Source organism: Mesorhizobium silamurunense (assembly GCF_014843825.1).
Taxonomy (GTDB): domain Bacteria; phylum Pseudomonadota; class Alphaproteobacteria; order Rhizobiales; family Rhizobiaceae; genus Mesorhizobium; species Mesorhizobium silamurunense.
In genome coordinates, this window is the sequence record NZ_JHQR01000073.1 from 1 (window position 1) to 47,302 (window position 47,302).

The 47,302-nt window shown below is 64.4% G+C and carries 50 protein-coding genes; 26 read left to right on the top strand and 24 right to left on the bottom strand.

The genetic code is table 11. The annotated features are described in order from the left end of the window. Positions 1–150: 150 nt before the first annotated feature. Genes coaA through hisB form a run of 9 tightly spaced genes read right to left on the bottom strand, consistent with a single transcriptional unit; the run spans position 151 to position 5,868 of the window. A complete protein-coding gene (gene coaA, locus DH10_RS08910; RefSeq protein ID WP_192254160.1) occupies positions 151–1,110 on the bottom strand; it encodes a type I pantothenate kinase in 960 nt (319 codons plus the stop codon). Between the two features lie 23 nt (positions 1,111–1,133). Next, the gene (locus tag DH10_RS08915) at positions 1,134–1,457 is read right to left on the bottom strand and encodes a phosphoribosyl-ATP diphosphatase (RefSeq protein WP_192254158.1); all 324 of its coding nucleotides are present in this window, start codon (positions 1,455–1,457) and stop codon (positions 1,134–1,136) included. Between the two features lie 9 nt (positions 1,458–1,466). Further along, complete coding sequence (gene hisF, locus DH10_RS08920) at positions 1,467–2,261, bottom strand: imidazole glycerol phosphate synthase subunit HisF (protein WP_192254162.1); 795 nt, start codon at positions 2,259–2,261, stop codon at positions 1,467–1,469. Then, complete coding sequence (locus DH10_RS08925; protein WP_192254156.1) at positions 2,258–3,097, bottom strand: arginase family protein; 840 nt, start codon at positions 3,095–3,097, stop codon at positions 2,258–2,260. Before DH10_RS08925 ends, hisF begins: the two co-directional genes overlap by 4 nt. After that, positions 3,097–3,840: a 1-(5-phosphoribosyl)-5-[(5-phosphoribosylamino)methylideneamino]imidazole-4-carboxamide isomerase gene (hisA, locus tag DH10_RS08930; RefSeq protein ID WP_192254154.1), complete on the bottom strand. Its 744-nt coding sequence runs from the start codon at positions 3,838–3,840 to the stop codon at positions 3,097–3,099. The genes DH10_RS08925 and hisA overlap by 1 nt, the downstream gene beginning before the upstream one ends. A 2-nt stretch (positions 3,841–3,842) precedes the next feature. After that, positions 3,843–4,133, bottom strand: a complete 291-nt coding sequence (locus DH10_RS08935) for a DUF1330 domain-containing protein (RefSeq protein ID WP_192254152.1) — start codon at positions 4,131–4,133, stop codon at positions 3,843–3,845. Between the two features lie 2 nt (positions 4,134–4,135). Continuing rightward, the gene (gene hisH, locus DH10_RS08940) at positions 4,136–4,786 is read right to left on the bottom strand and encodes an imidazole glycerol phosphate synthase subunit HisH (protein WP_192254150.1); all 651 of its coding nucleotides are present in this window, start codon (positions 4,784–4,786) and stop codon (positions 4,136–4,138) included. A gap of 1 nt (position 4,787) precedes the next feature. Next, positions 4,788–5,264, bottom strand: coding sequence for a DUF2628 domain-containing protein (locus tag DH10_RS08945; RefSeq protein ID WP_192254148.1), 477 nt, complete (start codon positions 5,262–5,264; stop codon positions 4,788–4,790). Positions 5,265–5,268: 4 nt separating this feature from the next. Beyond that, positions 5,269–5,868, bottom strand: coding sequence for an imidazoleglycerol-phosphate dehydratase HisB (hisB, locus tag DH10_RS08950; RefSeq protein ID WP_192254146.1), 600 nt, complete (start codon positions 5,866–5,868; stop codon positions 5,269–5,271). A 204-nt stretch (positions 5,869–6,072) separates the two neighbouring features. Between hisB and hslV the strand changes: the two genes are divergently transcribed. The 5 genes from hslV to DH10_RS08975 all read left to right on the top strand — a co-directional run bounded on the left by hslV (position 6,073) and on the right by DH10_RS08975 (position 10,318). Further along, positions 6,073–6,621 (top strand): ATP-dependent protease subunit HslV, encoded by a 549-nt coding sequence (gene hslV / locus DH10_RS08955; protein WP_192254144.1) that lies wholly within the window; start codon positions 6,073–6,075, stop codon positions 6,619–6,621. Between the two features lie 50 nt (positions 6,622–6,671). Continuing rightward, entirely contained in the window at positions 6,672–7,196 is a 525-nt protein-coding gene (locus DH10_RS08960; protein WP_192254142.1) for a GNAT family N-acetyltransferase, read from the top strand. Between the two features lie 4 nt (positions 7,197–7,200). After that, the gene (locus DH10_RS08965; protein WP_192254140.1) at positions 7,201–7,800 is read left to right on the top strand and encodes a DUF2585 domain-containing protein; all 600 of its coding nucleotides are present in this window, start codon (positions 7,201–7,203) and stop codon (positions 7,798–7,800) included. Between the two features lie 5 nt (positions 7,801–7,805). Beyond that, positions 7,806–9,119, top strand: coding sequence for an ATP-dependent protease ATPase subunit HslU (gene hslU / locus DH10_RS08970; protein ID WP_192254138.1), 1,314 nt, complete (start codon positions 7,806–7,808; stop codon positions 9,117–9,119). A 239-nt stretch (positions 9,120–9,358) separates the two neighbouring features. Then, the gene (locus DH10_RS08975; protein WP_192254136.1) at positions 9,359–10,318 is read left to right on the top strand and encodes a DUF1402 family protein; all 960 of its coding nucleotides are present in this window, start codon (positions 9,359–9,361) and stop codon (positions 10,316–10,318) included. An 18-nt stretch (positions 10,319–10,336) separates the two neighbouring features. On the opposite strand, the gene DH10_RS08980 is transcribed toward DH10_RS08975, so the two are convergent. Genes DH10_RS08980 through DH10_RS08995 form a run of 4 tightly spaced genes read right to left on the bottom strand, consistent with a single transcriptional unit; the run spans position 10,337 to position 13,884 of the window. Continuing rightward, on the bottom strand, positions 10,337–11,146 hold the full coding sequence (locus DH10_RS08980; RefSeq protein ID WP_192254134.1) for a 3-methyl-2-oxobutanoate hydroxymethyltransferase: 810 nt from the start codon (positions 11,144–11,146) through the stop codon (positions 10,337–10,339). A gap of 36 nt (positions 11,147–11,182) precedes the next feature. Next, positions 11,183–12,412, bottom strand: coding sequence for an NAD(P)/FAD-dependent oxidoreductase (locus tag DH10_RS08985; RefSeq protein ID WP_192254132.1), 1,230 nt, complete (start codon positions 12,410–12,412; stop codon positions 11,183–11,185). A gap of 5 nt (positions 12,413–12,417) precedes the next feature. Beyond that, complete coding sequence (locus DH10_RS08990) at positions 12,418–12,732, bottom strand: MocE family 2Fe-2S type ferredoxin (protein ID WP_192254130.1); 315 nt, start codon at positions 12,730–12,732, stop codon at positions 12,418–12,420. A 45-nt stretch (positions 12,733–12,777) separates the two neighbouring features. Further along, positions 12,778–13,884: a fatty acid desaturase family protein gene (locus tag DH10_RS08995; RefSeq protein ID WP_192254128.1), complete on the bottom strand. Its 1,107-nt coding sequence runs from the start codon at positions 13,882–13,884 to the stop codon at positions 12,778–12,780. Positions 13,885–14,059: 175 nt separating this feature from the next. Between DH10_RS08995 and DH10_RS09000 the strand changes: the two genes are divergently transcribed. The 7 genes from DH10_RS09000 (at position 14,060) to DH10_RS09030 (ending at position 21,561) form a co-directional block, all read left to right on the top strand. Beyond that, positions 14,060–15,091 carry a LacI family DNA-binding transcriptional regulator gene (locus tag DH10_RS09000; RefSeq protein WP_192254127.1) on the top strand — a complete coding sequence of 344 codons (1,032 nt, stop codon included), beginning with the start codon at positions 14,060–14,062 and terminating at the stop codon, positions 15,089–15,091. A gap of 371 nt (positions 15,092–15,462) precedes the next feature. After that, positions 15,463–16,404: a sugar ABC transporter substrate-binding protein gene (locus DH10_RS09005; RefSeq protein ID WP_192254125.1), complete on the top strand. Its 942-nt coding sequence runs from the start codon at positions 15,463–15,465 to the stop codon at positions 16,402–16,404. Between the two features lie 115 nt (positions 16,405–16,519). Beyond that, on the top strand, positions 16,520–17,596 hold the full coding sequence (locus DH10_RS09010) for an ABC transporter permease (protein ID WP_192254123.1): 1,077 nt from the start codon (positions 16,520–16,522) through the stop codon (positions 17,594–17,596). Positions 17,597–17,598: 2 nt separating this feature from the next. Continuing rightward, positions 17,599–18,369 (top strand): ATP-binding cassette domain-containing protein, encoded by a 771-nt coding sequence (locus DH10_RS09015; RefSeq protein ID WP_192254121.1) that lies wholly within the window; start codon positions 17,599–17,601, stop codon positions 18,367–18,369. 82 nt (positions 18,370–18,451) lie between these two features. Then, a complete protein-coding gene (iolG, locus tag DH10_RS09020) occupies positions 18,452–19,444 on the top strand; it encodes an inositol 2-dehydrogenase (RefSeq protein ID WP_192254119.1) in 993 nt (330 codons plus the stop codon). A gap of 30 nt (positions 19,445–19,474) precedes the next feature. Further along, positions 19,475–20,269, top strand: a complete 795-nt coding sequence (locus tag DH10_RS09025; protein ID WP_192254117.1) for an SDR family oxidoreductase — start codon at positions 19,475–19,477, stop codon at positions 20,267–20,269. 200 nt (positions 20,270–20,469) lie between these two features. Further along, positions 20,470–21,561 (top strand): 3-deoxy-7-phosphoheptulonate synthase, encoded by a 1,092-nt coding sequence (locus DH10_RS09030; RefSeq protein ID WP_192254115.1) that lies wholly within the window; start codon positions 20,470–20,472, stop codon positions 21,559–21,561. Between the two features lie 22 nt (positions 21,562–21,583). Here the strand turns inward: DH10_RS09030 and DH10_RS09035 are convergent, their stop codons facing one another. After that, positions 21,584–22,219 (bottom strand): LysE family translocator, encoded by a 636-nt coding sequence (locus DH10_RS09035; RefSeq protein WP_192254113.1) that lies wholly within the window; start codon positions 22,217–22,219, stop codon positions 21,584–21,586. Between the two features lie 126 nt (positions 22,220–22,345). Between DH10_RS09035 and DH10_RS09040 the strand changes: the two genes are divergently transcribed. After that, a complete protein-coding gene (locus DH10_RS09040) occupies positions 22,346–23,047 on the top strand; it encodes a helix-turn-helix transcriptional regulator (protein ID WP_192254111.1) in 702 nt (233 codons plus the stop codon). A gap of 12 nt (positions 23,048–23,059) precedes the next feature. Here the strand turns inward: DH10_RS09040 and DH10_RS09045 are convergent, their stop codons facing one another. Continuing rightward, positions 23,060–24,169: a Gfo/Idh/MocA family protein gene (locus DH10_RS09045; RefSeq protein ID WP_192254109.1), complete on the bottom strand. Its 1,110-nt coding sequence runs from the start codon at positions 24,167–24,169 to the stop codon at positions 23,060–23,062. A 249-nt stretch (positions 24,170–24,418) separates the two neighbouring features. Between DH10_RS09045 and DH10_RS09050 the strand changes: the two genes are divergently transcribed. From DH10_RS09050 to phnN, 9 genes are all read left to right on the top strand, one after another. Then, positions 24,419–25,264: a MurR/RpiR family transcriptional regulator gene (locus DH10_RS09050; protein ID WP_192254107.1), complete on the top strand. Its 846-nt coding sequence runs from the start codon at positions 24,419–24,421 to the stop codon at positions 25,262–25,264. A gap of 150 nt (positions 25,265–25,414) precedes the next feature. After that, positions 25,415–27,349: a bifunctional 5-dehydro-2-deoxygluconokinase/5-dehydro-2-deoxyphosphogluconate aldolase gene (locus DH10_RS09055; RefSeq protein WP_192254104.1), complete on the top strand. Its 1,935-nt coding sequence runs from the start codon at positions 25,415–25,417 to the stop codon at positions 27,347–27,349. Positions 27,350–27,400: 51 nt separating this feature from the next. Further along, positions 27,401–29,245 (top strand): 3D-(3,5/4)-trihydroxycyclohexane-1,2-dione acylhydrolase (decyclizing), encoded by a 1,845-nt coding sequence (iolD, locus tag DH10_RS09060; protein ID WP_192254102.1) that lies wholly within the window; start codon positions 27,401–27,403, stop codon positions 29,243–29,245. A gap of 42 nt (positions 29,246–29,287) precedes the next feature. Then, positions 29,288–30,205, top strand: a complete 918-nt coding sequence (gene iolE / locus DH10_RS09065; RefSeq protein ID WP_192254100.1) for a myo-inosose-2 dehydratase — start codon at positions 29,288–29,290, stop codon at positions 30,203–30,205. A 64-nt stretch (positions 30,206–30,269) separates the two neighbouring features. After that, entirely contained in the window at positions 30,270–30,482 is a 213-nt protein-coding gene (locus DH10_RS09070) for a DUF3329 domain-containing protein (RefSeq protein ID WP_192254098.1), read from the top strand. A gap of 15 nt (positions 30,483–30,497) precedes the next feature. Further along, entirely contained in the window at positions 30,498–31,307 is an 810-nt protein-coding gene (gene iolB / locus DH10_RS09075; protein WP_192384621.1) for a 5-deoxy-glucuronate isomerase, read from the top strand. A 147-nt stretch (positions 31,308–31,454) separates the two neighbouring features. Then, positions 31,455–32,162 (top strand): DUF1045 domain-containing protein, encoded by a 708-nt coding sequence (locus tag DH10_RS09080; protein WP_192254094.1) that lies wholly within the window; start codon positions 31,455–31,457, stop codon positions 32,160–32,162. Positions 32,163–32,193: 31 nt separating this feature from the next. Next, positions 32,194–33,333, top strand: a complete 1,140-nt coding sequence (locus tag DH10_RS09085) for an alpha-D-ribose 1-methylphosphonate 5-triphosphate diphosphatase (protein WP_192254092.1) — start codon at positions 32,194–32,196, stop codon at positions 33,331–33,333. Beyond that, the gene (gene phnN, locus DH10_RS09090; RefSeq protein ID WP_192254090.1) at positions 33,330–33,956 is read left to right on the top strand and encodes a phosphonate metabolism protein/1,5-bisphosphokinase (PRPP-forming) PhnN; all 627 of its coding nucleotides are present in this window, start codon (positions 33,330–33,332) and stop codon (positions 33,954–33,956) included. The genes DH10_RS09085 and phnN overlap by 4 nt, the downstream gene beginning before the upstream one ends. A gap of 2 nt (positions 33,957–33,958) precedes the next feature. Here phnN and DH10_RS09095 read toward each other — a convergent pair whose 3' ends face one another. From DH10_RS09095 to DH10_RS09105, 3 genes are all read right to left on the bottom strand, one after another. After that, the gene (locus DH10_RS09095) at positions 33,959–34,954 is read right to left on the bottom strand and encodes an ABC transporter permease (RefSeq protein WP_192254088.1); all 996 of its coding nucleotides are present in this window, start codon (positions 34,952–34,954) and stop codon (positions 33,959–33,961) included. Next, positions 34,951–36,522, bottom strand: coding sequence for a sugar ABC transporter ATP-binding protein (locus DH10_RS09100; protein WP_192254086.1), 1,572 nt, complete (start codon positions 36,520–36,522; stop codon positions 34,951–34,953). The genes DH10_RS09095 and DH10_RS09100 overlap by 4 nt, the downstream gene beginning before the upstream one ends. A gap of 106 nt (positions 36,523–36,628) precedes the next feature. After that, positions 36,629–37,591, bottom strand: coding sequence for a sugar-binding protein (locus tag DH10_RS09105; protein ID WP_192254084.1), 963 nt, complete (start codon positions 37,589–37,591; stop codon positions 36,629–36,631). Between the two features lie 603 nt (positions 37,592–38,194). Here DH10_RS09105 and DH10_RS09110 point away from each other — a divergent pair. From DH10_RS09110 to DH10_RS09120, 4 genes are all read left to right on the top strand, one after another. Continuing rightward, on the top strand, positions 38,195–39,310 hold the full coding sequence (locus DH10_RS09110) for a LacI family DNA-binding transcriptional regulator (protein WP_192254082.1): 1,116 nt from the start codon (positions 38,195–38,197) through the stop codon (positions 39,308–39,310). Between the two features lie 65 nt (positions 39,311–39,375). Continuing rightward, positions 39,376–39,813, top strand: coding sequence for an NAD(P)H-dependent flavin oxidoreductase (locus DH10_RS37575; RefSeq protein ID WP_281396879.1), 438 nt, complete (start codon positions 39,376–39,378; stop codon positions 39,811–39,813). A 14-nt stretch (positions 39,814–39,827) separates the two neighbouring features. Continuing rightward, positions 39,828–40,454 (top strand): NAD(P)H-dependent flavin oxidoreductase, encoded by a 627-nt coding sequence (locus tag DH10_RS37580; RefSeq protein ID WP_312891308.1) that lies wholly within the window; start codon positions 39,828–39,830, stop codon positions 40,452–40,454. Positions 40,455–40,637: 183 nt separating this feature from the next. Next, positions 40,638–41,438 carry a class I SAM-dependent methyltransferase gene (locus tag DH10_RS09120; protein WP_192254080.1) on the top strand — a complete coding sequence of 267 codons (801 nt, stop codon included), beginning with the start codon at positions 40,638–40,640 and terminating at the stop codon, positions 41,436–41,438. Between the two features lie 135 nt (positions 41,439–41,573). Here DH10_RS09120 and DH10_RS09125 read toward each other — a convergent pair whose 3' ends face one another. The 6 genes from DH10_RS09125 to DH10_RS37585 form a co-directional block, all read right to left on the bottom strand. Next, complete coding sequence (locus DH10_RS09125) at positions 41,574–42,512, bottom strand: sugar phosphate isomerase/epimerase family protein (RefSeq protein ID WP_192254078.1); 939 nt, start codon at positions 42,510–42,512, stop codon at positions 41,574–41,576. Between the two features lie 36 nt (positions 42,513–42,548). Then, a complete protein-coding gene (iolG, locus tag DH10_RS09130) occupies positions 42,549–43,541 on the bottom strand; it encodes an inositol 2-dehydrogenase (RefSeq protein ID WP_192254076.1) in 993 nt (330 codons plus the stop codon). A gap of 65 nt (positions 43,542–43,606) precedes the next feature. Then, a complete protein-coding gene (locus tag DH10_RS09135) occupies positions 43,607–44,425 on the bottom strand; it encodes a carbohydrate ABC transporter permease (protein ID WP_192254074.1) in 819 nt (272 codons plus the stop codon). Continuing rightward, complete coding sequence (locus DH10_RS09140; protein ID WP_192254072.1) at positions 44,422–45,327, bottom strand: carbohydrate ABC transporter permease; 906 nt, start codon at positions 45,325–45,327, stop codon at positions 44,422–44,424. Before DH10_RS09140 ends, DH10_RS09135 begins: the two co-directional genes overlap by 4 nt. Beyond that, entirely contained in the window at positions 45,327–46,640 is a 1,314-nt protein-coding gene (locus DH10_RS09145; RefSeq protein ID WP_192254070.1) for an extracellular solute-binding protein, read from the bottom strand. Before DH10_RS09145 ends, DH10_RS09140 begins: the two co-directional genes overlap by 1 nt. Beyond that, a partial coding sequence (locus tag DH10_RS37585) for an ABC transporter ATP-binding protein (RefSeq protein WP_192384622.1) occupies positions 46,637–47,302 on the bottom strand: 666 nt, incomplete at its 5' end. The genes DH10_RS37585 and DH10_RS09145, both read right to left, overlap by 4 nt.

The window sequence follows — 47,302 nt, forward strand, 5'->3', positions numbered from 1 at the left end:
GCGGCCGCCACCGGTTTTGCCCCGGTTACATGTCGCCCAAAAGTGCGCAGCGGTCTTGGGAGAACGACATGCGTCAAAGCAAAGACTTGAAGCACGTCGCCTGAACCGCACCAGCGCGACGCGCCGGTCCGTGGCATTCCACGCCCTCGATCAGAGTTTCCGCAGCGCCACTTCTTCGACCAGGTGGTTGGTGCCTTTGCGCAGGATGAGGTCGGCGCGCGCCCTGGTCGGCAGGATATTCTCGCGCAGGTTCTTCAGGTTGATGTTGCTCCACAGGCCCTCGGCGATGGCGCGGGCGGCATCCTCCGAGAGCTGTGAATAGCGGTGGAAGAAGGAGTCCGGATTGCGGAAGGCGGTTTCGCGCAGGCGCATGAAGCGCTGGATGTACCACTGGTGGATCAGCTTCTCGTCGGCGTCGATATAGATGGCGAAATCGAAGAAGTCGGACAGGAACGGCACGATCTTGCCGTCCTTCGGCAGCTTGCCCGGCTGCAAGACATTGATGCCTTCGAAGATCAATATGTCCGGTCTGTCGATGGTGACGAATTCGCCCGGAATGACGTCATAGGTCAGGTGCGAATAGACCGGCGCCCGGACGTCGCGTTGCGCCGACTTGATGCCGGACAGGAACCTCAACAGCGCGCCGACATCGTAGCTGTCCGGAAAGCCCTTGCGCTCCATCAGGTTGTCGCGGCGCAGGATCTCGTTGGGCAAAAGGAAGCCGTCGGTGGTGATGAGATCGACCTTAGGGCTCGACGGCCAGCGCGCCAGCAATTCCTTGAGCACGCGGGCCGTGGTCGATTTGCCGACCGCGACCGAGCCGGCGATGCCGATGATGAAGGGCGTCTTGACGACATCCTGCGCCTTGAAGAAGGCCTGCCGCTGCCTGAACAGCAGCTGGCTAGCCTCGACATGCGCCGAAAGCAGGCGGGAAAGCGACAAATAGATGCGCTTCACCTCTTCGAGGTCGACCGGGTCGTTGAGCGACCGCAGCCGGTCGATCTCGTCTTCGGTGAGCGTGAGCGGCGTGTCGGCGCGGAATTGCGACCATTGCTCGGCGGAGAAGAAACGAAAGGGGGAGTATTTCTCGGTCGGAGCAAGCTGGTCCATCGAGTCTCCTGCCCTCCTCGCCGTCAGCCCCTGGGCCGGGACGCCTTTTCGGCGATGCCCGAGCGGCTGGTGCGGCCTTCGAGCTCCTTCAGCACGTCGTCCAGCGGGATGCCCGCGATGCCGAGGACGACCAGCCAATGATATAGGAGATCGGCGCTTTCCGAAACGAGGGCCTGCCGGTCGCCGCGAATGGCGGCGATCACGGCTTCGATCGCCTCCTCGCCGAGCTTCTGCGCCGCCTTGTCCATGCCCTTGGCGAACAGCTTCGCCGTCCACGACTCAGGGTCGCCGGAATGGGCGCGCTGATGGATGATCGTTTCCAGCTCGGCGAGGGAAAATTGAGCCATGGCAGCGGTTTAAGTCCGATGGGCGGCCGAGTCCAGCCGCATCGGCAGGCCGGCCTTGGCCATATGCGCCTTGGCCTCGGCGATGGTGTAGGTGCCGAAATGGAAGATCGAGGCGGCAAGCACCGCGCCGGCATGACCGTCGCGAATGCCTTCGACCAAGTGATCGAGCGTGCCGACGCCGCCCGAAGCGATCACCGGCACGCGCACCGCGTCGGCGATGGCGCGGGTGAGCGCGATGTCGTAGCCGGCCTTGGTGCCGTCCCGGTCCATCGAGGTAAGCAGGATCTCGCCGGCGCCGCGATCGACCATCTTCTTGGCGAATTCGACCGCGTCGATGCCGGTCTTCTCGCGCCCGCCATGGGTGAAGATCTCCCAGCGATCGGCCTCGCCGGCCGCCGACACCTTCTTGGCGTCGATCGCCACGACGATGCACTGGTTGCCGAACTTGTCGGCGGCTTCCGCGACGAAGTCCGGGTTCTTCACCGCCGCCGTGTTGATCGACACCTTGTCGGCGCCGGCCAGAAGCAGCTTTCTGATGTCGGCCACCTGGCGCACGCCGCCGCCGACGGTCAGCGGCATGAAGCATTGCTCCGCCGTGCGGCCGACGACGTCGAAGATCGTCTCGCGATTGTCGGACGACGCGGTAATGTCGAGGAAGCAGAGCTCGTCGGCGCCCGCCGCGTCATAGGCCTTGGCGACCTCGACCGGATCGCCGGCATCGACCAGGTCGACGAAATTGACGCCCTTGACGACGCGGCCGTTCTTGACGTCGAGGCAGGGAATGACGCGGGCTTTCAGCATCAGCGGCCCTCCATGGTCGACAGCAGGTCGACCACCAGCTCGCCGACCAGCGGCGGCACGTCGCCCTTCGGGTCGAAGGCCGGATCGTAGGCGGAAATGGTGAGCCCTGCGATGCTGAGCGGGCCGGCCAGGCCGCACATCGCGATGCGCACCTGCTCCGGCACCGGCCCGCCGGGCGTTGTATAGCGATTGGCCTGCAGCTTTTCCGGGTCATGCACGTCGAGGTCGACATGCATATGGATGCGCTCGGCGCCCGTGGCTTTCAGCTTCGCTGCGGCGCCGACCCAGTCAGGACACTCGGTGCGGATGATCGGCAGCTTCTCCAAAAGCTCTTTCTCGGCCGGATCGAGGTCGCGCGCGTTGACCAGCACGCAACGGGCCGGATCGATTGGCTTGAACCCCGGAATCCGCGCCGCCATCCGCCGCCAGCACAGGCCAAGCACCGTCGCCAGCGCCATGCCGTCGAGAAAGCCGGAGGTGGAGGTGTCGGGTGTGTTGAGGTCGCCATGCTGGTCGGCCCAGATGATGGCGTCCGCGCCTTCGCCGGCCACCGCGCCGGCGCTGGTCAGGCAGTTGCCGGCCAGAACGATGGGAAACCGCCCCTTGTCCAGCGCGATGCGGACTTCGCCCGACACGGCGTTGCAGACGGCAAATCCGGTGCCGATCTCGCGCTCCTCTTCATCCTCGACCACCTTGCCGATGTCATGCAGTTCGACTTCGTGGCCGGCGAGCTTTAGAGCTTCGGCCAGCCCGCCGGAAATCAACGCGTCCGGGCCTTGGCCGCAGCCGTCGAGAAAATGCCCGCTGTCATAGGACGCCAGGATGATCGAGATGTTCACTATTCTGCCTCCGCCCCTTCGCCGCGCAGGATCGCCAGCGCTTCCGCCGGGTCGATGCGCCCGTCATAGAGCGCCCGGCCGGAGATCGCGCCTTCGAGCCTCCTGGCGTCGGGCATGGTCATGCGCACGATGTCGGCGATCGAGGCCAGCCCGCCGGACGCGATCACCGGGATCGACACCGCCTCGGCGAGATCGATGGTGGCGTCCCAGTTGATGCCGGAGAGTACGCCGTCGCGGTCGATATCGGTGTAGATGATGGCGGCGACGCCCGCGCCCTCGAACTTCTTCGCCAGCTCGATGACGCCGAGCTCCGAGGCTTCGGCCCAGCCTTCGACGGCGACCTTGCCGCCCTTGGCGTCGATGCCGACGGCTATCCTGCCGGGAAAGGCCTTGCAGGCTTGCTTCACCAGCTCGGGCTCGCGCACCGCGATCGTGCCCAGGATGACGCGCGTCAGGCCACGGTCCAGCCAGTCCTCGATCTGCGCCAGCGTGCGGATGCCGCCGCCGAGCTGCACCGGGTTTTTCGTCGCCTTGAGGATGGCGCCGACCGCGGCGGAATTGACGCTATGGCCCTTGAAGGCGCCGTTGAGGTCGACGACATGCAGCCACTCGAAGCCCTGCTCCTCGAAAGCCTTGGCCTGGGCCGCCGGGTCATCGTTGTAGATGGTGGCGGTCGCCATGTCGCCGTGTTTCAGGCGCACGCATTTGCCGTCCTTGAGGTCGATGGCGGGAAAGAGGATCACGGTCAGGCGCCCTCGACGATGACGAAATGGCCGGTCGACGCCGCCAGCCGGAACTTCAAGGCTTCCTGGTACTCCGGCGACTCGTAGCAGGCGAGCGCCGTTTCGTAGGATGAAAACTCCACCACCACATGGCGGTTCCCCGTTGGCCCCTCCGGATTCTTGTAGCGTCCTGCCCGGACCGGAAACTTGGCGCCATATTTGGCGAAGGCTTTTGCGTTGGCTTCGATGTAGTTCTTGTACGCGCCCGGGTCGCGCACATCGATCATGGCGATCCAATAGCCCTTCTTGCTCATGCCTAGGGCCTCCACTTCAGGAAATTGGTGATCAGCGCCAGGCCGAGCGCCTGGCTTTTCTCGGGGTGGAACTGCGTGCCGGCAAGGTTGTCGCGGGCAACCGCCGCCGTCACCGGGCCGCCATAGTCGGCCGTTGCCAGCACTTCGGCGGGGTTCCTCGCTTCCAGGTGGTAGGAATGGACGAAATAGGCATGTAGCCCTTTCGGGCCTGTCTCGATGCCCGAAAACAGCGGATGCTTGCGCGCAAGCTCGATCGTGTTCCAGCCGATCTGCGGAATCTTCAGCGCCGGATCCTTCGGCGTGATTTCCTTGACGTCGCCGGAAATCCAGCCGAGGCCCCTGGTGATTGTCTTTTCGAGGCCGCGTTCCGACATCAATTGCATGCCGACGCAGATGCCGAGGAAAGGCCGTCCTTTGCGAAGGGCCGCCTCTTCCACCGCTTCCCACATGCCGGCAACGGCATGCAGGCCCGCGGCGCAATCGGCATAGGCGCCGACGCCCGGCAGGACGATGCGGTCGGCGGCGCGGACGCGCTCGGCGTCGGCGGTGAGATCGATGGTGGCCGCGATGCCCGCCTCATGCGCGGCGCGCTCGAAAGCCTTGGTGGCCGAGCGCAGATTGCCCGACCCGTAATCGATGATCGCAACCCGCATGTCAGGGCCTTCCGGGCGTATGGGTCAGACCAAGCGCCATGCCCGTCTGCGCCGGGCGCGCCAGGCTCGTGTCGGGAACGATGCGCGGCATCGGCGTCTGCTCTTCAGTGCGCTCGTCGGCTTCCAGCGCGTGGCGGACCTCGGCATCATCACGCCTGCCGGCCTCGACCACCCCCCATTCCCGCCAGCCGCGGCGGCGCAGCGCCGATATCCGCAGCCCTTGACCTTCGAGCCCGATGTAGAGCGACGCCAATAGCGACAGGGCCGATCCGGCCCATTCGAGGCCGAGCTTTTCGCCGAGCACCGACAGGATCGCCATGACGGCGAAGGTGAGCAGAGCCTCGATCCACAGCCGGTGCCAGGCGAGCCAGACCGGCGAGAACAGGAAGCCGAGCCAGGTGAAGCTGTCGCGCACCAGGGTCGCATTCTCGGCCTTGTTGCCGCCTGTCGGCGGCTCCATCACGACATAGCTGGCCATAGGGTTATCCTTTCAGGGATCCCTTGGTGGACGGCACCGCATCGGGCTGGCGCGGGTCGGACTCCAACGCCGCGCGCAGCGCCCGGGCCACCGCCTTGAAGCAGGTCTCGGCGATATGGTGGTTGTTGGCGCCGTAATGGTTGGTCACATGCAGCGTGACGCCGGCATTCTGCGCCAGCGCCTGGAAGAACTCGCGCACCAGCTCGGTGTCGAACGTGCCGATCTTCGGCGATGAGAAGGAAACGTTCCAGACCAGGAACGGCCGGCCGGAAACATCGATCGCCGCCCGGGTCAGGGTCTCGTCCATGGCGAGCTCGATCGAGGCATAGCGCATGATGCCGCGCCGCTCGCCCAAAGCCTTGCTCAGCGCCTGGCCGATCGCGATGCCGGTATCCTCGACCGTGTGGTGGTCGTCGATGTGCAGATCGCCCTTGGCCTTGATCGTCATGTCGATCAGCGAATGGCGCGACAGCTGGTCGAGCATATGGTCGAAGAAGCCGACCCCCGTCGAAATGTCGGATTTGCCCTTGCCGTCAACATGGACCGACACGGAAATCTCGGTTTCCTTGGTCTTGCGGCTGATTTCTGCGGAACGGGGCGGCATCAGTCTGTCCTGTTTAGAGGCGCGGGCTTGAAAACGAGAGCCTTCTATCAGCATGATCCGACGATTGCCAGTTGCCATTCCGGGCGGAATCGGCCTTACCGGAGGCGGTTTGCAATCACCCGCCACATGCATACATATGGCGTCAAAAGTCACTCGTACCGCGCCAATCGCCTTTCGAAGGGATAGCGCGAATCGGAGCTGGAAATGTCGAATGAACTGACCATGCACGCCACAACCATCGTCAGCGTGCGCAAGGGCAACAAGGTTGTGATCGCTGGCGACGGCCAGGTCAGCCTTGGCCAGACCATCATGAAGGGCAACGCCCGCAAGGTGCGCCGCATCGGCAAGGACGGCAGCGTCATTGCCGGTTTTGCCGGCGCCACCGCCGACGCCTTCACCCTCCTTGAGCGCCTCGAGGCCAAGCTCGAACAATATCCGGACCAGCTGACGCGCGCCTGCGTCGAGCTCGCCAAGGACTGGCGCACCGACCGCTATTTGCGCCGCCTGGAAGCGATGATGCTGGTTGCCGACAAGTCGGTCTCGCTGGCGCTGACCGGCACCGGCGATGTGCTCGAGCCCGAACACGGCGTCATGGCCATCGGCTCCGGCGGTAATTACGCGCTGGCCGCTGCCCGCGCGCTGATGGACACCGACAAGGATGCCGAGGAGATCGCCCGCAAGGCGATGCAGATCGCGGCCGATATTTGCGTCTACACCAACAGCAGCTTCGTCGTCGAAACGCTCGATGCCTGAGGCAGCCGGCCATGATCCCAAAAAGTGGGACCCGGTTTTTGGAAAAGATCATGGTCGAACAGGAAGATAGCTACGATTTTCGGCCGGTCACCGAAAAGGACTTGCCGATGATCGCCCGCTGGCTTGCCGAGCCGCATATCGCCGAATGGTGGGACGATCCGCAAAAGGAGATCGCAGAGATCCGCGGGCATATCGATTCGGTCTCGGTGGAGCCGCTGATTGTCGAGCTGGGCGGCAGGCCGATCGCCTACCTGCAGAGCTACGATCCGCATCTCGAGGACGACCATCCTTACGCCGACCAGCCATTCGGCACGCTGGGCATCGATTTGTCGATCGGCCCGCCGGACCTGGTCGGCATCGGTCATGGCTCGGCCATCGTCCGCCAATTCGTCGAAGCGCTGTTCGAGGAAGGCGCGCCGCGCGTCATCATCGATCCGCATCCCGACAACGGCCGCGCCATCCGCGCCTATGAAAAGGCCGGTTTCATGCCGATCGGCCGCCGGCAATCGGAATATGGGGACGTCTTGCTGATGGCCGTCGATGCGGCCGAAAGCGACGAAGAAGAGGGGGACTGACCGCATGAACACGCTTGGCGAGGACAAGACGCTCTCGGCCTATGAAGACAGCTGGCGCATGGGGCTGCTGCTCGTGCTCGCCTTGCTCATTTTCCAGGCCGGCGCCCTCTACGGCATGGGCCATCCGCCGATCTGCACCTGCGGCTACGTCAAGCTCTGGCATGGCGTGGTGAACAGCTCGGAGAACTCCCAGCACATCGCCGACTGGTACACCTTTTCGCACATCATCCACGGCTTCCTGTTCTATGCGCTGGCCTGGGCGCTGTTCCCGCGCTCGCCGGTCGGGCTGAGGCTCGCCTTCGCTGTCCTCATCGAAGGCGGCTGGGAACTCCTGGAAAACAGCCCCTTCATCATCGACCGCTACCGCGCCGGCACTATCTCTCTCAACTATTACGGCGACAGCGTCATCAACTCGGTGTCCGACACGCTGTTCATGGTGCTGGGATTTGTGATGGCGCGAAAGCTCCCTATATGGGTGATCGTGGCCCTGGCGCTCATTTTCGAGTTCGGCACGGGCTACATCATCCGGGACAATCTGACGCTCAACGTGATCATGCTGCTGCATCCGTTCGAGTCCATCAAGCAGTGGCAAAGTGGAATTTGAGTATTATGAGCACTTTCTCCCCCCGCGAAATCGTTTCGGAACTCGACCGCTTCATCATCGGCCAGAAGGACGCCAAGCGCGCCGTGGCGATCGCCCTGCGCAACCGCTGGCGCCGCCAGCAGCTGGAAGGCCAGATGCGCGAAGAGGTGATGCCGAAGAACATCCTGATGATCGGCCCGACCGGCGTCGGCAAGACCGAGATCTCGCGCCGCCTGGCGCGGCTCGCCGGCGCGCCCTTCGTCAAGGTCGAGGCCACCAAATTCACCGAGGTCGGCTATGTCGGCCGCGACGTCGAGCAGATCGTGCGCGATCTCGTCGAGGTCGCCATCGGCCTGACGCGCGAAAAGATGCGCGAGGACGTCAAGGCCCGCGCCCAGGTCAATGCCGAGGAGCGCGTGCTTGAAGCCCTCGTCGGCAAGACGGCGAGCCCGGCCACCCGCGACTCTTTCCGCAAGAGGCTGCGCGACGGCGAGCTCGACGACAAGGAGATCGAGATCGAGGTGGCCGACACCGGCACCGGCGGCATGCCGGGCTTCGAGATTCCCGGCATGCCTGGCGCCAATATCGGCGTGCTCAACATCAACGACATGCTGTCGAAGGCGATGGGTGGCCGCAGGACCAAGGCCCGCAAGACCACGGTGCGCGATTCCTATGCGCTTCTGGTCAATGACGAGTCCGACAAGCTGCTCGATCAGGACGAGGTGGTACGCCGGGCGCTGGAATCGGCCGAGAACGACGGCATCGTCTTCATCGACGAGATCGACAAGATCGCCTCGCGCGAAGGCGGCATCGGCGCCGGCGTTTCACGTGAAGGCGTGCAGCGCGACCTGCTGCCGCTGGTCGAAGGCACGACGGTTGCGACCAAATACGGGCCGATCAAGACCGACCACATCCTGTTCATCGCCTCGGGCGCATTCCACGTCTCCAAGCCGTCGGACCTGCTGCCCGAGCTGCAGGGCCGCCTGCCGATCCGCGTCGAGTTGCGCGCGCTGGAGAAGCAGGACTTCGTCCGCATCCTCACCGAGACCGAGGCGAGCCTCATCAAGCAGTATATCGCGCTGATGAAGACCGAAGGTGTCGAGTTGACGTTCACCGACGACGCCATCGATTCGCTTGCCGGCATTGCCGTCGATCTCAACGCCAGCGTCGAGAATATCGGTGCCAGACGCCTGCAGACGGTGATGGAGCGAGTGCTGGACGAGATTTCCTACGACGCGCCGGACCGCCACGGCACGGCGGTCACCATCGATGCCGACTACGTGCAGAAGCATGTCGGCGATCTGTCGCGGAACACCGATCTGTCGCGGTTCATCCTTTGAGGGCAAAGCCGGCAATCCGGTGATGTGTGGCCAGATGGTACCATCTGGCCACCTTTTGTTCGGGCGAGGGGCTTGCTTGTCTCGACTCTCCCGCGCGCTTTACCTAGTTTGCCGCCCGACTTAAAGCGTGTCGCGTGAAAGAAGATTCACGCGACCTGCTTTAAGTATTTGATTTCAAGCATGTCTTTGTTCCGAAACCGGTCCCACTTTCGGGAGACATGCTTTAAAGGCGGCGGCGGATGAAGAAACGCATACTTCTTTTTGTTGGCCTGGCATTGGCCGCGGCGCTGGCAACGGCCGATGCCGCAACCATGGTGCCGCCAGGCAATCGCAACGGCGTGCAGCCGGATATCCCCGGCGCCTCCAGCCGGCGCACCCAGGCCACCAACACCACCTTCCAGGCCAAGTATCGCAAGGTCTACGCGCTGCTGCACAATGATGCCGAGCTTCGCGCCAAGATCAGGAAAGTGGCGGCCGCCTATGGCATCGATCCGATGCATATCGTCGGCGCCATCGTCGGCGAACACACCTATAATGTCGACGCCTACGACCGGCTGCAGACCTACTACGTCAAGGCGATGTCGTATCTGTCGAGCAAGCTGACCTTCGCCTATGACGGCGAGGACGTCAGCGATTTCGTCCAGCGGCCGGAATTCAGGAAATGCGCCGCCACGGACGACAGCTACGATCTTTGGGAATGCCGCGAGCAGGTGTGGAACCACTCCTTCCGCGGCAAGACCGTCGGCGGGACCAGCTTCCCCAACGACCGATTCGGCGCCACTTTCTTCCAGCCCTACTATGCCGGCCAGACATTTGGGCTCGGCCAGCTCAACCCGCTGACGGCGCTGCAGATGAGCGATCTCGTGCACAAGGTCTCCGGCCTGCCCGAGCTCGACGTCAACGATCCGAACGCGGTCTACAAGACCATCATGGATCCGGACCTCACGCTGCCTTACGTCGCGGCGACCATCAGGAAGTCGATCGATGCCTACCGGAGTATCGCCGGCTTCGACATCTCGCACAATCCGGGCCTGACCGCCACGCTCTACAATGTCGGCAATCCCGAGCAGCGCGCCTATGCGCTCAAGGCCGAGAACGAGAAGCGCCGCGCCGCCGGGGAACCGGAAAAGCTGCCCGAAGAGAACTATTACGGCTGGCTGGTCAACGACAAGCTCGACGAGCTGAAGGCGCTGTTCTAGCGGGCTGAGCCAGGTCGCTCAGTAGCCTTCCGATGCGAGAAACGCCTCGAACTTGCGCATTTCCTCGGCATCCGCCTCGACCATGTGGCGCGGCTCCGGATAGGCGCCGGACTGGATGTCTTCGGCATATTCGCGAAAGGCGGCGATGCGCTCGCTCTGCAGCCGATCGAATTCGGCCGCGAAGTCGCGGTAGCGCCTGGCATGGCGCGGATAATGGCCGCGATTGCTGCCGAGCACGTCTTCCGAGAACAGATATTGTGCATCGCACCCGGCACCGGCGCCCATCGAAATCATGATCAGCGGCGTGCGCCGTGAGATCGCGCCTGCGACGCTCGCCGGCACCACCTCGATCTCGGCTGCGAAGGCGCCGGCCGCTTCGAGATCCTTTACCTGCTTCCACACGAAGGCAGCGCTCTCGGCCGTCTTGCCGACCGCCTTGAAGCCGCCCGTCCAGGTCGCGTGCGCTGGGATGAGCCCGACATGACCGCAGACCGGAATGTGCTCGTCGCGCAGGCGGCGGATGGTCTGCAGGCTGGCCGAGCAGTACATGGCGTCGGCGCTCGCCGCGCGCAGCTTGACCGCCATGCGCAGGATCTCGTTTGTGGTAGCGCCCAGCTTGATGCGTTCGTCACCGGGAATGGCAAAGCAGGTGGGCGCCGCGTCGCGAAAGCGGGGATCGAACATGAGATCATAGGGGACGGAGATGATGTCGATGCCGGCGCGCTCGGCGGCCTCGGCCTCCTCCAGCGAGAAAACGCGAAGCTTCGAAAGCTGCCGCTTGCCTTTCAGCGCCTGCAGATCGGCGACGGTCGGTCTGTTGCGTGCCATCTTTGTCCCTCACCTTTGACTGGCTGATAGCGCGGCTCAGGCCGCCAGCAGCGACTTCAGCTTGACCGTTTGCGATCCGAGCGCGTCCGGCGCCGGCGTCGCCCGTTTCGCGATCAGCATCTCCGCCAGGCGGATGTCGCGCGCCACCGCATTGCCGGGGCCGATGCCGCTGGCCGCGACCAGCCGTCCGTCCTCGGCCAGATGGAACAGGATGAAGGCGCCGTCGTCGAGGTCGCGCCGCACGATCGAGCGGCCCTCATCGGAAAGCCCGGCGATCTGCAGCGTGAGCCCGTACTGATCCGACCAGAACCACGGCACGGCGGCATGCGCCTCGTTGGCGCCGAGCATGTTCGTCGCCGCAAGCGCGCCCTGCTCCTGCGCGTTGCGCCAGGCTTCCAGCCGTACGCGCCGGCCGCCATAGACGGCGAGCGGGAACGAGCAGCAGTCGCCGGCGGCGAAGATATCAGGGTCCTCGGTGCGCAGCGTGCCGTCGACGGCAATACCGTTGTCGATCGCCAGGCCCGCGTCGGCGGCGAGCGCCGTCACCGGCACGGCGCCGATGCCGATCACCGCGAGATCGGCGACGACTTCCTGCCCGCCGGCAAGCGTGATGCGAACCTCGGCGCCATCGTCGGCAATCGCGGTGATGCCCTGGCCGGTAAGCACGTTCACGCCTTCGGCTTCATGCGCCTTGTGGATGATTTCGGCGATCTCGGCCGGCACGCCGCGCATCAGGATGCGGGGCTGCGCTTCGATGACGGTGACCGTGGCGCCAAGCTTGCGCGCCGAAGCGGCAAGCTCGAGGCCGATGAAGCCCCCGCCGATGATGGCGACGCGGTTCTCAGGCTTGAGATGGGCGCGGATGGCGAGCGCGTCGTTGAAGGTCCTGAGATAAACGCAACGTCCGCCAAGACCCGGCATCGGCAGCTTGCGCGGCAAGGATCCGGTCGCGAGCAGCAGCTTGTCGTAAGAAAGGGAAGAGCTGTCGGAGAGGCTCACCGCATGCCCGGCGCGATCGATCGCAACGGCCCGGACGGAATGGATGTGGCGGATCGACCGTTCGGCCAGAAGCTCGTCGCTGGCGATCGCCTTGATAAGCGGCGCCTCGCCGGTCATCGCCTCTTTCGACAGCGGTGGCCGCTCATAAGGCAGATGCGGCTCGTCGCCCACCAGGGTCACCGGTCCTTCATAGCCGAGATCGCGCAGGGCAAGTGCTGCCCGCCCGCCGCATTCGCCGGCGCCGATGATCACCATTCCGCCCGTCATCGCCTTCACCCGACCTGAATGAGGACTTTGCCGGCGTCGACCTTGACAGGATAGGTCTTGAGGTTGACGCAGACCGGCGCGCCACGCGCGTCGCCGGTCTTGTAGTTGAAGCGGCCATTGTGCTTCGGGCATTCGATGGTGTCGTCCATCACCAGCCCGTCGGCCAGATGCACCTTCTCATGCGAGCACAGGCCGTCGGTCGCGAAATACTCGTCGTCCGGACTGCGGTAGATGGCATAAGTGCGGCCGGCGTGATCGAACCGCATCACGTCCTCTTCGTCGATGTCTCCGGCCGCGCAGGCCTCGACCCAATCGCTCATGTCGTCCTCCAGCGAAGATTTATTGCCAGCTTGCGTTTCGACCGGTCACTCGGCCGCGGCCGCCACCGGATTGTCGCTGTGCAGCTCTTCCCGATAGGGCTTTGCCGTCGGCGGCAGCTCGCGCTTGATGAAATAATCCTCGTTGCGCAGCTGGCGCAGGAAGGTCGGGATCATCTCGCGATAGCCGGCCAGGATCGACGGCGTCGGCGCCGGCAGGTCGTGCTTGATCATCTCGTGCAGCTTCGGCAACGCGTGATAAGGCACCATCGGGAACATGTGGTGCTCCACATGGTAGTTCATATTCCAGTAGATGAACCGGCTTATCGGATTTATCAGCACCGTGCGGCTGTTCAGGCGGTGGTCGATGACATTGTCGGCGAGACCGCCATGCTGCAGCAGGCCAGTCATGACGTGATGCCAGGCGCCGTAGAGACGGGGCAGGCCGACGAGCATCAGCGGCAGCCACGAATGCAGATAGAGCGCCAGCGCGATGGTCGCGACATAGATGGCGAGCCAGATGCGGGCGACGCGGATGGCCTTCGGCTGCTCCTGTTCCGGAATGAAGGTCTTTTCCGCGGCGCTGATGACGCCGGCGGCATTGCGCACCATGTCGACCATCGCGTGCCAGGCGTCGAGGACGCCGAAGAAATTCAGGACCACGCGCACAAGGTCCGGCGGCCGCATGACGGCGATCTCCGGATCGCGTCCGACGATGACGGTGTCGGTGTGGTGGCGCGTGTGGCTCCAGCGCCATGTCACCGGATTGCGCATGATCATGAAGCAGGCGAGCTGGTAGACGGCATCGTTCATCCACTGGGTGCGGAAGGCCGTGCCGTGGCCGCATTCATGCCAGCGAGAATCGGTCGAGGAGCCGTAGAGCGTGCCATAGACGAAGAAGAACGGCACGCACCACCAGCTGTCCCAGAACCAGGCGCTGCCCGCGCCGCTGAGGATCAGCGCGCCGAGCCAGATGATGGTGTCGCGGATCGCCGGCTGGTCGGAGCGCTGCATCAGCTCCTTCATTTGCTTGCGCGGGATATCGGTGTGATACCACTCGGCCGCCGAAAGCCCGTTCTCGATCGCGAGTTTGGCGTCACGGCCGGTCAGGCTGTAGTCGCGTCCGGACAATGCCGGAGACGTGATTGCCGTCATTGCGGGTTCCTCCATCAGCACTTGGCGAATGGCCCTCGGCGGTGCCGGGTTCGCGCATGGCTGGCTTCCACTTCACCATAGCGCTACATCATGATAGTCTCAACGTCACAAAGATAGTTTCTATCATTTCCTATCAGAATGAGCTATCCTGAGTCGGGCAGACGATGGAGCATTCATGGCAAAGCGGCCGACAATCACCGATCTCGCGCGCGTTTCCGGTTTCAGTGTCGCCACCGTCGACAGGGTGCTGAACAACCGCTTGCCGGTACGCGAGGAAACGGCGCGTCGGGTTTACGAGGCCGCGACCGATATCGGCTATCACGCCGCCGGCCTCATCAAGCAGCGCATGCGCCAGGAATTGCCGGAGTATCGCCTCGGTTTCCTGCTGCTGCGGGGCAATGATGTCTTCTACGGCGATTTCGCGCGGGAACTGGAAACGGCAGTTTCGCAGTCGCAGCGCTTCCGCGGCACCGCGACGATCGACTTCGCCGCTTCGCTGGCGCCCGACGAGATCGCCGCCCAGATGCGCAGGCTGGCGGCGAAATCCAGGGCCATCGCCGTCGTCGGCCCGGACCATCCGACGCTGACGGCGGTGGTGGAGGCGCTGAAGGCGAGGGGGCAGCCGGTCTTCTCGCTGCTGTCCGACTTCGCTGCCGGCATTCGCGAGGGCTATGTCGGTCTCGACAACCGCAAGGTCGGGCGCACCGCGGCCTGGATGATCGCCAAGGCGGCCAAGAAGCCCGGCAAGGTCGCGCTGTTCGTCGGCAGCCACCGCTTCCACGGCCATGAGCTGCGCGAGATCGGCTTCCGCTCCTATTTTCGCGAGCATGCGCCGGACTTCAGCGTGATGGAGACGCTGGTCAACCTGGAAGCCAACCAGGTGACGCATGATGCGATGCTCGATCTTCTGGCCCTGCATCCGGACCTTGCCGGCTGCTATGTCGCCGGCGGCGGCATGGAAGGCGCGGTCGCGGCGCTGCGGGCGGCAAAGCCGGCAAACATGCCGGTGGTCATCTGCAACGAGATCAACGCCGAGTCGCGCGCGGCACTTGCCGACAACATCCTCACCATGGTCATCTCGACGCCGCTCACGGCGCTTTGCCGCGAGCTTGTGGCGCTGATGGCGCATGCCATCGAGAGCGGCGCCGCCAATGCGCCTGGCCAGACTTTTCTCCCCTTCGACATCTATCTGCCGGAAAACATTTGAGCCGCCGCCGGCAGGAATGATGTGATCCATCAGACGGATGGAATTCTTTCGCGGCGGGAATTCGCCCAGGATTCCGTCGTGGAACGCTCGCGTGCCCGGCCACGGAGGGTGCCGCACGCCTGTCAGGATCGAAAAACCGGCATGTCCATTCCGAATCTCCCTTGACGGCCACAAGCGAAATGGAATAAATATTTCACCAACTGGGTGTTTTGGTTCTTTCGTTCCGGAACATCTGTTTCAAACAGAGGACCATGCGTTCCATTCGCGCAGGGAAGACGCCGTCGGAATGGCCATAGGGAGAGATTCCCCGGGAAAATCGGGGATTCCGGTTCAATCGGTGCAGCCGGACACCAAGTGGAGGAGAAACTAAAATGAAGAAACTGCTTTTGGGCGTCGCGCTATCGGCGCTGATGAGTTCGTCCGCGTTCGCCGCCAAGATCGGCGTTTCGATGGCTCTTTTCGACGACAATTTCCTGACCGTGCTGCGCAACGGCATGATCGCACAGGCTAAGACCATGGATGGCGTCCAGCTGCAGGTCGAGGACGCTCAGAACGACGTCGCCAAGCAGCTCGACCAGATCAAGAACTTCGCCGCTTCGGGCGTCGACGCCATCATCGTCAACCCGGTCGACACCTCGGCCACCCAGGCGATGTCGGACGCGGCCGCCGCGGCCAAGATCCCGCTGGTCTATGTCAACCGCGAGCCGGTCAATGTCGACAAGCTGCCCGACAACCAGGCCTTCGTCGCCTCGAACGAAGCCGAATCCGGCACGCTCGAGACCAAGGAAGCCTGCCGCCTGTTCAAGGAAGCCGGCAAGAAGGAAGCCAATGTCTACGTGATCATGGGCGAGCTTTCGAACCAGGCCGCGGTGCAGCGCACCAAGGACATCGAGGAAGTGATCGCAACGCCGGACTGCAACTTCATCAAGATCATCGACAAGCAGACCTCGAACTGGAAGCGTGACGAGGCGCAGAACCTGATGACCAACTGGCTGTCGTCCGGCAAGCCGTTCGACGGCGTCATCGCCAACAACGACGAAAGCGCCATCGGCGCCATCCAGGCGATGAAGGCCGCCAACATCGACATGAAGTCGGTCGTGGTCGGCGGCGTCGACGCCACTCAGGACGCGCTGGCTGCAATGCAGGCGGGCGATCTCGATGTAAGTGTCTTCCAGGACGCTGCCGGCCAGGGCGCCGGTGCCCTCGACGCCGCGCTGAAGCTCGCCAAGGGCGAGAAGGTGGAACACAAGGTCTATATCCCGTTCCAGCTCGTCACCCCGGCGAATATCGACAAGTTCCTGAAGAAGAACTGAGGCCTGCAATACGGTAACGGAGCGGCGCATCAAAGCACAACACAGCGCCGCTCCCTATTTTCCCTCACCGCCCGAGCGGGCGGGAGGGCGAACGCGGCCGACGGAGGAAAAAGACGTGGCACAGACATCTCATGGCGTCGGCGGGCTGACCTACGACGCGAAGAAGCGCGCATGGCCGGCTGAGTTCAACGTTTTCCTGGCGCTGGTCATTCTCGTCGTCATCTTCGAATTGATCGGCCGGGTCTTTCTTGGCGACAGCTTCCTCTTCAACACCCGTGAAAATGTCAGTGGGATCTTCAACGAGGCCCGCCTGCAGATCATCATCCTGCAGGTGTCGATCGTCGGCATTATCGCCATCGGCGTGACGCAAGTCATCATCAGCGGTGGCATCGACCTGTCCTCGGGTTCGATCGTGGGTGCGACCGCGATGATCGCCATGAGCTTTGCCCAGGTAGCGACGGTCAATGGCAACCCCAACCCTAAGGCGATGTTCCTCGCGCAGGGCTGGACCGATCTGCCGGTGATCGTGCCGCTGCTGGTCGCCATCGCCTGCGGCCTCGTCGCCGGCCTAGTCAATGGTGCGCTGATCGCCTACACGCGCATCCCGCCCTTCATCGCCACGCTCGGCATGATGGTCACCGCGCGCGGCATCGCCAAATGGTGGTCGAAGGGCCAGCCGATATCGTTTCCGACCGACAGCTTCGCGGCAATAGGCAAGGGCCTGATGCCGGTCATCATCTTCATTTCCTTGGCGATCCTGTTCCAGCTCATCCTGAGCTACACGAGGTACGGCAAGCACTGCTACGCCATTGGCTCCAACGAGGACGCCGCGCGCATGTCCGGCATCAAGATCGCCAACCACAAGGTGCTGGTCTATGTCATCGCCGGCATCCTCGCCTCGATCGCCGCCGTGGTGCTCTCCTCCAAGAACCTTACCGCCCAGGCCGGCATGGGCGTGATGTACGAACTCGACGCCATCGCCATGGCTGTCATCGGCGGCGTCTCGCTCTCGGGCGGCCGCGGGTCTATCATCGGCACCGTGATCGGCTCGCTGATCTTCGGCGTCATCATCTCCGGCTTCACCTTCCTGCGCCTCGACGCCTACTACCAGGAGATGGTCAAGGGCGTCATCATCGTCGGCGCAGTCGTTCTCGATCAATGGCGCCAGCGCCGCCGGGCGATAGGAGCTTGACCATGTCCGACATCGTTCTGAAGACCGAAAACCTCACCAAGCACTATGGCGGCGTGCACGCGCTGCAGGAGGCGAATTTCGAGCTGCGCAAGGGCGAGCATGTCGCCATCATGGGCGACAACGGCGCCGGCAAGTCGACCTTCGTGCGCCAGATCACCGGCGTCGAGCAGCGCACCGACGGCAAGATCTGGTTCGACGGCAAGGAAGTGAACTTCGCCGGGCCGATCGAGGCGCGCGAGGCGGGCATCGAAACCGTGTTCCAGAACCTCGCTCTGGCCGACGACCTCGATGTGCCGTCGAACCTCTTCCTCGGCCGCGAGAAGGTGCTGTTCAACCTCGGCCCGTTCTCGATCCTCGACCGCAAGGCCATGCGCAAGGCGACCGAGGCAGCACTTGTCCGCACGGCGGTGAAGATCCCCAACTTGTCCAGTACCATCCGCCACATGTCCGGCGGCCAGCGCCAGTGCGTGGCGATCGCCAGGACCGCGACCTTCGCCTCCAAGCTCATCATCATGGACGAGCCGACGGCGGCGCTCGGCGTGCAGGAAACCGCGCAGGTCGAGAACATTATCCGCACGCTGAAGGAGAACGGCGAGCCGCTGATCCTGATCAGCCACAACATGCGCCAGGTGTTCGACCTGGTCGATCGCATCGTCGTCTTCAGGCGCGGCCGTATCGTCGCCAATTTGCTCAAGCAGGACACCGACGGCAACGACATCGTCGCCTACATCACCGGCGCCAAGACCGGGCAGGCGGAGCTCCAGGCCGCCTGACGGGCGTCACGACGGGACCAACCAAAATCGTCCGCGCCGGGAGGCGCGGACATGTCTTAGAACCACCCTCAAAGGACATTCCATGACTCTCCGCTTCGCTCTTCTCGGCGCCGGCCGTATCGGCAAGGTGCATGCCCGCGCCGTCGCCTCCAACCCGCAGGCCAAGCTGGTGGCCGTGGCCGATGCCTTCGAGAAAGCGGCGACGGAACTCGCCTCCGCCTACGGCGCCGAGGTGCGCACGATCGACGCCATCGAGCAGGCCAAGGACATCGACGCCGTCATCATCTGCACCCCGACCGACACCCATGCCGATCTCATCGAACGCTTCGCCAAGGCCGGCAAGGCGATCTTCTGCGAGAAGCCGATCGACCTCGACGTCAAGCGCGTCGAGCAGTGCCTGGCCGTGGTCGAGAAGGCCAATGCGACGCTGATGGTCGGCTTCAACCGCCGCTTCGATCCGCATTTCGCCGCCGTCCGCAAGGCGATCGACGACGGCGCCATCGGCGCGGTCGAGATGGTCACCATCACGTCCCGCGATCCCGGCGCCCCGCCGCTCGACTACATCGCCCGCTCCGGCGGCATCTTTCGCGACATGACCATCCACGACTTCGACATGGCTCGCTTCCTGCTCGGCGAGGAGCCGGTTGCTGTGAGCGCCCATGCCTCGGTGCTGGTCGACAAGAAGATCGGCGATGCCGGCGATTTCGACTCGGTCAGCGTTATCCTCGAAACCGCGTCCGGTAAGCAGGCCGTCATCTCCAACTCGCGCCGCGCCACCTATGGCTACGACCAGCGCATCGAGGTGCATGGCTCGAAAGGCATGGTCGCGGCCGAGAACCAGCGGCCGGTGTCGATCGAGCTCGCCAACGACAAGGGCTACACGCGCCCGCCGCTGCACGACTTCTTCATGACCCGCTACATCGACGCCTATGCCAACGAGATCGCGGCTTTCATCGCTGCTGCAACCGCGGGCAAGAAGGCGGCGCCGAGCGGCAAGGATGGTCTCGTTGCGCTGAAGCTTGCGGACGCCGCGCTCCAATCGGCCAAGACCGGCAAGACCGTTCGCGTCGATTGAACGTTTGAATTCGATTACAGGAGCAGAGCGATGAACGGTTTGGCCGGTCGCAATTCAGAAACGCGCGCCATCGTCACCGGCGGCGCGCAAGGCATCGGCTTCGCGGTCGCTGAAGCCTTGGCCGATGAGGGCTGCCGCGCGCTGGCGCTCGTCGGCCGCTCGCAGGAGAAGGGCGACAAGGCTGTCGCAGCGCTCAAGAAGAGCGGCGTCGACGCCATCTTCATCAGCGCCGACGTCGCCAAGGTCGCCGACTGCAAGCGCGCCGTCGCAACGGCACTCGCGCATTTCGGCACCTTGAACGCGCTGGTCAACGCCGCCGCCACCTCGGCGCGCGGCTCGCTGGTCGAAACCACCGAGGAGCTGTTCGACCAGATCTTCGACACCAACGTGCGCGGCCCGTTCTTCCTGATGCAGGGCCTGGTCGCGCATCTTCTGGAGCGCAAGGCGCCGGGCTCGATCGTCAACGTGCTGTCGATGTCGGCGCATTCCGGCCAGTCCTTCCTCACGCCCTATTCGACCAGCAAGGGCGCGCTGATGACGCTGACCAAGAATGTCGCCAGCTCTTATCGGCGAAACCGCATCCGCTGCAACGCCGTGCTGCCCGGCTGGATGGACACCGAAGGCGAGGCGATCGTGCAGAAGAAGTGGCACGACGCACCGGACGACTGGCTGGAAAAGGCCGAGGCCGCGCAGCCGATGGGCCAGCTGGTCAAGCCGGCCCAGCTTGCCCGGCTGATCACCTATATGCTGAGCCCGCAGGCCGGCGTCATGACCGGCTCGCTGGTCGACTACGACCAGAACATCGCTGGGGTCATCGGCGAGTAGTGACAAGAGCCTCGGCATCGACTATATGAGCCGCATGATCCACCTGACCGCCTCGTTTTGGTACTTTTATTACGACAGCTCGCTGGCGGCGGGAGGATTGCGCTCGATCTGAAGATTGCAGCATCTAAATCCGAAAAGCCGCCAGACCTGGCGGCTTTTTCGTTTCAGCCGGCAGGTCTCCTAACCAGGAGCAGAAAGCCGTGTTGACCACCACAGACGACCTTCGGGTCAAGGAACTCAAAGTCCTGAGCACGCCGGACGAGGTGATGCGCGAGATACCGCGCTCGCTGACGGCGACGCGCACCGTTGCCGCCTCGCGCAACGCCATCCATTCCATCCTGTCGGGGGCCGACGATCGACTGGTAGTCATCGTCGGCCCTTGTTCCATCCACGATCCGGTCGCCGCCGTGGACTACGCCAGCCGTCTGGCGGCGCTGCGCGAGGCCCTGGCCGACCGGCTCGAGATCGTCATGCGCGTCTATTTTGAAAAGCCGCGCACCACGGTCGGCTGGAAGGGCCTGATCAACGATCCTGACCTCGACGGCAGCTTCAACATCGACAAGGGCTTGCGCATGGCGCGCAACGTGCTCTCCGCCGTCAACAATCTCGGCCTGCCGGCGGCGACCGAGTTCCTCGACATGACGACGCCGCAATACATCGCCGACCTCGTCGCCTGGGGTGCGATCGGCGCGCGCACGACCGAAAGCCAGATCCACCGCGAGCTGGCGTCGGGCCTCTCCTGTCCGGTCGGCTTCAAGAACGGCACCGACGGCAATCTCAGGATCGCCGCCGAGGCGGTGAAGTCGGCCGCCCAGCCGCATCATTTCATGGCGGTGACCAAGGGCGGCCGCAGCGCCATTGCCGCGACCACCGGCAACGAGGACTGCCACGTTATCCTGCGCGGCGGCGTCGTGCCCAACTTCGATGCGGACAGTGTCGCGGCCGCCGCTGCGGAGCTCGCTCGCATCGGCGTCGCGCCGCGGCTGATGATCGATGTCAGCCACGCCAACAGCGGCAAGAAGCCTGAGAACCAGCTGAGGGTCGCGCATGATGTGGCGGGGCAGGTTGCGGCGGGCGACGAGCGCATTATCGGCGTCATGATCGAGAGCAATCTCGTTGCCGGCCGCCAGGACGTCGTCCCCGGCAAGCCGCTCACCTACGGCCAGAGCATCACCGACGGCTGCATCGACTGGGCGACCACCGAGACCGTGCTGCACGGCCTTGCCGGCGCAGTCGAGTGGCGCCGGTCGGTGAAGCGCGAAATGCTCGCCAGCCGTCAGGGCGCCGCCTGACAGCTATGGCTGGGGGCGGCGTTTACGCCGCCCTCAACCCCTCCCACGCGGTGAACACCGAGACCGCGAACAGCAGCAATCCGGCTGCCCTGCCGGCAAGGATGGTCGCTTGCGGATTGTCGATCAGCAGCGCCCGGCTGCGGCCGGCGGTGATGGCGAGCCCGCCATAGATTCCTGCCTGGGTGGCGACCGTCAGCAGTCCCATGACCGTCGCCTGCATCCAGATCGGACCGTAAGCCGGCTTCAGGAACTGCGGATAGACGGCCAGGATGAAGAGATAGGCCTTGGGATTGATCAGGCAGATGACCAGTCCTTGGCGAAAAGCCTTCCAGGCGGAGCGGCTGCCAGCGGGCCCGTCATGGCCGACGGTGATCGAGCTGCGCATCAGCGAAACGCCGATATAGGCCATGCAAGCGGCGCCGGCGATCAGCAGCGGCTTGAACAGGACCGGCACGAAATGCATCAGCAGCCCGACGCCGATCGCGCCGTTCAGCGTATGCACTGCGCCGCCCAGCATGATGCCGCCGGTCGCCGCAAGCCCTCTGTCGCGTCCGCCGGTCAGCGCATTGGCCAGCACGAACAGCATGTCCATGCCCGGAACGGCGATGATGCCGAACAGCAGGACGAAGAAAAGCCAAAGGTTTTCGGTGTAACTCATGTCAGTTGCCTGTCATCCTGTCGGTCAAACCGCCAAGGAATCTGTTGATTTTCAAGCGGGTAGGCGGCCCTATAGGTCATCCCAACTGACGAGGGTGTGTCAGTTGCGTTTCAGCCGGGTGAGGAAATGCGCAAGGCCTCGCGCCTGTTCGAGATCATCCAGATCCTGCGGCTGGCCAAAAAACCGGTGACCGCGGCGACGATCGCCGAGCGGCTGGAAGTGACGGTGCGCTCGGTCTATCGCGACATCGCGGCACTTCAGGCGATGCGCGTGCCGATCGAGGGCGGGCGCGGCATCGGCTATATCCTGCGCCCCGGTTTCGACCTGCCGCCGCTGATGTTTTCCATCGAGGAGATGGAGGCGATCGTGCTGTCGCTGGCGCTGCTCGAGCGCACCGGCGACGACGAGCTCAAGCAGGCGGCAAAACGCGTCGGCGCCAAGATCGCCGGCGCGGTGCCGCCGCCCTTGCGGCAGACGCTCGACGCCAACGCGCTCCATGCCTGGGGTTTTGCGGCACCCTCTGCCTCGGCGGTCGATCTCGCGTTGGTGCGGCGCGCCATCCGCGACGAGGAGAAGCTCGACCTTTCCTATCGCGACGAGGCTGGTCGGGCCACGCAGCGCATCATCCGCCCGGTGGCTCTGATCTATTACGCCGAGACCGCCAACATCGTCGCCTGGTGCGAGCTGCGCCAGGCCATCCGCAATTTCCGCAGCGACCGGATCGAGGATTGCCGACCGGCAGGCCTATGGTTCAAGGGCGAAGGTGACCGATTGCGGCAGCTTTGGGTAGAAGGCTGGGAGATCAACGCATCGACCGCCGGCACCTGACGACAGCCCGATTTACCTCACATCCACCCAGCGCTGTTCTTGGAATGAGCGCGCCATCGCATGCACGGTGCGTTCGATCTCCAGCCCTTCTTCGAAGTCGATGATTCGTGCCGGCTTGCCGGCGATCCGCATCAGCAATTCGCGGCATTCGATCATCTTGAGGTCGTTGAAGCCGAGGCCGTGGCCAGGCGCCGGCAAGAAGGAATCGTAGGGCTTGTGGTGCGGCGCCACCAGGATCGTGCGGTAGCCCTGCTCGGTCGGCCGGTCGGCGGTGAGGTAAAGCTGGAACTCGTTCATCCGCTCCTGGTCGTAGAGGATCGAGCCTTTCGAGCCAAAGATCTGGATGGCGATGCGGCCCTTGCGGCCCCAGGCCGAGCGGTTGACCAGCAGCGTGCCGGCGACGCCGTTTTCGAGATGCATCAGCACGCTGGCGATATCGTAGGTCTCAACCGCGCGGCGGCCGCCGCTCGCGACCTTGCGGTCGGCATAGGGTTTCGCCATGTCGCACATGACGCGGGCGACGCGGCCGAACAGCACCTTGATCAGCGACAGCGGATGCACGGCGAAATCGTCGAGCGCGCCATAGCCCGAAGACGCCTCATGCTTCCAGAAGAACAGCGCGTCGGGGTCGGCCATGAAATCCTCGTCCATCTCGATGCGCACGAGATTGACGTCGCCGATGATCTTTTCCTCGAGCAGCGCGCCGATATGGCGGATGGCCGGGTTCTGGATGTAGTTGTAGCCGAGCACGGCGGCCTTGCCGGACTTCTTGGCAGCCTTCGCCATGGCCTCGGCCTCGACAAAACTCGGCGCCATCGGCTTCTCGCACCATAGATGCTTGCCGGCTTCGAGGACGGCGATCGCCATTTCCGGATGGAACTGGTTGGGCGTGGTCAGCGAGACGACATCGACCTCCGGATCGTTGACGACGGCGCGCCAGTCGCCCGAGCCTCGAGCGAAGCCGAACTCGCCGGCCTTGCGCCTGGCCAACTCGTCATTGACCTCGCCGAGATGCACAAGCTTCGGCTTGTCCACATCGGGAAAGACGGTGCCGACCGCGTTCCAGGCGATGGCGTGGCACTTGCCCATGAAGCCCGTGCCGATGAGGCCCACTCCGACCATGTCGATTGTCTCCGCGCTAGAGCAATTCCAGGAAAAGTGCGAAGCGGTTTTCCGTCCGGAATTGCGTCGATAAACAGATAGAACGGTTCCGCGAAACGCGGAACCGTGATGGGAAGAGGTTCGTATGGACGAATTAATCCATTTCGCCTGAGAATGGAACGTCCAAATCATTTTTTATGGTGTTCTTGCGTGAACTCGCTATGATGAGGCAGGAGAGAGAACCTCAATATGGCCGTGGGCGGAGCGACGATGGACGAACGGGTGCCTCGCGATTTCGAGACGTTGCGCACGACGATCCTGGAGCGGCGCGCGAGCCTGCCCAAACGGATCGCCCAGATCGCCGCCTACGCGCTCGACAACCCCGACGACATCGCTTTCGGCACCGCTGCCAGCATCGCCGCCTCGGCCGGCGTCCAGCCCTCGACGCTGATCCGCTTTGCCCAGCAGCTCGGCTTCGACGGCTTCACCAGCCTGCAGCAGGTTTTTCGCGAGCGCCTGCGCGAGCGCAATTCCTCTTATGACGAGCGATTGGCGGCACTGCGCGCCAAGGCCGAGGAAGGGGGCGGCTACCGGGCGATCTTCGACGGCTTCGTCGCCGCCGCCAGCACCTCGCTGAGCGACATTTCGCGCGCCTTGAACGATGCGCATTTCGAGCAAGCGGTCACGCTTCTGGCCAAGGCCGAGACCATCTATGTGCTGGCCAAGCGCCGCTCCTACCCGGTCGCGTCCTACATCGCCTACGCGCTAGGCAAGCTCAAGATCCGCAACCAGCTGGTGGAATCGGCCGCGGGCTTGAATGCGGAGATGATCGGCTTTGCCACGCCGCGCGATGCCGTCATCGCCATCAGCTTCTCGCCTTACGCGCCCGCGACCATCGAGGAGACGCGCTCGATCGCCGAGCAAGGCGTGCCGATCGTCGCCATCACCGACAGTTCGTTCTCGCCGCTCGCCCAGTTCGCCAAGATCTGGTTCGAGGTCGCCGAGGCCGATTTCGGCGGCTTCCGCTCGATCTCGGCGACGATGGCGCTTGCCATGGCGTTGACCGTCGCCGTCGGCGAGAAGCGGCGTGACGCAAGCCGCAGGCGCAAGGCCTGAGCTGTCTCGCACCGGTGGTTTTTCCATCCGGGAACACTCATTCCATATTGACTATGGATTGGAATTATTATTTCATATTGACGGCACCACGCCGCTCGCGCGTGCTGCCCAAAACGTTGCTCTGCACAACAAGGCCGATGGGAGGTTCGAATGGGCGAAGCCGTGGAAGCGAAATATCCGCCGCTCGACGTCATCACGATCGGCCGCGCCTCGGTCGATCTCTACGGCCAGCAGATCGGCTCGCGGCTGGAAGACATCACCTCCTTCGCCAAATCGGTCGGCGGCTGCCCGGCCAATATTTCCGTCGGCACGGCGAGGCTCGGCCTGCGCTCGGCGCTGCTCACCCGCGTCGGCGACGAGCAGATGGGCCGCTTCATCCGCGAGCAGCTCAAGCGTGAAGGCGTCTCGGTCGACGGCTTGAAGACCGACAAGGAGCGGCTGACGGCGCTGGTGCTGCTTTCCGTCGAGGACGAAGGCGTCTCGCCGATGATCTTCTACCGTTCCGACTGCGCCGACATGGCGCTCGCGGAAGAGGACATCGACGAAGCGTTTATTGCCTCGGCCCGCGCGGTCGTCGTTACCGGCACGCATTTCTCCCGCCCCAACACCGATGCCGCGCAGCGCAAGGCGATCCGTTTGATGAAGGCCAAGGGCGGCAAGGTGGTGTTCGACATCGACTACCGCCCGAACCTCTGGGGCCTTGCCGGTCATGCCGAGGGCTTCGAGCGCTATGTCAAGTCCGACCGCGTCTCGGCGCAGCTGAAGACGGTGCTGCCCGATTGCGACCTCATCGTCGGCACCGAGGAGGAGATCATGATCGCCTCCGGCGCCGACGATTGCCTGAGCGCGCTGAAAGCGATCCGCTCGCTGTCGCCGGCCACCATCGTCTTGAAGCGCGGCGCCAAGGGCTGCATCGTCTATGACGGGCCGATCAGCGACGATCTCGAGGGCGGCGTCGTCGGCAAGGGTTTTCCGATCGAGATCTACAATGTGCTCGGCGCCGGCGACGCCTTCATGTCGGGCTTCCTGCGCGGCTGGCTCGGCGGCGAAAGTTTTGCGACGGCCGCGACCTGGGCCAATGCCTGCGGCGCCTTCGCCGTGTCGCGCCTGCTCTGCGCGCCGGAATATCCGACCTTCGAGGAATTGCAGTTCTTCCTCAAGCACGGCAGCAAGCATCTGGCGCTGCGCAAGGATGAGGCGATCAACCACATCCATTGGGCGACGACGCGCCGGCGCGACATCCCTTCGCTGATGGCGCTCGCCTGCGATCATCGCGTCCAGCTGGAGGACGTCGCTGCCAGGGTCGGCGCCGATGCCTCGCTCATCCCGGACTTCAAGGTGCTCACCGTCAAGGCGGCGGCCAAGGTCGCCGCTGGCCGCGACGGCTACGGCATGCTGATCGACGAGAAATATGGCCGCGACGCCATGTTCGAATTCGCCCGCCACCCCTTCGCCTGGCTCGGCCGCCCGGTCGAATTGCCCGGATCGCGGCCGCTCCGCTTCGAATTCTCGCAGGACATCGGCTCACAGCTCATCGGCTGGCCCGTCGACCACTGCATCAAATGCCTGTGCTTCTATCATCCGGATGACCCGGAAGCGCTGAAGGTCGAGCAGCAGCAGAAGCTGCGGGCGCTGTTCGAGGCCGCGCGGAAAGTCGGCAGGGAACTTCTGGTCGAGATCATCGCCGGCAAGCATGGCAAGCTCGACGACAACACCATTCCGCGCGCGCTGGAGGAGCTCTATGCGCTGGGCATCAAGCCCGACTGGTGGAAGCTCGAGCCGCAGGCTTCGGCCAACGCCTGGGCAAAGATCGAACAGGTGATCGTCAAGAACGACCCATGGTGCCGCGGCGTCGTGCTGCTCGGCCTGGAAGCGCCGCAGGACGAGCTGGTGGCTGCCTTTGCCGCCACGGCGGATGCGCCCATCGTCAAGGGATTTGCCGTTGGTCGCACCATCTTCATCAACGCAGCCGAACAATGGCTGGCCGGCCGGATGTCGGATGACGAGGCTATCGCCGACATGGCCTCGCGCTTCGAGCAACTCACCGAGGCATGGCTTGCCGCGCGTGGCCGCAAAGCAGCATAAGAAGGCGGCAGCATAACAAGACGGCACAAGGAAAGCCGGAGGAAACGACCAATGAGCAAGACCGTTCGCCTGACCATGGCGCAGGCGCTGACCCGCTTTCTGTCGCGACAGATGACCGAGATCGACGGCAGACAAGTGCCGATCTTCGGCGGCGTCTGGGCGATCTTCGGCCACGGCAATGTCGCCGGCATCGGCGAGGCGCTCTATCAGGTCCGCGATGAATTGCCGACCTTCCGCGCCCATAACGAGCAGGCGATGGCGCATGCGGCGATCGCCTATGGCAAAGCCAATTTCCGCCGTCGCTTCATGGCCGCGACCACCTCGATCGGCCCCGGCGCGCTGAACATGGTGACGGCTGCCGCGCTCGCTCACGTCAACCGGCTGCCGGTGCTGCTGCTGCCCGGCGACGTCTTCGCCAACCGCTTGCCGGACCCGGTGCTGCAGCAGGCCGAGGATTTTTCCGACGGCACGGCAAGCGTCAATGACTGCTTCCGCCCGGTGTCGCGCTATTTCGACCGCATCACGCGGCCGGAGCAGATCATCCCGGCGCTGAACCGCGCCATGCAGGTGCTGACCGATCCGGCCGAATGCGGCCCGGTCACGCTCTCGCTCTGCCAGGACGTGCAGGCCGAGGCTTATGATTATCCCGAAAGCCTGTTTGCCGAACGCGTCTGGACGCCGCGCAGGGTTCGCCCCGACCGCCACGAACTGGCGGCCGCCGTCGCGGCGCTGAAGGGCGCCAAGAAGCCGCTGGTGATCGCCGGCGGCGGCGTCCTTTATTCGCAGGCGTCAGGCGAACTGGCGAAGCTGGCGCAGGGCGCCGGCATCCCGGTTTGCGAAACGCAAGGCGGCAAATCTTCGCTCCCCGACGATCATCCGCTCAACATGGCCGCGGTCGGCGTCACCGGCACCTCCGCCGCCAACCGGTTGGCGGAAGAGGCGGATGTCGTGCTTGCCGTCGGCACCAGACTGCAAGATTTCACCACCGGGTCCTGGGCGCTGTTCAAGAATGCCGGCCGCACCATCATCGGGCTCAACACGCAAGTCTTCGACGCCGGCAAGCATTGGGCCCTGCCGCTGGTCGCCGACGCGAACGAGGGCCTGGCAGAGCTTTCCGCCGCACTGAAAGGCTGGAAGGCGCCGGCCGCCTGGACCGACAATGCGCTGAAGGGCAAGAACGAATGGCAGGCCGCGGCCGCCAAGGTGACGGCATCGACCAACACCGCCTATCCATCCGATGCGCAAGTGATCGGCGCTGTGCAGCGCGCGATGGGCTCCGGCGTGACCCTGCTGCATGCCGCCGGCGGCCTGCCGGGCGAACTGCACAAGCTTTGGCAGGCCGGCGCGCCCGGCTCCTATCACGCCGAATACGGGTTTTCGACCATGGGCTACGAGATCGCCGGCGGTCTCGGCGTCAAGATGGCGAAGCCCGACCAGGAGGTCGTCGTCATGGTCGGCGACGGCTCTTACCTGATGCTCAACTCCGAGATCGCCACCTCGGTGATGCTCGGCCTGAAGCTCACCATCGTGCTGCTCGACAACCGCGGCTATGGCTGCATCAACCGGCTGCAGATGGCGACCGGCGGCGCCAACTTCAACAATCTCTTGAAGGACGCGCGCCACGAGGTGATGCCCGACGTCGACTTCGCCGCGCATGCGGCGAGCCTCGGCGCCGTCGCCGAGAAGGTTGCGTCTATTGCCGAACTGGAGACGGCGCTCGCCAAGGCGAAAGGCAACAATAAGACCACCGTGCTGGTCATCGACACCGATCCGCTGGTCTCGACCGAAGCCGGCGGCCATTGGTGGGACGTCGCGGTGCCGGAAGTCTCGTCGCGACGCGAAGTCAACGCCGCACGCAAGAAATATGAGGAAGCCGTGGGCAGCCGTCAGGGCTGAGCCGCGTCTGCCTCGCAACGAACCTGACATTGGAGTGACGACTTGAAAGCCAAACTGGGCATGTCCCCCATCGCGTGGTGGAACGACGATCTCGCGGAATTGAGCGATGACGTGTCGCTGGAGGAATGTTTGCGCCAGTCGCGCTCGGCCGGCTTCACCGGCATGGAGATGGGCCGTCGCTTCCCCAACGATCCGAAGGTGATGTTGCCGATCCTGAAGGAAGCCGACGTCACGCTTTGCGGCGGCTGGTTCTCCGGCACGCTGGTCGACGAGGACATCTCCAAGAACAAGGATCGCATCCAGCCGATGATCGACCTGTTCAAGGCGGTCAACGCGCCCTGCATCGTCTATGGCGAGGTCGGCCGCTCCATCCAGGGCGACCGCTCCAAGCCTTTGGCCACCAAGCCGAAGCTTTCCGGCGACGAGATGAAGGCCTATGGCCGGCGCGTCACCGAATTCGGCGAGTGGTGCGCCGACCAGGGCATGCCGCTCTCCTACCATCACCATATGGCGGCGGTGATCGAGACCGAGCCGGAGCTCGACGCCTTCATGCGCCATTCCGGCGAAGGCATCCCGCTGCTGCTCGATGCCGGCCATCTCGCTTTTGCCGGTGGCGATGTGCTGCGCGCCATCGACAATCACCACAAGCGCATCAACCACGTCCATGTGAAGGATGTGCGCATGGGCGTGATCGACGGTCTCGACCGCACCAAGCAGTCCTTCCTCGATGCGGTGGCGCTCGGCGCCTTCACCGTGCCGGGCGACGGCTCGCTCGACTTCGGCGCAATCGTGCAGAGGTTTGCCGATTATGGTTATGAAGGCTGGTTCGTCGTCGAGGCCGAGCAGGATCCGAAGAAGAACCCGCCGCTGAAAATGGCTGAGGTCGGTCACAAGGAGCTGATGCGAGTGATGACAGCCGCCGGCTACACGGTGGAGACGCAAGGTTTTCCGAATGCCTGAACGGTGGATTAGCTTGGGCGCTCGGTCTATCTGATGCGTGCTGGGCAAATCCTGGATTGGCGCGATGAAAGACTATGAGCATCCCTTCTTCCGGCCGCTGTGGCGACGCATCGCCGTGGTCGCGGTCTGCCTTGTCTGGTCGGTGATCGAGTTCGCCTCCGGCACACCGTTCTGGGGCGTCATCGCGCTCGGCTTCGCCGGTTACGCCGTGTGGCAGTTCTTCTACCTCTACAAGCCGGTTGAGGAGGCCAAGCCTCCGGCCGAGCCGAAGGAATGATCTAAGGAGCTCCCAATGTCGAAACTGCTCGTCAAGGCCGACAAGGGCCACGGCCGCGTCGCTCACGTTACCCCGAAAAGCGCCGGCTGGACCTATGTCGGCTTCGATCTCCATCGGCTCAAGCCCGGCGAGACGGCGTCCGGCTCAACTGGCGACCGCGAGGTCTGCCTGGTGTTCGTTACCGGCAAGGGCAAGGCGTCGACCGGCGGCAGGGACCTCGGCCTGCTTGGCGAGCGCATGTCGCCCTTCGAGGGCAAGCCCTGGTCGGTCTATGTTCCGCAAGGCTCCGACTGGTCGATAACCGCCGATACCGAACTGGAGCTCGCCGTCTGCTCGGCGCCGGGCCTTGGCGGCGGCCTGCCCGCCCGCGTCATTGCACCTGACGATCTCGGCCAGGAGGTGCGCGGCAAGGGCACCAACACGCGCTACGTCACCAATATCCTGCCTGAGGGCAAGCCGGCCGATTCGCTGCTGGTGGTCGAGGTCATCACGCCTGGCGGCCATACCTCCAGCTATCCGCCGCACAAGCACGACCAGGACAATCTCCCCGTCGAATCCTATCTCGAGGAGACCTATTACCATCGCCTCAACCCGCCGCAGGGCTTCGCCTTCCAGCGCGTCTATACGGACGCCGGCAAGAACGGCGAGCGCGAGCTGGACGAGGCGATGGCGATCGAGGACGGCGATGTCGTGCTGGTGCCGAAGGGCTATCACCCCTGCGCGGCCTGCCACGGCTATGTCTACTATCTCAACGTCATGGCCGGCCCCAAGCGGACGTGGAAATTCCACAACGCGGCCGAGCATGAGTGGCTGATGAAGGCCTGAGATTTTTCATAGCGCTCAACCTGTTGGTCCAGTTCGGAAAAATCGTCGGCTAAGGACCGCCAGGGTCTGTTTGCCTTCGAAAACCCATGAAAGCTTCGTCAATCCGTCATGGAAATCACCTATGGCGGGGTCTGACGAGGACGTTTCATGCGCTACGCCATCTATTTCACCCCACGGCAGGACGAGCCGCTGGCGCGCATCGCCGCCAATTGGCTTGGCCGCGACCCGTTCGGCGCGGCGACGCGGCCGGTCGAGGCCGTGGCTGATCTGTCAGCGGCGGAAGTTGCCTTCCACACCGCATCGGCCAGGCGCTACGGGTTTCACGCGACGCTGAAGGCGCCCTTCCGGCTGGCGTCGAACGAGACGGAGGCTTCGCTCCGCAAAGCGCTCGACGATTTCGCCGAGGCGACGCTGTCGGTCGTCATCCCGCGCCTTGTCGTCGGCCAGATCGACGGTTTTTTCGCGCTGGTGCCGGAAACCCCGTTCGACCCACTCAACAGTTTCGCCAGCGAGGTGGTGCGCGCTTTCGATCGCTTCCGCGCGCCGCTGACCGAAGCCGAAATCGAGCGACGCAGCCCCGACTCGCTGAAGCCGCAGGAATTCCGCAATCTGTGCCAGTGGGGCTATCCTTACGTTTTTGAAACGTTCCGCTTCCACATGACTTTGTCCGGTCGCGTGGGGCCACAGGAAAGCCCCCGTCTTCGTGCAGCAATCGACAGCCTGTTCGCGGATGTGCTGCAGCACCCGGTGCCGGTGGATGCGCTGACGCTGTTCGTCGAGACCGAACCGGGCGCCCCTTTCATGGCGCTTTCCCACCATGAACTTGGCCGCCGCCCGGTCAGAAAGACCGCCTGATGCTATTGCCTGAGACCAAGGACCGCCTGAAATGACCGCCGAGACCGTTCTGAACAATGCTCGCATCGTGCTGCCCGACGAGATCGTTGAGGGCTCGCTGCTGCTGCGCGATGGCCTGATTGCCGCGATTGAGCCGGGCGCCACGCGCGCCGGCGAGGATATGGGCGGCGATTACATCATCCCGGGCCTTGTCGAGCTGCACACCGACCATCTCGAAGGCCACTACGCGCCGCGCCCGAAAGTGCGCTGGAACCCGATCGCCGCCGTGCTTGCCCATGACGCGCAGGTCGCGACCGCCGGCATCACCACGGTGCTCGATGCCTTGCGTGTCGGCATGGATGAGGACGCCGACCTGAAATCCGACGACGTTCGCAAGCTAGCCGACGCGATCGAGGACAGCGTCAGACAGGATCGGCTCAGGGCCGACCATTTCATCCACCTGCGCTGTGAGGTCTCGGCGCCGGACTGTCTCGAGGCCTTCGCCAATTTCGAGACCGACGACAGGGTGAAGCTCGCCTCGCTGATGGACCATGCGCCTGGACAGCGCCAGTTCGTCAATCTCGAGACCTATGCCTATTACTACCAGCGCAAGCTGAAGCTGACCGACCGCGACTTCCAGAAATTCTGCGAGAAGCGGATGGCCGAATCGGCAAGGAATTCCGGCCCGAACCGCGTCTTCATCTCCGCCGCCTGCCAGGAGCGCGGCGTCGTGCTCGCCAGCCATGACGATGCGACGGCCGGCCATGTCGACGAGGCGGTGGAGCAGGGCGTGCGCGTCGCCGAATTCCCGACCACCGAGGAGGCGGCAAGGGCCTCGAAGGCGGCCGGCCTCGGCGTTCTGATGGGCGCGCCCAACGTCATGCGCGGCTCCTCGCATTCAGGCAACGTCTCGGCCAGGGCGCTCGCCGGCGACGGCCTGCTCGACATCCTGTCGTCCGACTACATCCCTTTCAGCCTGATCCAGGCGGCCTTCTTCCTCGGCGATGTCGTCGAAGGCATCTCGCTGCCGCAGGCGGTCGCCATGGTGTCGAAGAATCCGGCCGACGCCGTCGGCCTCACCGACCGCGGCGTCGTCGAGCCGGACCGGCGCGCCGATCTCGTGCGTGTGCGCGTCGACGAGCATGTGCCGGTGGTGCGCACCGTCTGGCGCCAGGGGAGGCGTGTCGCATGATGGTTTCGGCGTCGATCGAACGCGAGCTCACCGAAACGCTCCCGATCCGCAACGGCGTCTTCGTCGCGGTCGTCGGCCCGAGCGGTGCCGGCAAGGACACGGTGATCGGCTACGCCAAGGCGCGTTTTGCCGACGAGAGCCGGCTGGAATTCGTGCGCCGCGTCATCACCCGGCCGAGCGACTCCGCCAGCGAGGACCACGACACGCTGGCCGATGCCGCCTTCGCCGAGGCGGAGGCAGATGGCGCCTTCGCCATCTGCTGGGACGCGCATGGCCTGCGCTATGGCTTGCCCGCCGACGTCGACTGGGCAGTCGCCAACGGCCACGTGGCCGTGGCCAATGTCTCTCGCGCCGTCATCCCGGCGTTGCGCGAGCGCTATGCCAATCTGACGGTGGTCGAGATCACCGCGGCGCCCGAAATCCTCGCCGAGCGGCTGGCGGCGCGCGGCCGTGAATCGCGCGGCGAGGTGCTGGCGCGCCTGGCGCGCAGCACCAGCGTGACGCTTTCCGGACCGGACGTGACCTCGATCGACAACAGCGGCGCGAAAGACATCGCCGGCGAGCGTTTCGCCGAGGTGCTGCGCAAGGCGATGGCGTTTTCGGACCTGTCCGACCTTATCTAAGGCTATTCCGCCGGTGCGCCGGCGACGTCCCGGCGCGCGGCCTCTATCATCCGGCGCCGGGCGCGGAACACGCCCCATTGCTGGTCGACCAGCACGCCAATCAGGATCACCCCGCCCATCACCGCGAAGTTGAGCGATGAAGGGATGCCGAGCAGATTGACCAGGTTCTGCAGTTCCTGCAGCAGCACCGTGCCGAGGATGACGCCCACAAGCGAACCCTCGCCGCCGCGCAGCGAGAAGCCGCCGAGCACCGCCGCGGCGATGGCGTAGAGCTCGTAGAACTGGCCGTGGCTGGCCGGCGAGATCGAGCGTGTGTACATGGCGAAATAGATCGCCGACAGCGCCGTCAGCACGCCGCAGATGACATAGGCCGCGATCACCACGCGCCCGGTGCGGATGCCCGAATATTTCGCCGCTTCCTCGTTCTTGCCGATGGCGTAGAGGTAGCGCCCGAACACCGAGCGGTGCAGCACCACCCACATGACGATGGCGATCACGATCAGCGCGATAAAGCTGTTTGGCAAGCCGCCGGAGCGACCCGCAGTCAGATATTCGAGCGTTGGAAAATTCTGCCCGAAGGCGAAACCGGCGGTGCCGTCGGCGGTGTAGAAGCGCGCTACGCCGCGATAGATCAACAGGCCGCAGAGCGTCACCACGAAAGGCTGCAATTTCAGCCGCGTGATCAGCCAGCCATGCACGAAGCCGATGATGGCGCCGAGCACGATGATCAGCACGAAGGCCAGCGGCCAATCCATCTCGCGCACGGCGATGAAGTCGATGAACAGCGTGCCGAGCAGCGCCACCAGCGAACCGACCGAAAGCTCGATGCCGCCGGTGATGATGACGAAGGCTTGGCCGATCGAAAGGATGCCGAATAGCGCGACCAGGTTGGAGGTGTTGGCGAGATTGATCGTCGATAGGAAGCGCGGGTTGATTGCCGTCACCACCGCGCCGACCACCAGGATGAGGACCAGCAGGCCGAGATCTTTCTTGCTCATTGCGCTCCTCCAGCGGCATGCGCCAGCTTCGGCTTCTTGCCCACCGCCAGCAAAAGCACGTTCTCCTGGCTGAAATCGTCCCGGTCGAGAATGCCTGAGATCTGCCCCTCATGCATGACCGCGATACGGTCCGAGACGCCGATCACCTCTTCCATGTCGCTGGAGATCATCAGCACCGCGACGCCGGCGTCGGCCAGCGCTCGCATCAGCCCGTAGATCTCGGCCTTGGCGCCGATGTCGATGCCGCGCGTCGGTTCGTCGAGGATCATCACCTTGGGGTTCATCGCCAGCCATTTGGCCAAAACCACCTTCTGTTGGTTGCCGCCCGAGAGCGTGCCGGTGCGGGTCAGGACCGACGGCGCCTTGATGCCGAGGTCCTTCTTCTGCTTCTCGGCGGTGGCGATCTCGGCGCCGGTCGAGACCAGCGAGCGCTTCGCATGCGCCGGCAAATTGGGCAACGAAATGTTTTCAGCAATCGAGAGGTCGAGCAGGATGCCGGTGAGCTTGCGGTCCTCAGGCACGAGGAAGATGCCGCTCGCCACAGCGTCGGCGGCGGATCGGACATTGAGCGTCTTGCCCTCCAGCGTGACGCTGCCGCCGAGGCGTTCGTCGATGCCGAACAGCACGCGCGCAAGTTCTGTGCGCCCCGAGCCCACCAGCCCGGCAAGGCCGAGGATCTCGCCGCGCCGGACTTCGAGATCGACCGGGCGGTCGGGATAGGCGCTAGTGCGCACCGCATCCGCCGAGAGCGCGACGCGCCCCGGCGCGCGCCCCGCTTCCGAGGCCTTCTCGCGCTCCTTCAGCATGCGTCCGATCATCAGCTTGACCATCTGGTCGTGATTGATCTGGTCCTTCGGCAGCGTGCCGGCGAGCATGCCGTCGCGCAGCACCACGACGCGGTCGGCGACGCGCTCGACCTCGTGCAGGCGGTGCGAGATGAAGATGACGCTGATGCCTTCCGCCTTCAGCCCCTTGATCACGTCGAGGAGCTTTTCGGTCTCGGCGATCGGCAGGCTGGAAGTCGGCTCGTCGAGGATAACCAGCCGCGCCCTGATCGACAGCGCCTTGGCGATCTCGACCATCTGCTGCTGGGCGAGCGAGAGCGATGCGACCGGCGCGTCGGCCGAGAAATTGGCGCCGACGCGCTTCAAGAGTGGGGCCACCATCTCGCGCAATTTCGCGCGGTCGACCAGCCTCAGCGGCCCGGCCTTCAGCGGCTCGCGGCCGAAGAAGATGTTGGCGGCGACATCGAGGTTTTCGAAGAGATTGAGCTCCTGATGCACGAAGGCAATGCCGGAGCCGATACTGCCCTCGACCGTCAGCCCCTCGTGCGCGACGCCATCGACGGTGACCGTGCCGCTGTCCGGTCGCGTCACGCCGCCGAGGATCTTCATCAGGGTCGATTTGCCGGCGCCGTTTTCGCCGACCAGGCCGATCACCTCGCCCGGCCTGACCTCCATGGAGAACCCGTCCAGCGCCACGACGCCGGGATAGGTCTTGCGCACGGCCTCGAGGCTCAGGAACGGAGCGGTCGTCGATTGAGCGAAGGATGTCTCGGAGTAATTCATCACGCCTGATAGCAGCCGGTGGGCTACAGACTGACGGGCTAGCCAAGGCCCGTCAATACGGACGCCGGCTCAAGGCGGACCTTGAGCCGGCGCAACTGTTTATCGATTATTTGCCGGCCATCGCCTTCAGGTTCGCGGCGTAGGCGTCGACGTCGTCCTTGCCGATGATCTTGGTCGGCACGATGATCAGACCGTTCTCCGGAATGCCCGACTTGTCGCCCTTGAGGTAGGAGGCCATCAGCTTCATGCCCTGATAGGCCCATTCGAACGGCTGCTGCACGACGGTCGCTGCAACGGTGCCTTCCTTGACGCCGCCCAGCGTGATCGGATCATCGTCGAAGCCGACGACGGTGATCTGGCCGAGCTTGCCGGCGTCGCGCAGCGCTTCGTAGATGCGCGGCGTGTTGTAGGAGTAGAAGCCAACCATGCAGGTGATGTCGGGGCTGGCGACCAGCGCGTCCTCGACATTCTTCTTGGCGCGCGCCTGGTCGATGTCGTCGCCGCGCACGTCGACCAGCTCGATCTTGCTGCCGGCGAGCCCGTCCTTCATGCCCTGGATGCGCTCCTTAGCGTTGTCGGCGCCGAGCAGGCCGACGAAGCCGAGGCACTTGCCGCCGTCGGGCATCGCCTTCTTGGCGATCTCGGCCGCCTGCTTGCCGGCGTCGACGTTGGACGAGCCGATATAGGCGACGCGCTTGGTCTGCGGGGCATCGCTGTCGGTGGTGAACAGTGCTGTCTCGGATGCGATCTTGTTCAGCCCGTCGGTCGAGGTCTTGGGGTCGACGGCGGACACCATGATGCCCTTGACGCCGGCCGTCACCAGATCGTCCATCAGCCGCTGCTGGATGGCGACCGACGATTGCTCCGGATATTTGAGCTCGAGAGTATAGTCGGGCAGTTCGCCCTGCGCTTTCTTCACGCCGGCTTCCGCCGCTTTCCAGAAGTCGGACGCGCCGTTGACGACGAAGGCAAGCGTCGGCTTGTCGTCGGCGCGAGCGATCGCGCTCGCCGACAGGCCGAGCAACAGGGCCGCCGCGGCGACCGATGCGTTACGGATCACAGATTTCATATTCAACCTCCCTTTTGAAACTCATCGCTGATGTCTCGGCTGCGGCCTGGACGCCCTCCTCCTCAAGGGGCTTGCCCAAGGTCTGGCAACTTAAGAACGGCGCCAATCCAGCCGCGACCAAGACACTAGACACAGATTTGGCGTTCGTAAATAGTCCGATTTGTCTGACATTTTCGTGAAAACGAGGCTGCCCTTCCGGCGACATTCCCTCCGTCTGGCGCACGCTCGCTCCACTGCCGCTATTGGCCGGAAGGCTCCAGCCAAGTTGCGAACGAGTTGACAGTAGAACGCTTACCGATATTAGTAAAGAGTATTAGTTATGGCACCCAGGCGCGCATTTTCACGGGGGTGCGAAGAGACAAGCCGCTAGTTGGCAGGGGAGGAATGGCAGCGGCGGTCATCATGCCAAATCTGGCGGGATCGTCAGCTTCGCTGACCTTTTTCAGCTTGTTTCGTCGACAGGTGGGATGTGGCTGGCGCCGAAGGTGTCGGATATGATAATAGTTATAACCAAGGCGCGATTCCCATAAATACGCCGCGCCGGAGCATCTTGCCGTTGCCGCCGGCCTTTGCTTAACAGCCGGCAGGGTTTGGGAAACGACCATGAGTGAACCGACGGAATTGCGCGATCCTCCGGAAACGTCCAGGCGCCGCAAGCCGTCCGCCAAGCCCAAGGGCCGTGTCACCATGACCGACATCGCGCGCGCGGCCGGCTGCTCGCAGGCGACGGTCTCCTTCGTGCTCAACAATTCGCCGGGCATCAGGCTGTCGCAGCAGACGCGCGACCGGGTGATCGAGGCCGCCAGAGCGCTCGGCTATTCGCCGCCAGTCTTCTCCGCCCTGCGCCCGCCGGTGATGCCTTTCGAAGGGCTGGATGGCATCATCGGCTTTGCCGTAGATCAGCTCGCCACCAGCCCCGAGGCGGTGGTCGCCATCGAGGGCGCGCGCCAGGCCTCGTGGAACGCAGGCAACGTTCTCCTGGTGGCGCAGACCATGGGCGATGCCGAGATGGAGCCGCGCGCTATTTCAGCGCTGACGCGAGGCGGCATCTCGGCGCTGATCTACATGACCATCTTCACCCGCGAGATCACGGCGCCCGAGTTTCTCTACAGTCTCGATATCCCGGTCATTCTGCTCAACTGCTACACCGCCGACTATGCTTTCCCGGCCGTGGTGCCCTCAGAGATCGCGGGCGGCCAGAGCTCCACCCGGCATCTGATCAGCCATGGCCACCGCCGCATCGCCACCATCACCGGCGAGCCCTGGATGCAGGCGGCGCAAGACCGGTTGAAAGGCTATCGCCGCGCGCTCGCCACCGCCGACATCCCCTTCGATCCGGAGCTGGTGGTCGAGGGCGACTGGTCGGCCAGCGCCGGCTATGCCGCGACCGTCAAGTTGCTTGCCCTGAAGGACCGCCCGACCGCGATCTTCTGCCAGAACGACCGCACCGCGATCGGCTGCTACGAGGCGCTGAAGGAAGCCGGCCTGCACATCCCGCAGGACATTTCCGTGGTCGGCTATGACGACGAGGAGATCGCCCGCCACCTCTTCCCGCCGCTGACCACGTCGATCCTGCCGCATCTGGCCATGGGCCACTGGGCGATCGAGCAGCTGGAGACGCCGCCGACTCCAGGTCACGGCCGCTACCCCATTACCAAGCTGGAATGCCCGCTGGTGGAGCGGGAGAGCGTGGGGAGCGTGCCCGCACAATTCCGGTGACCGGGCCCTGAGCAGGCCTATGCTGGGTGGGCGTATGCCCCTTCCTCGACACAGGAAAGACGCTCATGTGGCCGAACCGCCGTCTCTGCGATCTGCTGAAGATCGAGCATCCCATCATCCAGGCTCCGATGGCCGGCTCGGCAACGCCGGAACTCGCCGCGGCGGTGAGCAATGCCGGCGGGTTGGGATCGCTCGGCTGCGCGTCGATGCTGCCGGACGGCCTGCGCAACGTTGCACGCCAGATGCGCGTCTCGACCGAGCGTTCGTTCAATCTCAATTTCTTCGTCTACCCGAAACCCAGCACCAGCGATGCCGTATTGGCGCGGGCCATCGACAGATTGCGGCTATACTACAGGGAGCTTTCCCTCGGCGAGCCGCCGGCAAGGCTTCCGCCGATCGGGCCGGGTTTCGACGACGAAAAGCTTGACCTGGTGCTCGAGATCCGCCCGCCGGTCGTGAGCTTCCATTTCGGTATACCGGACGGGCCAAGGTCGCCAGGCTGAAGCAGGCTGGGATCGTGATCATCAGCACCGCGACGAACGTCGCCGAGGCGCGCAAGCTTGCCGACTGTGGAGCCGATGCTGTCATTGCCCAGGGATGGGAGGCTGGAGGCCACCGCGGCTCTCACGTCCCGAGCGGTCCGGGTGACGGCGTAGGAACGATGGCGCTGGTTCCCCAAATCGTCGACGCCGTCAAGCTCCCGATCATTGCCGCGGGAGGCATTGCCGACGGCCGAGGCATAGCGGCTGCTTTCGCTCTTGGCGCCAGCGGCGTGCAGATCGGCACCGGCTTTCTGTCCTGCGACGAAGCCGGCACGGACGCACCGCGCCGCGCCCTGATCCGCTCCGCGACGGATACGGACACGATGGTCACCGATGCTTTCTCGGGCCGTGCCGCGCGGGCGAAACGCACGCGCTACGCCCTGGAGATGGAGGAGAGCCGGACGCCCCTTCCGGATTTCCCGCAAATGTACGCTCTAACCGCTCCGCTCGGCGATGCCGATCATGCAAGGTTAGATTTCGCGTTTCATCTCTACGGACAGGCGGCAGCGTTGAACCGAGAGCTTCCTGCGGGAGAGCTGATGCATGCGCTTGTCGCCGAGGCGAAGGGGATATTCGATACGCTCTCGGCGTCATCGGCGTGAAGACATCCGTTCGCAAAAACCCACCGCTAAGCTGGAATGTCTGCGACCGCGTGACGACCGTGAAGTCGTCCACATAAGCGCTGGTCCGCGCCGCGGTATCCTCACTGCCGGCGACGCCGATTGCGTGCGCCTATGCAGCGCTTGCGTCGAGGTTTAGCTTGAGCTCATCAATGGGAGGTTCCGATGGCGTCGATCTTTACCGTTCACGAAGCGTCCGGCTATGAGCAGCTCATGGGGCGCTGGAGCCGCAGGCTGGCGCCCAAGTTCATCGACTTCGCTGGCGTGGCCGGCGGCGAAAAGATCCTCGACGTCGGCTGCGGCACCGGCAGCCTGACCTTCGAGCTGGTGAAATCCGCCGATCTTGCCGAGATCCAGGCCATCGACTTCTCGCCGGTCTTCGTCCAGGCGGCGAAGGAGCGCAACACCGATCCGCGCATCACCTTCCAGCAGGCCGACGCCACGGCGCTGCCTTTCGCGGACGACATGTTCGACCGTGCACTGGCGCTGCTGGTGCTTCACTTCGTGCCGGACACCGGCAAGGCGGTGGCCGAGATGCGCCGCGTGGTGCGGCCGGGCGGCGTGGTCGCGGCCGTGGTGTGGGATCATCTCGGCGGCATGCCGGGCATGCGCATGATGATCGACACGGTGGCGGCGCTGAGCGAAAGCGGCCGCCAGATGCGCAATCGCTACTGCTTTCAGCCGATGATGCAGCCCGGCGAGATGAAGCGGACGTTTGTCGAACAAGGGCTGGCCGACGTCACCGAGACCGAGCTGATGATCCGGATGGATTATGAGAATTTCAACGATTACTGGGCGCCGATCGGTGCCGGCGAAGGGCCGCTCGGCAAATACATGACCACGCTCGACGCGGCCGAGCGGCAGCGCGTCGAAGCTGCCGTCCGCGACGCCTATCAGGCCGGCCGTTCCGACGGCCCGAGGTCGTTCGCCAATGTCGCCTGGGCCTGCCGGGGGATTGTGCCCTGATTTTTTAGCGCGATCTGAGCTGAGCGCGCACCGCATCGCGAACGCTGCGGAAGCTGGGAATCCGATAAGCGCAAGTAGCCTGATGAGCCGCGGGCGGCCCGGCGGCCCGTCGCCGAGCGCTTTGCATCCCCCCCTTCAAGCCAGATTGATGGCGACGTTGCGCAGCAACGCCACGGATTTGCGCATGCCCTCCATCGGCGACAGCATCATGTCCTCGTGCTCGATGGAGAGCACGTCGTCGTAGCCGACCTGCTTCAGCGCGGTGCAGAACTGCCGCCACCAGGTCTCGCCATGGCCGTAGCCCAACGTGATGTAGTTCCAGGCCCGTTCCGCATAGTGGTCTGGCGGACGCGCATCGAGCACACCGTCGATGGCCGCCGGTATCGGTTCGATGCGCGTATCCTTGGCGTGGACATAGTAGATTGCCGAGCCAAGCTTGCGCACGGCGGCAATAGGGTCGGCGCCCATCCAGAGCGGATGGCTCGGATCATAGTTCGCGCCGACCGTTTCGCCGACGGCCTCGCGCAGCCTGAACAACATCTGGACATTGTAGACGGCCTGATGGCCGTGCAGTTCCAGGCAAAGCTTCCTAATGCCGAGATTGTTCGAAAACTTCACCAGATCGCGCCAGTAGGGAATGATGCAATCGTCCCACTGGTAGCGCAGGATGTCGGCGCATTCGGGCGGCCAGTCGGTGATGATCCAGTTGGGGTTGGCATCGCCCGGGCCGCCGGGCAACCCGGACATCATCACCACGCGATCGATCCCCATCAGGCTCGCAAGCCGGATCGTATCCTCGGTCACCTGATGGTGCTGCTTGCCTTGCGGCCCTGGATGCAGCGGATTGCCGGAGCAGTTGAGCGCTACGATCGTCAGCCCGTGATCCCTGACCTTGGCTGCGAATTCCGTGCGCGTGGAAGCACTGTCCAGCATCGCCTGCAGATCGATGTGCGGCGCCGACGACCAGTTGCCGCAGGCGAACTCCAGCGTCTCCAGGCCAAGCTCGACCGAGGCACGCAGCATCTCGTCAAAGGAAAGGTTGCCCAGGCTGTCGGTGATCATGCCAATCTTCATGGGGAAGGCTCCTGGTCCTCAATGGAAACCGTTCAGTCAGAGCCCGACGGGCTCGAACCTGCCTGACTTGGCGGAAGCAAGCGCTGCATCGCAAAGGATCATCGCCTTGCGACCGTCGCTCGCGGTCACGTCGGGCTTGCGGCCCGTCTCCACGCACGTGATGAAGTGGTCGATCTCGGCGGCGTAGGATTCTGCGTAGCGTTCGACGAAGAAGTAGTAGGGCTTGTCGCGCGATATGCCTCCGGCGCCGGACATCTCGACCGATGTCGGCAGCCGGTTGCCGGCCTGCAGCATGCCGTCCGCGCCATGCACCTCGATGCGCTGGTCGTAGCCATAGGCGGCCCTGACGCTGTTGTTGATGTGGCACTGGCGGCCGGACGCGGTGCGCAAGATGAACATCGCCGTGTCGTAGTCGCCGAGCTTCTTGTATTGCGGCGCCACCAGCGAGGATCCGGTTGCAAAGAGCTCGGTCGGCTCCTCGCCGAGCAGATTGCGCGCCATGTCGAAGTCGTGGATGGTCATCTCGCGAAAGACGCCCCCGCCCCCGGCCAGAGCTTCCTCGGTTTCGGGTTCGGGGTCGCGGCTGGTGATGATGACCTGCTCGACGGCGCCGATCTCGCCGGCGGCAAGGCGCTCCTTCAGCGCCCGGAAGCTCGGATCGAAGCGGCGGTTGAAGCCGATCTGGAACGGCACGCCCGCTTTCTCGACCGCGGCCAGGCACTCGTCCGTGCGCTTGAGGTCGAGATCGATCGGTTTCTCGCAGAAGATCGCCTTGCCGTGCGCCGCGGCGGCCATGGCGAGCTCGGCATGCGTGCGCGTCGCCGAAGCGATGAACACCATCTTCACCGACGGATCGTTCATCACGGCCTCGGTCTCGGCGATCTCAGCGCCGGTAACGGCAGCGACCTTGGCGGCCGCTTCGCGACTGGGGTCGACGATGTAGCGCAGCCGCACCCTTGGATGACGCGCGAGATTGCCCGCGTGCACACGGCCGATCAGCCCCACTCCGAACAGACAAACATCCATCATGCGTTCGACTTTCCTGTCAGGTCGCGCGTTCGCGGAACGGCCGGTTCATGTTGCCTGAGCGGCATTCATTTCACCGCGCCCATGGTGAGACCGCGCACCAGATGGCGCTGCACCAAGAGCGCGAAGAAGACGATCGGCAGCGCGCCGATGACACCGGCTGCCGCCATCGAGGCCCAGTCGGTATCGATGCGGCCGATCAGCGTCGCGGTGCCGCGCGGCATGGTCATGGCGCGCGGCGTCGCCGTCAGCGCCAGCGCGAAGAGGAACTCGTTGAAGGTGACCAGCACCGCGAAGATGGCGGTTGCCGCGAGCCCGGGCGCCGCGAGCGGCAGTGTGATGCGGCGGAAGGCGCCGAATCGCGAATCGCCGTCGACCATCGCGGCCTCCTCGAGATCGACGGGGATTTCGCGGAAGAAGCTTTCCATCATCCAGACGCAGAAGGTGACGTTGAAGGCCGTGTAGGTGGCGATCAGTCCGAGCCAGGTGTCGAGCAGGCCGAGACTGAGCATCAGCAGGTAGACCGGGATCAGGATGACGACCGGCGGGATGATGCGCAGCGTCAGAAGGAACAGGCCGACCTTGCTCTCCATCGCGAAAGGCAGGCGGAAGCGGACGATCGCGTAGGCGCCCATGGCGCCGGCCACCAGCGCGATCGCGACGGAGAAAAAGGTCACCACCAACGAGTTGGTGAGATAGGAGCCGAACTGCTTTTCGGTGAACAGCCTGACGTAATTGTCGAGCGTCGGCACGTGCGGGTAGAGCGTGCCTTCCTGCGTGATCTCGCGGTTGGACTTGAGCGAGGTCGAGACCAGCCAGTAGATCGGCAAAAGCACCACGGCCAGCACGAAGATCGTCGTCAGGATGCGTGCCAGACGGGTGTTCATGACGCATCGACCCTTCGCAACAGCCGGATGGCGCTGAAGGCGAGCGCCAGCACGACGAGGCCGATGGTCACGAACAGCGCCGCCGCATAGCCGGTCTGCTGGAACTTGAAGGCGGTGTCATAGCCGTAGATCGAAACCAGCCTGGTCGCCTCGCCCGGCCCGCCGCGCGTCAGCACGAAGACCTGGTCGAAGGTGCCGAAGGCGTCGATGGTCCTGAGCACGATGGCGACTGCAAGCACCGGCCGCATCATCGGGAAGGTGAGGTCGGCAAACACCCGCCAGGCGCCGGCGCCGTCGACGCGCGCCGCCTCGAACGGCTCGTGCGGCAGCGACTGCAGCCCGGCGAGCAATATCAGGAACATCAGCGGCGTCCATTCCCAGACGTCGAGAACGACGAGGCCGATGAAGGCGTTGACGGGGTTGCCGAGGATCTGCACCGCGCCGCCGCCCATGGCCTCGGAGAGCGCCGTCAGCATGCCGGCGTCGCTGGCGTAGATCAGCCTGAAGACGATGGCGACGACGACCGGCGTGACCACCATCGGAATGATCAGCACGGTCCTGAGCAGGCGGATGCCCTGAAACTCCCGCAGACAGAACAAGGCCAGCGCAAAGCCTAGCACCGCTTCGATCGACACCGACAGCGCGACGAACTTCACGGTGACCCAGAGCGAATTCAGGAACTGTGCGTCGCTCCACAGACGCACATAGTTCTGCAGGCCGACATCGGAGATCGGCGAGCCGTAGCGGTAGGCCCTGGTGGTGGCCCTGAGTCCGTCCCAGAGCGGATAGACCAGCACGCCGAGCACGATCATCAGGCCCGGCGCCAGCATGAGATATGGCAGGGCGAGGTCGAGCCCCGCCCCCTGCAGGCGATATTTGCGTGCCTGCGTTGCGCCGCGCATCAGTAGTAACCGGCCGTGGTCAGGTAGTCCTTGACCTGCTTGGCGGCGTTGTCCAACGCGGCACCGCCGCCGGAACCGGCCTGCAGCGCCTTGTTGAGCTCGATGCCGAGCAGTTCCTCGACCTTCGCCCAGTCCGGCGTGCGGGGCCTCGGCAGCGCGCCGGCGTCGAGCTGCTGCAGGGCGACCGGGATCAGCCTGTTGCCCGGCTTGGCGACGCCGAAGGCGGTGCGCTTGACCGGGATCGAGCCCGCTTCCGCAAGCTTCGCCTGCGTTTCGGCGCTGACGTACCACCTCAGGAACTCGATCGCGTTCGCCTTGTTGGGCGCCGATTTCGGCACGCCGGCGATAAAGATGCCCATCTGGGCGATCGCCGACTGCTGCTTCGGCACGACGCCGAAATCGAGCTTGCCGGCCACCTTGGTCTGGGCGGGATCGTCGGCCTTCAATGCGTTGCCGGAATACTGGATGATGGCGCCGGCATCGCCGCCGAGGATCGCGGCGCCCTCCTGGTCGGAGTCGAACTCGACCACGCCGCTCGGCGCGTTCTGCTTCATCGTTCCGACGAAGAAATCGGCCGATGCTTTGCCTTCCGCCGAATTGAAGATCGGGTTCCACTTGTCGTCGAAGAAGGAGCCGCCGAACGACAGGAAGATCGGATACCAACTGGTGACGATCGGATTGCCCGAAACGCCGCGGAAGACGACCGGATATTTGATCTTGCCGGCCGCGACGCCTTCCTTGCCCTTGGCGATCACCTCGTCCCAGGTCTTCGGCGCGCCGCCGGTGAAGACGTCGTTGCGGTAGGTAAGCGTCTGCAGGTCGCCGACGAAAGGCACGCAGATCAGTGTCGGCTTGGCGCTTTCGAAGCCCTTGACGCGCGGCCCCTTCTGCGGCGGCCAGTAACCCATGTCGATCATCGAGCCGATCCAGTCCTTGTCGGAGCCGTCGATGCCGCCGGCGCCGAGATCCTCGAGCACGTTGGCGGCGCCGAACTGCGGCACCCAGGGATCGTCGAGCAGATAGAGGTCATACTGGCCGGCGCCGCTCTGGGCGTCGGCGAACCATTTTTCGAGCGTGACACCGTATTCGTCCTCGAGGAACTCGATGTCGAAGCCGGCTTCCTTGGCCTGCGGGATGATCTTCTGCTTGAACGGCGTCAGACCGCCATCGGCGAAGGCGCCGATGATGACCTTCTTGCCGGCTGCCCGTGCCGGCATCGGCAGGCCGAGCGTGGTGAGGGCCGTGGTGGCCAAAGCCAGGCCGAGCCCGCCCTTGATGACGGAGCGGCGAGTAAGTCTGCTGGAATGCATCATTTCTCTCTCCCATTGCAGTGGACCCTGTGGACGGCGGTGGAGCCGGCCGAATTGAAGAAACAGGCGTTCGCCGGGTCGAAGGCGACGCCGATGCTTTCGCCGACCGCGCCCCTGAAATCGCGGCCGGCCCGTACCGAGACGTTGCCGCCTTCGAGGCGGACATTGACCACCGTCTCGTTGCCCATCGGCTCGACGACATAGATCTCACCGGGCAGCGCGCCCGGTTCGCCGGGTTGGGCGACGCTGCAGTCTTCCGGGCGCAACCCGATCTCGACGATCTCGGCCAGGCGGCATGCGGTGAGCCGCGTCCGCTCCAGCGCCACGATCTTTCCGCCAGCCATCACGCCTTGCTCGGAGAGCGTGACCGGCAGGATGTTCATCGGCGGGTTGCCGACGAAGGTGGCCACGAAGCGGTTTGCCGGACGGTCGTAGATGTCGATAGGCGGCGCCATCTGCTGCAGCTCGCCGCCATGCATGACGGCGACGAGGTCCGCCATCGTCAAGGCCTCGACCTGGTCGTGGGTGACGTAGATGGTTGTGGCGCCGAGGCGCTGGCAGAGCCGCTTGATCTCGCCGCGCATGGTGAGCCGCAGCCGCGCGTCGAGATTGGACAGCGGCTCGTCCATGAGGAAGGCCGCCGGGTCGCGCACGATGGCGCGGGC

Excerpts from the sequence above, each read along its gene's own strand:
- DH10_RS09070 (WP_192254098.1), top strand. The coding sequence starts at position 30,270 with ATGAAAGACTATGAGCATCCCTTCTTCCGGCCGCTGTGGCGACGCATC.
- DH10_RS09035 (WP_192254113.1), bottom strand. The coding sequence starts at position 22,219 with ATGAGTTACACCGAAAACCTTTGGCTTTTCTTCGTCCTGCTGTTCGGC.
- DH10_RS09000 (WP_192254127.1), top strand. The coding sequence starts at position 14,060 with ATGGCAAAGCGGCCGACAATCACCGATCTCGCGCGCGTTTCCGGTTTC.
- DH10_RS09055 (WP_192254104.1), top strand. The coding sequence starts at position 25,415 with ATGGGCGAAGCCGTGGAAGCGAAATATCCGCCGCTCGACGTCATCACG.
- DH10_RS08980 (WP_192254134.1), bottom strand. The coding sequence starts at position 11,146 with ATGGCACGCAACAGACCGACCGTCGCCGATCTGCAGGCGCTGAAAGGC.
- coaA (WP_192254160.1), bottom strand. The coding sequence starts at position 1,110 with ATGGACCAGCTTGCTCCGACCGAGAAATACTCCCCCTTTCGTTTCTTC.
- DH10_RS08960 (WP_192254142.1), top strand. The coding sequence starts at position 6,672 with ATGGTCGAACAGGAAGATAGCTACGATTTTCGGCCGGTCACCGAAAAG.
- DH10_RS09110 (WP_192254082.1), top strand. The coding sequence starts at position 38,195 with ATGAGTGAACCGACGGAATTGCGCGATCCTCCGGAAACGTCCAGGCGC.
- DH10_RS09145 (WP_192254070.1), bottom strand. The coding sequence starts at position 46,640 with ATGATGCATTCCAGCAGACTTACTCGCCGCTCCGTCATCAAGGGCGGG.
- hslU (WP_192254138.1), top strand. The coding sequence starts at position 7,806 with ATGAGCACTTTCTCCCCCCGCGAAATCGTTTCGGAACTCGACCGCTTC.
- DH10_RS09140 (WP_192254072.1), bottom strand. The coding sequence starts at position 45,327 with ATGCGCGGCGCAACGCAGGCACGCAAATATCGCCTGCAGGGGGCGGGG.
- DH10_RS09120 (WP_192254080.1), top strand. The coding sequence starts at position 40,638 with ATGGCGTCGATCTTTACCGTTCACGAAGCGTCCGGCTATGAGCAGCTC.
- DH10_RS08915 (WP_192254158.1), bottom strand. The coding sequence starts at position 1,457 with ATGGCTCAATTTTCCCTCGCCGAGCTGGAAACGATCATCCATCAGCGC.
- DH10_RS09080 (WP_192254094.1), top strand. The coding sequence starts at position 31,455 with ATGCGCTACGCCATCTATTTCACCCCACGGCAGGACGAGCCGCTGGCG.
- DH10_RS09005 (WP_192254125.1), top strand. The coding sequence starts at position 15,463 with ATGAAGAAACTGCTTTTGGGCGTCGCGCTATCGGCGCTGATGAGTTCG.
- phnN (WP_192254090.1), top strand. The coding sequence starts at position 33,330 with ATGATGGTTTCGGCGTCGATCGAACGCGAGCTCACCGAAACGCTCCCG.
- hslV (WP_192254144.1), top strand. The coding sequence starts at position 6,073 with ATGTCGAATGAACTGACCATGCACGCCACAACCATCGTCAGCGTGCGC.
- DH10_RS09095 (WP_192254088.1), bottom strand. The coding sequence starts at position 34,954 with ATGAGCAAGAAAGATCTCGGCCTGCTGGTCCTCATCCTGGTGGTCGGC.
- DH10_RS09045 (WP_192254109.1), bottom strand. The coding sequence starts at position 24,169 with ATGGTCGGAGTGGGCCTCATCGGCACGGGCTTCATGGGCAAGTGCCAC.
- DH10_RS09015 (WP_192254121.1), top strand. The coding sequence starts at position 17,599 with ATGTCCGACATCGTTCTGAAGACCGAAAACCTCACCAAGCACTATGGC.
- DH10_RS08945 (WP_192254148.1), bottom strand. The coding sequence starts at position 5,264 with ATGGCCAGCTATGTCGTGATGGAGCCGCCGACAGGCGGCAACAAGGCC.
- DH10_RS09135 (WP_192254074.1), bottom strand. The coding sequence starts at position 44,425 with ATGAACACCCGTCTGGCACGCATCCTGACGACGATCTTCGTGCTGGCC.
- DH10_RS08995 (WP_192254128.1), bottom strand. The coding sequence starts at position 13,884 with ATGACGGCAATCACGTCTCCGGCATTGTCCGGACGCGACTACAGCCTG.
- DH10_RS09025 (WP_192254117.1), top strand. The coding sequence starts at position 19,475 with ATGAACGGTTTGGCCGGTCGCAATTCAGAAACGCGCGCCATCGTCACC.
- DH10_RS37575 (WP_281396879.1), top strand. The coding sequence starts at position 39,376 with ATGTGGCCGAACCGCCGTCTCTGCGATCTGCTGAAGATCGAGCATCCC.
- iolD (WP_192254102.1), top strand. The coding sequence starts at position 27,401 with ATGAGCAAGACCGTTCGCCTGACCATGGCGCAGGCGCTGACCCGCTTT.
- DH10_RS09040 (WP_192254111.1), top strand. The coding sequence starts at position 22,346 with ATGCGCAAGGCCTCGCGCCTGTTCGAGATCATCCAGATCCTGCGGCTG.
- DH10_RS09105 (WP_192254084.1), bottom strand. The coding sequence starts at position 37,591 with ATGAAATCTGTGATCCGTAACGCATCGGTCGCCGCGGCGGCCCTGTTG.
- hisB (WP_192254146.1), bottom strand. The coding sequence starts at position 5,868 with ATGCCGCCCCGTTCCGCAGAAATCAGCCGCAAGACCAAGGAAACCGAG.
- DH10_RS08990 (WP_192254130.1), bottom strand. The coding sequence starts at position 12,732 with ATGAGCGATTGGGTCGAGGCCTGCGCGGCCGGAGACATCGACGAAGAG.
- DH10_RS08975 (WP_192254136.1), top strand. The coding sequence starts at position 9,359 with ATGAAGAAACGCATACTTCTTTTTGTTGGCCTGGCATTGGCCGCGGCG.
- DH10_RS08985 (WP_192254132.1), bottom strand. The coding sequence starts at position 12,412 with ATGACGGGCGGAATGGTGATCATCGGCGCCGGCGAATGCGGCGGGCGG.
- iolG (WP_192254119.1), top strand. The coding sequence starts at position 18,452 with ATGACTCTCCGCTTCGCTCTTCTCGGCGCCGGCCGTATCGGCAAGGTG.
- iolG (WP_192254076.1), bottom strand. The coding sequence starts at position 43,541 with ATGATGGATGTTTGTCTGTTCGGAGTGGGGCTGATCGGCCGTGTGCAC.
- iolB (WP_192384621.1), top strand. The coding sequence starts at position 30,498 with ATGTCGAAACTGCTCGTCAAGGCCGACAAGGGCCACGGCCGCGTCGCT.
- DH10_RS09085 (WP_192254092.1), top strand. The coding sequence starts at position 32,194 with ATGACCGCCGAGACCGTTCTGAACAATGCTCGCATCGTGCTGCCCGAC.
- DH10_RS08965 (WP_192254140.1), top strand. The coding sequence starts at position 7,201 with ATGAACACGCTTGGCGAGGACAAGACGCTCTCGGCCTATGAAGACAGC.
- DH10_RS09050 (WP_192254107.1), top strand. The coding sequence starts at position 24,419 with ATGGACGAACGGGTGCCTCGCGATTTCGAGACGTTGCGCACGACGATC.
- DH10_RS09125 (WP_192254078.1), bottom strand. The coding sequence starts at position 42,512 with ATGAAGATTGGCATGATCACCGACAGCCTGGGCAACCTTTCCTTTGAC.
- DH10_RS09100 (WP_192254086.1), bottom strand. The coding sequence starts at position 36,522 with ATGAATTACTCCGAGACATCCTTCGCTCAATCGACGACCGCTCCGTTC.
- DH10_RS08935 (WP_192254152.1), bottom strand. The coding sequence starts at position 4,133 with ATGAGCAAGAAGGGCTATTGGATCGCCATGATCGATGTGCGCGACCCG.
- hisH (WP_192254150.1), bottom strand. The coding sequence starts at position 4,786 with ATGCGGGTTGCGATCATCGATTACGGGTCGGGCAATCTGCGCTCGGCC.